Source organism: Chryseobacterium indologenes, assembly GCA_016025055.1.
GTDB classification, from domain to species: Bacteria; Bacteroidota; Bacteroidia; order Flavobacteriales; family Weeksellaceae; genus Chryseobacterium; species Chryseobacterium indologenes.
Genome location: CP065590.1, coordinates 4,152,344 through 4,210,014 on the forward strand (window position 1 = coordinate 4,152,344; position 57,671 = coordinate 4,210,014).

Below are 57,671 nucleotides of genomic sequence, written 5' to 3' on the forward strand. Positions count from 1 at the left end.
ATGGTTTGAAGAAAACTGGATCCATGATAATATCCTTCATCAGCATCAAAAAGGTCAGCTGGTCTATGTGGAAAGTGGTTTTCAGTACATAACTATTGAAGAAAAAAAATACCTGCTCCCTCAAAACCATGCTGCCTGGATTCCCCCGAATGCTATCCATAAAACCAATTCACATTCTGAAAAAATCAAATTGATGATTATGTTTGCAGAAGTTGACAGCAAAGAGCCGTTTTTTCAGGAAGTAAACGTTTTTTCGGTTCCGCCGGTTTTAAAGGAAATGATAAAATATTCAGAAAAATGGTCTAAACTGATGACAAAAGACCATCACGAAACTGTGTTTTTGCAAGCTCTTTTCAATGAATTACCGCGTTTTGCCGAGTATTCTCTTAAACTTCACATCATTCTTCCCAAAGATAAACGCCTGACTCATGTTATCGGATATCTTCACGATCACTATCAGAATGAAATTAAAATGGAAGATCTGGCTGATATCGCTTTGCTTTCCACACGAACGCTGGAGCGCATCTTTAAAAAGGAAACCGGGCTCACCTTAAGCAAATATCAGCAAATGCTCAGAATTATTAAAAGCCTTGAGTTTCTCAGCTCAAATGATCTCACTATTTCAGAAACAGCTTATAAAGTAGGATATAAAAGTGTACAGGCATATACCAGAAGCTTTCAGTCTGTGATGCAGTTCAGACCAACCGATTTTATGAAAAACATGAAATAATTTTTCACACTGAAAAGTGATTTATTATATAGTTGTTTTATTGCTACGTATTTATTTAAGGGCAATATCGAAAAACGCAATATAACATATTTCACACTTTATTAATTTTTCCATATCGGTATCAAATAATCAATTATGACCCCATAAAAAATAAAAAGGCCCCCTAGAATGGAGACCTTAAAAAAACACAAATGATGAAAAAAATTATTTCGATTCACAAATATAAGTAAAAATTATATTATGCAAAGCACTATAAGTGTATTTTTTTTAAATATTATTTATTTTAATTAAAAATGGCTATCCGCTAATTGATCTGATGTTTTTTTAAGATTATGAAATTCGACCATACAGAGTATACAGGTCCGGAAATCTCATTTAAAAAGGTTGATAAAAGGAAAAAACATGAGCTAAAATATATTTTGTATTCCCCTAAAATGTAATGAAATAGTCCGGAGGAATAACATAAACAGATAGAAGTCCGTTCTTTTGAATTCACTTTTTTCAGATTTTGTCTTCGTTTACTGGAAATTCTTATGTGATTGTGGTCATAAAATAATCTTTTCTGTTTTTATTAATTTGTATAAAACTGATTGTATGAAACCGAAGCATATTAAAGGCGTTCCCCCACAAAAATCCGGTGGTTTTCATGATACTGAAAGCAGGAAACAGTTTGACCAGGCACTTATTCCCCTGAAATTTGAAATACTGCAAAAACGATTTTTTCAGATCAATAAATGGAAAAGCTACTGTGGAGAGGCGTTTGCAGAGTTTAAACTCCATGACAGCGAAGGCAATCCTATTGACCGTGAACCTCAAAAAGGTGACTTTGTCCGAATCAATATTCCGGGACCGGGAGAAACCGAAGCGAAAGGGTATGACTGGGTAGAAATTACGGATATCTGTTTCTATCAGGATAGTATTTCGGAAAGTATCATGATGACCTGCAGACCATCCGGGAATCCTCAACAAAAAAACAATCGCCATATTGCCCATTTCTATAGTTCCAGGGCGACTTCTACCTTTATGATTTATAAAAGCCCGACCCATTTAAAAACAGCTGTTTACGGAAGAAATGAATCTCCAAATTTTAATGCAAAATGGTTTGACGTGATCAGGAATTTTTTCGTTGCTGCAGGAGGGATGATGGGAATTGCCAAAATCCAGTGGAAGCAGCTCACTGATGGTTTCCTGGATTTTGAATAAATAAAGTAGGCTACCGCAACAGATAAATATATCAAAAACATTGACTAATACACCATTAATCGTACATTTGTCAATGACTGATATATACACATGGAAGAACGCTTAGTCTCATATATTACAAGTAAAATATCGGTAACAGAAACAGAGCTGTGTACCATACTTTCTTATTTTAAACCCATTCAATTAAAAAAGAATGAAATGCTGCTCACTAACGGACAGTCGAGCCAGAGAACGTTCTTTGTAACTTCCGGTTGCCTCAGGATCTTCTTTATCAACGAAGATGGTCAGGATTCTACCAGATATTTTGCCTTTGAGAACCAGTTTGCTACCGCTCTGGTGAGCTTTATTACCTCCGAACCTTCGGAAGAGTTTATCCAGGCAGTGGAAGATACTGAGGTCTATTATATAAGTCACAGCAACTTCTATCACTTGCTGGATATCATTCCTCAATGGGAAAAATTCTACAGGATATATCTTGAAATCGCTTATGTCACCAACACCAAGCGTCTCATGTCATTCCTGGTTCAGGATGCTCTGGAAAAATACCGTCAGTTGCTCAGTGAAAACCCCGTTATTGTCCGCAGATTATCCAACAAAATGGTAGCTTCTTACCTTAATATTTCTCAGGAAACGCTAAGCAGGCTGAAATCGAAACTGTAAACAGAGATGTGTTTTTTTTTTTTTAAAAAGGATAAGTTATGCTGAATTAAAGCAAAAAGTTAAGACCATCAAACTCTGTTGTTAGCCCTCTCAAACCCTTTATTTAAAGGAAAATTAATCTTTAATAGTTTTTTAAAAAAATTTTCGCCTTATATTTGCCGCAATGTTAAAATGGTTTTCCATATTATGCTCAATGATGTATGTACTGGCTACCACCAATGCGGGGGAAGTCTTCAAAGTGCCTATGTTTGTTGAACATTATATCGAATACCACGGAAGTTTATCAGAATTTGTGATGGAGCATTATGACAATCACAAAAAGGACTCTGACTGGGATACCGATCAAAAATTACCATTTATCAATCCACCTATTGTACTAACGGTACATGCCCAGCTTCCCGAACTTGATTTTGAGATTAAAAAACCTAAAGAAATTGCCATTCCACAGAAAAGCAGTATCTATCAGGAAAAGGATTTTTCCAACCTTTACCTTTCCCGGATTTTCCAGCCTCCACGGCTTTCCTAATTGATTACCAGATTGAAAATTAATGCTTTAAACAACTCATTAAAGCAGTAGATTCTTGTTACATATCAACTAACCCGCTGTCGTTTATAAACTTTAGCCAAAAGTTTCATCCATTGTTACAGCACTGAGCTTTGGCTTATCTTAATGGTAAAAACTTTTTTATAAAGTGGTAAAAATATTTCTGTAAACTATTCCGGGTTATCAATTAATTATTTTTTCATGTTAAATAAAATCATTGAGTTTTCTGTAAAGAATAAGCTCATCGTTGCCTTATTTACAATAGGTTTGGTAGTGTTTGGGGTCTATGAAACTACCCAGCTACCTATTGATGCTCAACCGGATATTACCAATAATCAGGTTCAGATTATTACCACGGCACCTTCTTACGGGGCGGCAGATATAGAACGCCTTGTCACATTTCCCATAGAACAGGCTACCAGCAATATCAGTGGAATCACCGAGCTTCGGAGTCTTTCAAGGTTCGGATTATCTCTGGTGACCGTTGTTTTTGACGATAATACCGATGTATACTGGGCCCGTCAGCAGGTTCAGGAACGACTGCAATTGGTACAGGACAATATTCCCGAAGGAATAGGAAAGCCTGAACTGGGGCCTGTTTCTACCGGATTAGGAGAAATCTTTCAATATGTCGTAAGAGCCAAAAAAGGTTATGAAAATGTATATGACGAAACTGAACTCAGAACTATACAGGATTGGGTCGTCAGAAGACAGCTGCTAGGCACAAAAGGAGTCGCAGATGTCAGCAGTTTTGGCGGAAAATTAAAACAGTATGAAATTGCCATCAATCCTAACCAGCTACAGGCTTTCAACATCAATATCAATGATGTCTTTGCGGCGCTGGAAAAGAATAATCAAAATACTGGAGGCGCTTATATTGAAAAGAAAGAAACTGTTCTTTTCATCAGAAGTGAAGGCCTTTTAGGAAGTACGGAAGACATCGGAAATATTCAGGTAGCAGATACCAGAGAAGGAATTCCCGTACACATTAAAGATGTAGCATCCGTGAAGATTGGCTATGCCACAAGATATGGAGCCATGACCTATAACGATACGGGAGAAGTATCCGGAGCCATTGTTTTAATGCTTAAAGGGGAAAATGCCAACGTCGTGATTTCCAATATCAAACAGAGACTTGAAAAGATCCAGGAGACATTACCCGAAGGAGTGGTGATCGAACCTTTTCTGGACCGTGCCAAAATGGTTAATAACACGATCAGTACGGTAAAAACCAATTTAATGGAAGGGGCGTTAATCGTCGTTTTCATTCTCGTTTTATTTCTTGGAAACTTCCGGGCAGGTCTGCTTGTTGCTTCCGTGATTCCTTTGGCAATGCTTTTCGCGATTATCATGATGAACATCTTTGGAGTGGGCGGAAACCTCATGAGCCTCGGAGCACTCGACTTCGGACTTATTGTAGACGGAGCTGTGATTATTGTAGAAGCCGTTCTTCATCAGTTAGCCCATAAAAAGCACTTTGGGAAAGACAATATGCTTACCCAAAAAGAAATGGATGACCAGGTTTCGGGCTCTGCGACCAAAATGGTCAATAGTGCGGTTTTTGGACAGATTATCATCCTGATTGTATACCTTCCTATTTTTACACTTCAGGGCATTGAAGGAAAGATGTTTAAGCCTATGGCACAAACTGTTGCATTTGCCTTAATCGGAGCATTTTTATTGTCCCTGACCTATATTCCGATGATGAGTTCTTTGGTTTTGAGCAAAAAGAAAAAAGTGAAAGAAAATATATCAGACAGAGTGATGGCCAAAGTTGAAGCAGGTCATCAGAAACTTCTGATGAAAGCCCTTAAATTCAGGAAAACAATTATTGCAGGAGTAATAATCCTTTTTGCAGGGGCAATTTTTATTTTGTCAAAAATGGGTGGTGAATTTATTCCGTCTCTGGAAGAAGGCGATTTTGCTGTTGAAATGAGAATTCTGCAAGGCAGCAATATCACTGAGACGAAAAAAGTAACGACCCAGGCTTCCGCTATTCTTTTAAAACAGTTTCCGGAAATACAAAAGATCGTCGTTAAAATCGGAAGTGCTGAAATTCCAACAGAACCGATGCCCATGGATGCAGGCGATATGATCATCGTTTTAAAACCCAAAAAAGAATGGACATCTGCAAAATCATTTCCCGAGCTTTCTGAAAAAAATGAGCAAATCACTCAGTAGTATTCCCGGTTTGACGACCAGCTTCCAATTTCCGGTACAAATGCGCTTTAATGAACTGATGACCGGTGCCAGACAGGATGTGGTATGTAAAATTTATGGGGAAGACCTGGACAGCCTTACAACGTATGCAAAAAAACTGGGAAGTATCATTACTACCGTCAAAGGTGCTCAGGATCTTTATATTGAACCTGTTGTAGGAGCTCCTCAGGTCGTGATCGACTACAACCGTGCCGAATTATCCCGTTACAAAATTTCTGTTGCCGATATCAACAGGGTAATCAATATGGCATTTGCAGGGCAAACGGCCGGAGCCTTGTACGAAGGAGAAAAAAAGTTTGATATTGTCGTAAGGATGGATAATGAGCGTAAAAAAGACATTACGAGCATTCAAAACATGTTGATTCCTACTGCTTCAGGAGAGCAGATTCCGTTGTCACAGGTTGCCAAGGTAGAACTGAAGAACAGTCCGAATCAGATCCAGAGGGAAGATACCAAAAGGCGGATTATCGTAGGATTTAATGCTAAAGGGAGGGATGTACAGACCATTGTTGAAGAACTACAGCAGAAAGTGAATGATAATCTCAGATTCTCCCAGGGATATACGGTCTCTTACGGCGGGACATTTGAAAATTTAAATAAAGCTAAAGCTAGACTGGGAATCGCTGTTCCTATTTCCTTAGTGATGATTTTCCTGCTGCTGTTCTTTGCTTTCGGCTCTGTAAAGCACAGTTTGCTGATCTATACTGCAATTCCTTTATCAGCAATTGGCGGGGTATACTTTCTGGCATTACGAGGAATGCCGTTTAGTATCAGTGCCGGAGTTGGTTTTATCGCTTTATTCGGGGTAGCAGTACTTAACGGGATTGTTTTGATATCAGAATTCAACAGACTGAAAGATAACGGAATAACCAATACCAGCAGAATTGTGTTGATGGGAACAAGAATCAGACTTCGTCCGGTATTGATGACTGCTTTTGTAGCCTCTTTAGGTTTTTTACCTATGGCGTTAAGTAACGGGGCAGGGGCAGAAGTACAACGACCCTTAGCTACAGTGGTTATCGGTGGCTTAATGCTTGCCACATTCCTGACTTTATTTGTACTCCCTATTCTATACGTCCTTTTTGAACATATTAATAAAGATAAAATGAAATTCTCAAAAAAAATAAATCCTCAAAAACTATCTGTTTGCCTGCTGCTGATTTCTTTCGGAAGCTTCCATGCACAAGAAAATATCACTTATGAACAGGCATTGGAAAAAGCTTATCAGCAGAACGGAACCATTAAAAATTCAAAATTAATCTCAGAATATCAGCAAAAATTAAAAGCCAGTTATCTGGACATTCCGCAATTAGAGGTCACGGGAGGATTCGGGCAGATCCAGGGTGAAGAGACTGATAACTCCTTCGGTGTTTCCCAACGATTCAGTTTTCCTACCGTATATTCAAAGAGGAAACAGATGTTGGATGCAGAGTGGACGGCAAGTGTAATCAATCAAAATCTGACAAAAACACAGCTTACCAAAGAAATTACAGATACTTTTTACAGGATTTTAGTCCTGCAGGAAAAGAAAAAGGTACTGGAATATATCAGCCGTCTGTATATTAATTTTGCTGAAAAAGCAGGTTTAAGACTTAGAAAAGGGGAGGCAAATGTTTTAGAGGAATCTACGGCAGAAATTCAAAAAGAACAGATGAAGGTACAGCTCGTAAACCTTGAGAATGACCTGAATATGGCAAGACTCCAGCTACAGCTTCTTCTTCAGTCAGACATTCCTTACCAGCCTGTTGCCGATAGACCGATTATGGATATGAATCTTCAGATTTCAGAGGATAAGGTAAAACAACATCCGGAACTTCAGTATCTGCAACAACAAATCAAAGTAGGAGAGGCTGAAGTACAACTTGAAAAAAGCAAATTACTCCCGGAGCTTCTTGTTGGATACACCAATCAAAGTATGAAAAACATTAATAATAATCGTTTTAATTCAGTGCAGGTAGGTGTGGGAATTCCTTTATTTACAAAGGGGCAAAGAGCACTGGCAAAGGCAGCTCAGACAAAAATTGCTATTTCTGAAAATCAGTATCAGAGAAAAGAAATTGAGCTTAAAAACAGATTGAGCCAGCAACTCAGCAACTATATGAACCAGCAACAAATCATTGAAAATTATGAACAGAAACAGCTTCCAAAATCTGAAATCATTTTACAAACAGCCCAAAAACAAATGGAAGTCGGCGAAATCGATTACCTGAACTGGGTAATTCTGGTCAATCAGGCTGTAAAAACAAAAGCCGACTATATTGATCAACTGGAGAAACTTAATCAGATCGGAGCAGAACTTAAATTCTTAATTTCAAAATAACAGCGTCATGCAATTTAAAATACTATCAATATACAGCCTTGTTATAGCACTTGTTTTATCTTCATGCTCAGGAAAAAAAGAAGAGGAAAAAACCGTATATGAAAACACTACATTCAGGAAAAATACAGAAAATACAGTTCATCTGACAGAGAAACAGATGCAATCTGTAGGAGTGACAACCATCACAATTCAGGACAGAAACATGGAAAAACTCGTACGCCTGAACGGAAAAGCGGAAATTGCGCCATCTCATATCAGCTCGGTTTCCAGTATTATGGGCGGACATATAAAATCGATTAATGTCATCAACGGAAGTCATTTCCGAAAAGGGCAGGTCCTGGCTGTGGTAGAAGATCCCCAGTTTATTCAGCTACAACAGGACTATCTGGTGACGAAAGCACAGCTTGAGGCAGCACGCCTTAACTTCAACCGTCAAAAAGATCTCAATACAAGCAAAGCAAGCAGTGACAAAACAATGCAGACAGCCCAGGCAGACTATTCAACGCTGAGTGCTACGTTAAAAGGGCTTGAAGAAAAACTGAGAATTATCGGCATCAATACCAAGGGATTAAGTACCGGGAATATCAGAAGCAAGATAAATATTTATGCTCCGTTTACAGGATTCGTAAGCAAAATCCTGGTCAATAACGGACAGTACATCAACCCGGCTGATACATTATTTGAACTGATCGACCCCAGCGGATTACTTTTAGAATTAAAGGTTTTTGAAAATGATATGAACGATGTCAAAGCTGGACAGGAAATTATCGTTTACAATAATCAGAATCCTGATGTAAAATCCAATGCCAAAATTGTTAGCGTGGTTCCAAGCATTGAAACAGGCGGTTCTGCGACGGCAATTGCAAAGCTTTCCTCCATAAACTCCCAATTTGTGAAAGGGATGTATATCAATGCGGAAGTTAATATCAGCAGCCGTTTTACTCAGGGACTTCCGAATGAAGCAGTTGTTTCTTTTGAAAACAAAACATATGTATTTGAAGATCTCGGAAAATCAAACTATAAAATGGTTCCTGTAATAACCGGAATTTCGGATGATCAATTCACAGAAATTATTAAAGCTGACTTCTTAAAGAATAAAAAAATTGTACAAAAAGGAGCGTACAGCCTTCTGATGATGCTCAAAAATAAAGCAGAATAATACTTTTTAGAATACTTTATATAACAAAGGTTTTGTTTACCAAAAGGTAGATGAAACCTTTGTTTTTATCTGTTTGGCTATTGGAGAGATGCAATTCTTTTAATATTTGCTTTATCGGCTCAATCTACGAGAGCTTTTTAAGCCATAACAAAGAGTTTCATCTGTGCCAATCCGTGAAATCTGTAGAAATATGCAATACATTTTTTTAACCACAAAAGTCACAGAAGATTTTGACCACTTGAGTTGATTAAGTTTCCATCTTTGCGTATATGAAGTGCACATAAGTTTAAAAATCGAAGATTTTTGCTATAGCATTTAACTTTAAAATCTGTGTATAGCCTCGAATCTGTGGGAATATGCAATACTTTTTTTAACCACAAAAGTCACAGAAGATTTTGACCACTTGAGTTGATTAAGTTTCCATCTTTGCGTATGGGAAGTGCATATAAGTTTAAAAATCGAAGATTTTTGATTTATTGTTTGATTTTAAATTATATCAGAGGAACATAAAAAGAGAGCTTTTACTTTTATCACACCCTTAAACATCCTCTAAAACCTCTCGCAGCATAATAAGAATCTGCTCCATTGTGATACATAAATACCGTGTTATATCGTCTGTCACAAAAAATAGCACCTCCTAATTCCCTTATTTGGGGTGGCGTATGCACCCAGCTTGACGTTTTCTGATCAAATTTACCCAATTCCTGAAGCTTGCGGTATTGTTCTTCTGTGAGCAGTTCAATTCCCATTTCGGCTGCGGTATCAATGACATTGCTTTCCGGTTTGTTGGCTTTGCGGGCATTCCAGGCCTGGTAGTCGTAGCAGAGACTGCGTCGTTTTGGACTTTCCGGGGAACAGTCAAAGAAAATATATTCGTCAGTTTTCTGGTGGTAATCGACTACATCAGGTTCACCTTCTGTTTCTTCCATTTGGTATAACGACCATAATTTCTCAGGATGGGCCTGTAGTTTTGCCTTTATTTTGTCCCATTTAAGGGTTTCGTGGCGGGACATATTTTTTCCGAAACGGGATTCTAAGGTTGTTAAAAGTAATTCCCTTTGTTCGGGTGTTAATTGCCTGTTTTTCATAGTAATCTTGTTTTAATTGGTATTTGTTTTTGGGATCAATTATATTTGATAAAATTTTCAATTACGTTTTAATTGTTACTGATAGAAATTTTTCTGCTGGAAGGTCTGAAATACCACGAAATAAGAACTAAGGCCAACAATAAGACGGCAGGGAAGGTTCTTCCCGCAGGATCTCCAACGATAAGATGGGAAATAACGGCTCCCGACATTACAAAGAAAAAACCGGCATAAGCCCATTCTTTCAATAGTAATCGTTTTGGAATAAGGATGGCTATAACGCCCAGCAGTTTCCAAACACCTAAGATGGTCATGAGATAGGAAGGATAGCCTAAATTGGTAAAGTTGGCAAGTTCATCTTTATTTTTCAAAAGCTGAACGATGGCAGTAGAAACCATACCGAGCGCCATCCACAAGGTAAAGATCCAGTAGATGATTTTTTTTCGTTTTTCTGATGTGTTTGATGTTTCCATTTGGTGTTGTTTTTAAAGGTTAATCATTAAGTCCTTTTCCGTTAAGGATTTGTGGAAGGTATTTTTCAATTCTTGCTTCTCTGGTTTTAGATTGTTTAGCGGAGGAAAAGTGGAGGAGATAGGCTCTTTGTCGGCCTGGAGTAAGGGTTTCAAAAGCTTCTTTTAATACCTGATCATGATCCAGCTTGTTTTGAAACTCTTCAACCATTTCAAAATCTTTGGTTTTCTTCATTTCAACCTTAGCTCCGGATTCTTCAATTTCTACAGCTTCAAACATATAAGCCTGAAGTTCTTTTTCAAGATCGTTGATCTGCTGAAGATCTGTAAAACGGATTTGTCTTGCCGCCTGTACATTTTCAGACTGCTGAATTAAAATCTGATCCGGATCTTTCATCAGAGCGCCTTTAAAAAGAGTAGGGCGCAATATTCTTTAAATCCGTGAATTAAGAATATGTTTTTCCCTTCATAAGTATAACAGGGGCAGCCCCATTTTAAATCTTCTGTCAATTCGGTACTGAGGGCAATGGTTCTTAATTTTTCAAATTCTTCTTTCCATTGTGGGGCTTTATCGAAGAAAAAATCAACTTTTGTATTCATGTGTTTTGAGTTTGAGGGTTCTAGGGTTGGAGAGTTTGAGAGTTATAGATTTATAGAGTGGGAGAGTAAGAGCGTCTGAAGTTTAATGTTCAAGGTTGTTATCGATTCGCAAAGCATTGACGATTCACTTGCAAAGCAAAATTCACTATTGACATTCTCCATTTAAACTTTGGCATCCACGTCTCTCATCTCTTCGTCTATTATTTTTCCCTCTCTTTAAACATTTCCTGTAAACGATCATGCGCCCTATTAATTCCCTGTGCAAAAGGCATTTTCAGGTGCTGGTCTCTGAAGTCTACAGATTTGTAAATGGTTTGGATTGTGATTTTGCTGGTGGTATCCGTTAGTTTTTCAAATTCTAAAAACTCAATCTGAACCGGAAAAGGGGTGTTTTCCATCTGAAAAGTCCGGATAATTTTTTCATTGGGAACGATATCATGAATAGTTCCGTTGGCGCTGAAAACTACTTCTCCAGAGGAATTAGAGGTTTCAAAACGGTAACTGCCATGTTGTTTGTTTTCCATCTTTATGACTTTGGTGCCCATCCATTGTTCGAAGAGTTCAGCTTCTGTATAAGCTTTGAAAAGAAGTTCGACAGGAAGATCAAATTCTCTGATGATGAAGATTTCCTGTTTGCCGTCTTCTGCGTGTATTTTTGTTTTTAGTTCCATATTTTGGGTTTGAGGGTTTTGGTGTTTGAGAGTAGGAGAGTTTTAGAGTAAAAGGGGTTTAAGGTTCAAGGTTGTCATTCTTTCACTGATAAGATTCATTTGCGAAGCAAAATTGACTATTAACAGTCACAAACCAAACTTTGTCCTCACTGACTCTCATCTCTTCGTCTATCCGTCTTATCTATTACTCTTTTTTCAAGTTCTGATACGCTTTCATCACACTTTCAAGCTTATTGAACTTCTCATCCCACATTTTGCGGAACGGCTCTATAAAATCGGCTATTTCTTTCATTTTATTGGGATTTAGGTGGTAAATAATTTCACGGCCGTTCTGTTCAGATCTCAACAGTTCACATTCTGTAAGGATCTGAAGGTGTTTGGAAACGGTAGGTCTTGCGGTATCGAAATTGGAAGCAATGGCTCCTGCAGTCATAGATTGTGCAGCCACCAGCATCAATATAGATCTTCTGGTAGGGTCTGCGATTGCCTGAAAAACATCTCTTCTTAAATTCATTGTGTAGCTATTTGACTACAAATATATGCGTAGTTATTTAGCTACGCAAGTTTTTTTTGAAAAAATATTTAATCTAAATAAAAACCCTTTTGTTTTTAATTGACAAAAGGGTTATTTTATAAAAATGAATATATACTATTTATAGAATATATTATCCATTTAAATATTCATAAACTGAAGCAGTCGCAGCACTCTTTACAAGCCTTGCTCTTTTGTCGCCAACATAGTGTGCTCTTTTCAAGTTTGTTTCAGTAGTATTTAAAATATCATTAATAGTATTAATATTAATTGTTCGCAATGTCTCTTTAATCCAACTTGTTAAGTCTAAAACATCAATAGATTTACTAAGTTCTTTTTCAAGTATTTCAGTAGTGTCATTTTCCGTAAAATTAGGAATTTCATCAACTAAAGGTTTAAAGTTAATATTATTCATTCCAAACTCGGTCATTTTTTTAGGTGTTAAATTACGTGCTATTGATAATGAAGTGCTAGATGGTGTTGCTTCTTGGCCAAACAAACAACCCAAATTTATTAGATACCTAGTTCCAACTTCTGATGTGGATGATTTTATTCCTTTTCCATGTTCTTGAATAATTCCAGTATATTCTAACAATCTTAAAGCTTCTTTTACAGTTTGCGGAATATCTTTATGAATCCAAATAAAACAAGAGGTTTGTTTATCACTGAGTAAATAATTATTATTCTTTTTATTAAGTTCTAAAAGAACAATATTTTCAATAAAGTTTCGACCCCAATCAATCAATCCCTTTTGTCCAGGGTATTTTTCGCTTAAGTTAGTATGCTCTGCTAATAGTTCTATTTTATAGAATTCTCTAATAGTTTCATTAAGTTGTGATGAGCTTACATTAGATGTTCTTGATATTGTCTTTAATAAAAACCGTGGATTACCCGATCCTGCATAAGCGAGAATTTCAAAATTGTTTCGGTTGCGGGAAATTTCGTTTAATAATTTGCTATCAGAGTTAGCCTGCTTTTCAACTATTTCCCGCATTCTTTCAATATAAGAATTTGAAAGAATATCTCTATTTATGTTAATAAAAGTTGCATCTTGAGAATATTGGAAAATATCACCATATGATGTAACACCAGGATAAACGGCAGCATTACATGAAATAAAAGGAGAGCGTAAATCTCTAAACAAAGTAAAAAATTGTCTTTGCTGCTCAGGTCTAAATATGTGGGCAGCTTCGTCTATTAGCAGGTTTATTCTTTTAATCCCCAAATCTTCACAAATCTCTTGAACAGCATCTTTAAAATCATCAACGGTTGGTATTGAGGTAATTGCAATTTCCTCAGTCGGGTTTTTCCATGATTCTTCATAACTTTTAGCAACTTCTTCAATTTTTAATAAGTCTTCAGAGTATGTGCCACCACTTAAAACATTAATAGAATGTGGTAAATTAGCTAATAGCCCTTTTTTTCTAAGTTGCCTAATTATCTTAGAACATATTAATGATAACATCCAATTAGTAAATTGTTGTTTGTCTTGAGAATGTATTAAAGAACTTTTATTAAATGTTAGATAAACAGGCAAAACTTTACCATTTTTAAAACTTTTATTTAATTCTTCTTCAGACACTTTCATTAAAAATGACTTCCCAACACCACGACTTCCAACCAATATGATTGGTGAAATTGATTTTAGTTTTTCAATGACATCCCTATCCTGACTTGTCTCTACAAATAAACTTAGTATTTCGTCATTAGGTATATCTTCTGTTCTAAAAAGTAAATCTGACATTGTTTATTAATTTATTAATTCTATAATTTGAGTGATTCCTTTAAATTCGTCGGTTATTGTATTTTCTATTTTTTTGACATCTTCAGGTTTTAAATGTTTTAAATATCTTAAACAAAGAGTAAATAAAATTACTCGCCTAATAATATCAGCTTTTGAATTCCATTCATGAAAAAGTTCTTTAGAATATTCAAAGCTATTGGGTATTTTATCAATTACTGTTTTGTTTCCATGAACATATTCGGAGCATTCTCTGTAAACTTTAGATGTAATAACGTTAAAGTGATTCAATTCATCTTTTAGTTCTGGAAAAAATGCTTTACAAAATTTATGTGAAAATATACCTTTATCTTTATCTAATAGCTCGTTCCAATAAGTATCTCTTTCTCCAATTTTCCAAAGATTAAGCTCTATTTCATTGGCAGAAAAAAGTATAGCAACTAAAGTTCGTTCTAAAAAGAAACGAAGCCCCATAAAAGCTTGTTGGTAAAGTCCAAGGGAATTGCTGAAAATTCCAATTTGATATTCCTTAATCGCATTTTGTAGAATATTTATTTCAGGTCGATCTTTAAGAATATCTAACCATTCTGCAAAATCATGTAAAAAAGCATGATTAGTTGAAAGTAATAGTAAATCTTCATCAGCTAGTGATTCATTTTGAATTTCAAGAGCTTTTTTACCAAGCTTTTCATAGTGATCTTTAACTTGCATAAATTTTTATTGTAGGCTTTTAGTTTATTTCTTCTCAATCAACCTTTCCAACTTCTCAATCATCTCTTTCTGCTGCTCAAGCATACGCTCATAAAGCTCTACCATTTTATCAAGAGGATTAAAAGTACAATTAAAATAACCAGAGTTGTTAGCAACTGAACCTTCATGAAATGTATTGGCTATAATATTCACCGCCTGTTCCTCATCAAAATTCTCAATCGCTTCTGCCGGAACTTTCAAAATCTTCGCTACCTGCGCCAGGATATCAGATTCTACGGTTTCTTTCTGTTCTAAAAGAGAGATTTTCTTCTGGTTCCAGTCATCACCCAGTTCAAAAGCTAAGGCTTCCTGTTTAATGCCCAGCATTTCACGGAAACGTTTTATATTTCTACCCTGATGTATTTTTTTATTTTGCATATCTGTGTCAATCATAATAACAAATATAAAGTTTTTACCGCTGAAAAAGAAGCTTGTTTCTAAAATAAATTATCTTCTAAAATAGCTGCTTTTCAGCATAAAATATCCTATTCAGAACTGGTATAACCTGCCGGATTTTTCTTGCTTTGATGAAAAACAACAAAATGAAAGAAATAGTTATTCGGGGCAAATATAAGATCGTGTCCATTAGGAACCTTACGGTTTCCCATAAATCATTTGAAAGAGCATACAGAAGGCTGGTTTTCTTCCCGGAAATCCGGCTGGCAGGGAAGTGGCTGCTGGAGTGTGGCTTTGAACCGGGAGATCATGTGGTGGTGACGGTTCGTAGAAATCAGATTACATTAGAAAAGGAGATGAATTACGAAGAGATGTAAACACACAGGTTATCTACGAAAAATATTATCTGCCACTAATGCACGAATAGGATATTTCGTTATGGTAAATAAAGAACGTTTTTTATGAAATTTATAAGATATAATTGTATAGGCTAAAATCAACGGATCCTTTTTATTTTAGTGAATTCGTGGCAAAAAAATCTGCAGAATCTGGTTAATCTGCAAGAGATTACTTTCTTTTGACGCAAAGGTTTTATGATGCGGCAGCCTGTTTTTAGGGAGCTAAGGAAAGGGCAAGTGAACTTGCCTGATGGAAGGGTGTAAATAAGATTTTCGGCGGCCTCCGGCCGCCGAAAATCATCTGCCACAAAAATATTTTAAAAAGGAAAATAATCTCAATTTTCAGAAAAAATCCTGTATTTTACTACTTTCAACTGACAGCAGGGAACGTCTTTCGTAGCAGAAATTAGTTGTAATACCTATTTTTCAGCCAAAGACTTGAACGTACAAGCAATATAAGTACCGGAACTTCCACCAATGGACCAATAACACCAACAAATGCTTGTGGTGAATGGATGCCAAACACTGCAATAGAGACGGCGATTGCCAATTCAAAGTTATTTCCTGTTGCGGTAAAAGCGACAGATATATTTTTATCATAAGGAACCTTAAGCGATTTATTGATAAAAAAGCTCAAGAAAAACATCAAAACAAAATAAATCACCAAAGGAATCGCCACTTTTATTACATCCAAAGGTAATTCTACTATTTTATTACCTTTCAGACTAAACATCAGGACGATAGTAAACAGGAGAGAGTAGAGCGTAATGGGAGATATTTTCGGTATAAATTTCCGGTTGTACCATTCAATACCCTTCGTCTTGACTAACGTATAACGACTTACAAAGCCTGCTAAAAAAGGAATACCTAAAAAGATCAATACACTTTCAGTTACATTACGGATAGATACATTGACGTTGAAATCTGCCAATCCTAATTTACGAGGTAATATATTGATAAACAGCCATACCAGGAAACTGTAGGTAAAAACCTGAAAAATACTATTTAATGCCACCAATAAGGCAGCGTATTCTCTGTTTCCCTTTGCCAGGTCATTCCAGACAATCACCATGGCAATACATCGGGCCAAACCGATCAAAATTAGACCTGCCATATACTCGGGATCGTTCCGTAAGAAAAGTACAGCCAATCCAAACATCAATACGATGCCAACCATCCAATTGAGAAATAAAGAGATTACAATTGTTTTTTTGTCTTTAAAAACGCTTGGCAGTACCGTGTAATCTACTTTTGCTAAAGGGGGATACATCATCAATATTAAACCTATGGCCAGAGGAATATTTGTAGTACCCACTGATAAACTGTTCGTAACATTTGAAATAGCGGGTAAGAAATATCCTAATCCAATTCCCACAATCATTGCCAGGAATATCCATAAAGTCAGGTAACGATCAAGAAATTTTAGTTTTGGTTGCATTGCTTATTTTTTTATCATTGAAAAGACATAGAAGAGCTCAGCTGCAATTTCTAAACTTCTTGAAGCGTACACCTTAGTTTCCTCCGGTGTGTTATCAGAAACCTTAGGGTCTTCAAAGGTGACAGGTATTCTTTTTTCAGCTCCTGCAATAAAGGGGCAACCGGAATCTGCCTGAGAGCAGGTCATAATGGCCGCGAAATCAGATATCGGATTGAATGGATTATCATATTTTTTTGAAAATCCAATTATCGGTAAATCATTATCACTGTATTTTACTGCATAAACAGGATTATCAGTATTGGAAATCTTAAAAATAGTAAAACCTTGATCATTCAGTGTTTCAGCAATTTTAGGATACAATGCCGTTTCCTCTGTTCCTCCTGAATAGCAATATACATTTGGAATTTGATAATATTTTGCTGCAGTTTGTGCCCAAATTTGTGACAAATGACTTCTACGTGAATTGTGAGTGCAGATAAAATTGAGGTTTACATCCACCTGACGGTCAATTTTGCCCTGGATAAACTCGATTAACGGCTGTAATACAATTTTGCGATCATGTGTGATATGCTGATGATCACGAAGACTGTTTATGATTTCTATTAAACTCTTATACATTATTAGAACGTTTTTAAAGGTTAGCAACAACCAGAATCCGGTGTACAGCATGATGCCTTACTCACAGACAAGTCAGCTACATGTTGTTTTTGTTTTTCGGGGAGAATACCACAAGCATCCAATGCCAGGCAAGCTGTAGTTTTGCTTTTCAGTACAAATGTGTTTCCCAGGAGGTCCAAACTGTATTTCCCTATGGTGTCGGATTGATATTCTACTTCAATTTCAAGGTCTTCAATACCTAATTTTTCTTCAGATAGCTTAATAATGTTTAATAACTTGGTTGGTTTAAGCCTGTGTTCGTAGTCATTGGCATTCCATAGTTGAAAATTCACTACTTTTTCGGTACGAATAACCCCACCACAATCAATAAAGTTTTTGGTGATCATGCCAACTTCTGTTACATGGAAATGTTCTGGAACAAATGCTCCGTTTTCTAATTGAAACTCAACATTACTCAATGTTGGAAGAATTTCTTTGATCTCTGATAATTTCATAAGAATTGTTTTAAAATTTATACATAATGTTATATTGCAATATAACGATATTAAAAAATAAAAAAAGTTATGAGCAGCAATTGCTCACTTTCACCTCCTGATTAAAGAATGAATTAAAGTTATTCTGAATTTCTTTCCATACAGTATGATCGATACAATAACAAACAGATTTACCTTCTACTGTACCCTGTATAATACCCAGACTTTTTAGCTCTTTTAAATGCTGTGAGATTGTCGCCTGAGCCAATCCCAGTTCATCAACCAGATCATTACAAATACACGCTTTTTGATTGATAATATGCTGAAGGATCGCAACTCTAGCTGGATGGCCCAAAACTTTAAATGCCGAAGCTAATGTGTTCTGTTCATCCGTAAATATTTCCGATTTTGTAAGTCCCATCTGTATATTTTATAATCGCAATATTACGATTATAATTTAGAAAGACAAAACTTCTTTATGTCATTTTTCATATTTTTTTGAATATGAGTAGAATAATTATTTTATAACACTGAAAACTAGCTTCCTTATTTACTCAACCATGATTTAATACGACAGCTGGCTATTTTTAGCTGAGATAAATCTTGTACCAATGCAATTCTTACATACCCGGCTCCTGCCTTCCCAAAGCCGGAACCTGGTGTTATCAATACCCCGGTATCTTTAAAAAGTTGTTCCACAAAGGCTATATCATCATCTTTTTTCAAGAAAGTATCAGGTAATTTCGTCCAAAGGAAAAAACCGGCTTTGGGCTTTGGAATTAGCCATCCTATTTCGGCCATGCTGGAAATCCAAAACTCAAGCCTCTCCTCATAAACCGCTTTCTGAAGATCGCTTTCTACTTCTAGCTGATCAAGGATTTCAATTGTTACCATTTGTAAGGGTAAAAACAAACCAAAATCAATACTGGATTTAATTTTGGCTATCTTCTCAATTATCGTTTTATTTCCGGCTATAAACCCTATCCTCCAGCCCGCTAGACTACACGACTTACTCAAACTATGTAATTCAATGGCAACTTCTTTACCTCCTTCAATAGCTAATACGCTTGGAGGCAAGTCATTATCATCAAAAGCTATTTGCACATAGGCAAGATCTAGTATAAGTAAAATTTCATACTTTTTACAGAAAGCGATCACTTCCCGTAGGCAGTCTTCAGTTACTACATGTGTTGTAGGGTTGCCTGGGGAACACAGAACTAATACCTTAGCGGCAACGGCATCTTCTCGGGTAATATTATCAAGATCAGGGTTTCCATTTGATTTGAGATTGATTTTTACCACCTCTGCACCTAATAATTCGGCAACGCTGTTGTATACAGGATACGAAGGGTCGGGAATTAGAATTTTATCTCCTGATTGAAGTATTGAAAATAAACTATAAAAGATACCTTCTTTACTTCCCAGTATATCCAGTACTTCCTCTTTATAATCTAATGAAGGATTCTCCTGCGATTTTGAAAAACGGCGCTTGTGGTAGGTTGCAAACTTATTTTTTAAAGTGTCATTAATTTCAGTATTAAATTTAGCATAACCATGCAACTCTGGGTTCTGTATATGCTCAGACAATTTTTTGATCCAAAGGATATTGGGAGTTAAGTCTGGATTTCCAATAGATAGATTAATTATAGAATGTCTGCTGGCCCCTTCCTTTATTTGTTCTTCATAAGCTCTTGTCAAGGTGTCTAAAATAGCAAAAGCATCTTTCTGGTGACACTCTTCTGTACAATTAATTTGTTTTTCTATTTTCTGCATAAAATTATTTTTAACGTATAGGTTTTTCTAAAATACGCGTAGTCAAACTTTTTAGAATTTACTATGATTTCTTTTTGAAAGGCTATAACCTCATTGGTGATATCATTTAAAATTTTATCGATACTGGCTGAACTAAGATCTGTTTGCATGGGGTAAAGTAAGAATGCAGTCGTCTTATGGTCGGAATTATGGTCGGTTTTGTAATCCGGTACAATACTAAAAAAAGGAAACACTTCTCCCTTATTAACCTTATCCCAACATCTTTGCATAAAAGCCATGGCTACCTGATGAGCATCAAAATTTTCTCTCTCTGCTGATAAAAGCATTGTAAAATCAATAGAAAACACTATTTCCCATCCCAGAGATGAGGAATTGAGCACCTTAAATAGATTCCGGTGTTCCATTTTTTTTATCAGGCGACTCTGGGCCTTATGAAGTTTTACCAAATATTGTAATAATCCATTTCTTCCCAGCTTTTTTAACATAATCCAACTCGCTAAAATCCCCTGAGACGGGCGCGAATTTTCAAGCGTGTAACGATATGCTCTAAATTGTTCGAACTCTAAATCTTGGCTGCCATAGGTATAATTACCTTGTGTAAGCATATTAAAACAGTTTGAATTTCTACTAATAAAAAAACTGCTAGAGTAAGGGCATAAGCCATCTTTATGGAAATCAACACCAAAAGAATCAAAAGACGTTAAACCTAGAAATCTTTTCCTGACCTCTAAAAATTTATTTAAAATAGAAGCGGGAATTCCTAAGTTTCTAATTTCTGTCTCTGATTCCCTCAAAAGTGTAAAGTAAATCCATCCGATAACGCTATCTAGATGAAGATAAGGACGATAGTCTAATTGGTGATCATCCACAAAACGGTCCACCAATTGGCTTACTAATAAAGTTTCGTCACAACAAAAATTAATAGTAGTCCCTCCGCAACAAATTATAGCAGCTATGCGGTTCCCTTTTTCAACTTGAATTGCAAGCAGTTGCTCAAGTGCTGTCATATTCATTTTACCCTCAGCATTTATGGGCACTCTTAAACAGTTAGTGGCACCTATCCCCAATAAACTGCAAATGTGTTCCACACAATAATGGCCTCCCTCATTTACCATTACTACTAAATTATTGGGGATGCCTTCTCGTTGAGATTCAGGAGCTATTCTGGAAATAGCAGACTTTATTGCATAAAGCATCGTAATTTTCCCCCGTTACAGGCAATGCCGTAGCTTTCGTTCCAATTAATCCACTGGCCAATAGTTCTTGCTACTTTCTGTTCTATTAACAGCGATTTTCCACCATACATATCCATTAAAGAATTAACATTATAAATAGTTGATATGCAAGATGATACAACAGCATCCACCATCGGCTCCGGTACCATATTGAATAGAGATAAGTGTGATTGTGGCCGAGTAGATCCTTGAAGAAAAGAATACATTTCTTCTATCAGATCTTCCTCAGAAAGTATATGTTCATCTAAATTGGATAACTCAGTCTCATAATTAAAAACTTCTATTGGATATTTAGGTCCCAATTCTTTCTGAGCCTTCTTTGTTAATAAGGTCTGATGATTTTTAGCCCTCGCTTGAATGCCATAATGAACCTTTTTAAGTTGTTTTAAAAATTTTTCAAACGGTTCATCTACAATAGCATTATTAGCATTAATAATAGAATTCATAATGTTGTAAAATAAAATTTAAATATTGAGTCATTTTAACTATTTTGAGATATAAAGTGCTGTTATTTTGATAGGTCCCATTCACGGATATTATTAGCTTTTGCTTTTTTTCTTTATAATATTTTTCAACTTCTTTAATTGGCTCATTAGCTAACTTCCTGGTATCAACAGCTATTTATAAAAATCGCTGTCAAATCTGTTAAAAAATATCGCCTGATAGTTTGGTGTAATATCCAGATACATTATTTAGTCCCCACATTATTTTTTCAGTAGAATCTTTTACAAATTTATATTTCTAAATAAGACGTTGATTTTGAGCATAGGAAAGTATTCCTAATAAGGATTATAAAAGCAATCATCATTTTTTATTTGTTACATTTTTCACTAAAGTATGAAAAATATGATTCACATACGGATAAACGAAAAAAAAACTAAAACTAATCCACAAGTGGTATTTTTATTTCATCAGATATGATTACAAGAGTCTATTATTTCTAAAATTTTCTTAATTAGCTTGTTCGTTAAGCTCATAAATTCCTCATTGAATTCTAATTATTCACCATTTTTATTTTTAAAATGAGAGTAATGAAGAAACAGAAAAAATAAATAGTGGAGTGGTTACCTTTTTTAGGGTATGATTTTTATACTCTTTAACTTTAAGACTATGAAAAAGATCAGAAAATTATCCAAGGCAAAACGGACTGGCTGTAGCATTACGGGAGTTGGGTCAGGTTGAAAGACCCTTATTATGCTTGATGGGTACATGAGTCCGGAACTCAGGCGGAAATTTACCGCGGGACTTAATATAGGTAAAGACAGAAATACTTTGGCAAGAGCTGTATATTTTAACAGGTCTGGAGAAGTTGTTAGAGAACGGAACTTTAAAAATCAATAGATTTATCCTTATCGTGCTATATTTCCCGTTTCGTCTAGTGACCACAAATAATCCCTGGCCAATATTGACCAGGGATTATTCTATGGTATAAAAAAATCTAATTATTGTTTTTGAAAACTGTAGTTCCCTTTGAAATTAATGTTTGTCCATTTTCCTTCACTTTTGGAACTTTGCAAATAGCCTGAAAAAGTATAATGAGTTTTGGTATTCATATCAAATTTTCCGTCAAAATTTACGTAACCGTTGATGGGCTCTTTTGTATTGGTCTGATTGAGATGAATTTCACCTACTATGGTTCCTTCCTTTTGCACTACAAAATTCAGGGTACCGCTTTCATCTCCTGTAAAGTTTCCGCTCCAGTTTCCCTGAAATGCAGAATTGACCTGTCCGGCACTTGCTTCATCAGAAACACATGAGCTTAATGAAAATAAGGCAATGAATAATACAATGAGATTGGTTTTCATACTAATAGTGGAATTAATTTCTATTGTGCATTTAATTTAACACCATGCCAGGCACCGTTTTTCTTAGCAATTCCATACATGCTTACGGCAACAGCGGTAGGTTGCAGGAAATCAAATTTATAACTTGTAACCGCTATACCGGTACCGGTTCCACCGCCAAAGGTATAGGTAAACTGAGGAGTAGCTACCCCCCAATTGAAGATTCTTTCAATTACATCCTGATTATCTTCAATCTGGCTGAAATCATAGTACTGAATGTAAGTCTGCTCATAAGAATCGACAACGAAAGCTACTCTGTTAAGCTTTTTGTTTTGTCCTTCCATGAATTTATTAGCCTGTTTCCATGCTGCTTCCCAAAACAATTTGCTCAGTTGTTCTTCAGAAAGTCCCGAAAGATTTGTTGTAAATTGAATAACAGCATCCACCGTTGCATTCTTGGAGAATGGGAAAGTAGGCATTGTCGCAGGACCTACGTTGATATAATCCGTATTATTAGCTGCTTTATACATTTTTCCGTCTAACCAATATACTTCTCTCGGAGTATTATCTGATGCATAAGTAAGGGAGTGCGAAAACTTCCATGAAATTGAATTAATACCAATACCTAATTTCTCGGCATTCTCTTTTCTCCATAGGCCTGTCCATCCTTTATATTGATGTTTTACTTTACATCCTACAGCATAGACAAGATACAGGTTTTGTGAATAGAATTTCACTTTCACCCTTCTTTTGCTTTCATATTTATCATAAGTTGTCCATGTTTTTCCAAAAACATTTCCTAACCATGGTTTTCTCACTTCTCCAATCGGCAGATTCTGAACGATACTGGCAATCGAAGGTTCCTGAGGTTGTGGTGTCGTGGTAGGAGGGTTTCTGAAACCGCCGCCACCGGTTCTTGTACCACCAGTACTACCGCTGCCTCCACTGCTGCCATCACCACCTCTGAATCCTCCACCGGAACCGCTTCTCCTGTCGACAGGGGACGCAAAATAACTGATTCTATTATCGGTATTAGGCAAGGTGACAAGGTCACCACTTGGTTTATCTGTCATAAAGCTTTCTCTCACAGAAGCTTCAGTAGGAATAAGAAGATCCGGAGAGATCCTTCTTACTTCAAGATAATTTTGAAGTCTGGAATAATTCTGTTCGGTCGTCACAAACAGCCCGACATCTGTATATTTGTAAATCTGATCTGCAATTTGTATTTCTGCGCTGCCATTTAGCATAGAGGCATACACTTCATCACCAACCACTTCCTCCAAATCATCGATGTCATCATAAATATCTTCATCAGACACCGATTCACCTCTCATCAGCATAGATGAAGTCTTTTGTAAAGATTCTATTTTTCTGGATTTTAATTCAGAAATAACTTCAGTTTCATTTTTTTCTGTAATAATAGGGACTAAGGATTCAATTCCTTTTGCGTCCATAAAATGCTGAACAGTTCCAAGGTCTTTCTTTTTAAGATCCTGGTAAGTAGCAGTTAATGATTCTTTATTAGGAAAATAAAGTCGTCCGTTTTTTACACTTGGTTGTTCAATGACATGGGCTTTGTCAGCTGATGTTTCCAGTTCTTCACGGCAAGAAAAGGTAACGGTTAATAAACTAAAAACAGCTATTTTTAGTAATTTTGAGTTTTTCATTTGTTTCAAAATAATTTTTATCTCATTGGTATCTGAACCACAAATAAAGATAGAATATTGAATATAGTATTAGTATTGTAAGGAATAGCCTGTGGGTGTTTTACCTGCAGATAATTATCAGGCCCGAAATTATCTGCCTTTGTTTCAAAGAGTTTCATGGTTTTTAGCCTATTTAAGACTGAGATAAGCGTTTCGTTTTCCTCGTCCTTAAATAAGAGTGGTTATTTTTTTATTCTACAAAAATGTCTGTCCAAAAATATATGGAGTATTGTAATAAAAACGGATATGTTTTTGTGCTTTTTCAATGGTGGTAGGTATTCGTTTTTTATTAACACACTAAATAGTGTCATATTTCTTGAATGCAAATGTAAAAAAATAATTGTAAAAAAGGAATTATCAGTCGAAATTATCTTAAATATTGTCGACTAAAGCATTTCCTTGATCACATTCACTCAAACAAAACATACGTACAAAATAGTAAAATACTGAAAATCAAATATTTTATTTAAATTCCATGCAAGTATTCAAAAATGATCGTTTTTCATATTCTGTCTATAAGATTAAAAATAATCTCTCTTAAAAGATTACCTGAATCGATTGAAAAAAGCCGTCAGGGCGAAATTTCCTATCTTTGAAAATCCAATGTTTATGGACATTAATCAATAGTATTACAGATGAAATTTTTACTGGACTTTTTATTCCGTGCTTTACAGCTTTTTGCTGAACCTTATTTTTTGTTATTTCTTGCAGCCGTTACCATCTATCTGCTGAGAAAAAAAACTCAACGTAAAAATCTGAGACTGGGAATCGGTATATCAGTGGTTTTAATCACCATTTTTATAGGGAATGGTTTTCTGGGGAAACTAACCTCGGGATATCTGCAAAAGGATTACATTCATAACGCTGAAATAAAAACCACAGCCACTCAGAATCCTGTTATTGTAGTTCTGGGCGGTGGGATTGTAGATTTTGACCATACAGAAAAGCTGCATACGATGTCTTATTCCAGGCTCGTCACAGCCTATCAATTGTATCATGAATACAAGAAAAATAATCAGCCTTGTACGCTATTAATTTCCGGAAAGGGAAGAGGGCATACCAGTGAAGCAGAATTGTTCAGCGAAAATTTTAAAAAGATGGGAGTACCGGATTCCGACATCATAAAGGAAGATAAAAGTATGAATACGTATCAAAATGCCAAATATTCCAGTGAGATCCTGGCAAAGAAATCGCCCTCCGTGGTATACCTGGTGACTTCAGGTTTTCATATGAAAAGATCTGTTGCTTTGTTTCAGACATTTGGAATAAAACCTGTTCCACAGGCATCAGATTTTATAGATACAGAAATAACCTTATTTCCTAACAGCTATAATGCGGCCTTTACATTTGTTATGCTTAAAGAAATTGTGGGTACAGGACAGGTACAATTATACAATATGCTGGGAATAAATAAGTAGTATAGACTTATTCCAATCATCATAAAACCGGACGCCTGAGCGAGCTCAGGCGTCCGGTTTTATTTCTTAGGATAGTATTTAAACATTTTTGCTAATAATTTTACTTGCACAGTGCAATCAGAAGCTGAAACATACAGCAATGACAAAAAGCCCAAATAAGCCGTGTTTTTCCATCCAGATACTATGCTATCTGCCTGAAAACAGAGGCGATATACGGGCAAATTGTTGTACAGCATAAAATTTCAGAAGCCATCGGTTCTTACATATGAAATACATTGAATTTATGGCCATCTGGGTCGGCAAAAACGAATCCGTAATAATGGTCTCCAAAACTTTCAGGTTCTGAAATAATCTTTCCACCGGCATTTCTGACTTCTTCGGCCCACTGATCTGCCTGATCTTCAGACTCAGCGGAAAGGGTGAATATAATTTCATTGGTATCCTGAGGATTGTTAAAGTGTAACATCTTGAGATTGTTTTCAATAACGCTTTTCAGAAAAAAATGGATGATAAATTCATTTCCTGCTACAAAGAAGCTTACCAATTCTTTCGAAATATGAGCCCCGTTGGGCTTGAATCCGAGTTCGGTATAAAATTTCTGTGTTCGGTCCAGATCGGCTACTGCCAGATTGGCCCAGATCATTTTTGGTTTCATAATATTTTATTTTTGGTGAGATAAAATTAGTATCTTTCATTACGATAAAGCTTGTCATGTGGCAAGATTTTGTATTTTTAACGGTGTATGATACTATGGAAGAAACTCTTCAAACATTGGATTCTCATCTTCAAAAACTGAGACCGGATTTTTACAGAAATTTACTTAGTCCTTTACAGGATAAAGACATTCAAAGACTTGAAACCCGGTATAATACACGGATTCCTGATGATCTGAAAGCTTTTTATCAATGGAAAAACGGGCAGGAGAGTAGCTGCTATGAGTCTTTTCTGAACAATTCTTTGTTTATTCCTTTAGAAGAGGCACTGGATATTGCAGAAGAGCTTACTTCTATGATAGGCAGTGATTTCGAAATTGAAAACTGGTGGAATGAAGAATGGATTCCAATTTTTCACAATGGAGGTGGAAGTTATATCTGCTATGATCAGAAAGGAATTTTCATAGGAAATCAGGGACAAATTCTTGAGTTTTGGAACCGGGATTCCGACAGAAATGTGATTGCGGGCAGTCTTGAGGAGTTTTTAAACGCTCTAAATGCTTATTATACAATTCGATACAATAAAGAATCAGATGAATTAATCAGTATTGAAACGGACGGGAAAGAATTTCCAAAGCGATTTATTGCCGGGTAATTTAACATAATATATTAATCAAATTTGAGAATAAGCCTACACAAAAATTATAATGAACGAAATTATCTTACATAAAATCAACCGGTTAGGCGGAAATACAGAGGCTGTTAGTCATGACAAAAATTTTGTAGAAAACTGGCAGGCAATACGATTTAATCATTATTTATACGATAAAGACTGGGATGTCTACGGAATTGATGCATTTTACGAGGAGCATAAAGATCTGTACAAAAATAATTCTGAAAAATTTTACACAGATTTACTGGAACATTATTTTTCAGAGCATGAACGGGCATACGGTCAATATTTTTTCCGGAACTGGATATTTACACCGTTTAAAGAAAATACGGAAGACTATAATGAATTAGACGGCCTTGTAGACGAAGATCACGTAAGAAAAACCGTACAGGGCCCAGAAATGGAATTTATCTGTGTATTGTTTTCTTATGGTTATCCGGATCATTTCTTTGTATGCACTACAGATCCTGATCAATCGAATCCAACGGTGTACAGCACAGATCATGAAATATATTTCGATGAAATCGAAAATAAAGGAAACCTGGAATCGTTTCTCGACAGGTTTATGACGAAGGAAGAGTTCCGGGAAGTTGTCAGAGGATATCTGGCAGGAAAATTTGGAGAATAACGGATTCTCAGCGATTAGTCTTCTCTCCTGGCCAACATTATTTTTTCCTATAATTTATATTATGTTAAATTGAATATGTTTTATGTATTCCTTGATGCCAATTATACTGTCTGCTGTAAGTTTCCTATTCCTGTAAATTTTTGCGCTTATAATTATTTTTAATTGTCTTCCTAATTTTAAGAAATAATATTTTTCCTTACATTTATACGTATCAAGATAACAAACGAAAAAGCACAAAAAATAAAATTATGGAGAAAACACCAGATTCATTACAAACTATTGTATTTGATTTTGACGGAACCTTAGCAGATTCTGCACAATGCGGCGTCATAGCGACCACTGAAGCTTTTAAGTCACATGGATTGCCGGTACCTAAGGATAAAGATATTACAGATTTAATGGGAATCCCAATCGAGACCTCCTTTAAAACATTGGGGGCTGATATTCTGAATGACCAGCAATTTAATGAGCTCTTATCGTCTTTTAGAGAAATCTACAAATCGAATTCAGAGAGCAGTATCGTTTTATTTCCAGGGATTTATGAAATGCTGGACACCATTAAAAAAGACCAAAAGAATGTTGCAATTGTAAGCAGCAAAAAAACAGAGGTACTGAAAAAGAACTGTAAGCAATTGAAAATTGATCACTTTATTGATGTATTTATAGGATCAGATCTTGTACAGCTTCATAAACCTGCTCCCGAAGGCCTGCATTTAGCTCTTAAGCTAATAAATAACAGCGATTTGGCAAAAGCAATTTATATCGGTGATGCTACTGTAGATATTATGATGGGTACGAGTGCCGGCGTAAAAACCTGTGCCGTTTTATGGGGAGCTCATTCTGAGGAAGAACTGCTTAACTCCAACCCTACTTATATTGCTCCGGATGTTTTTGCACTGGAAAATATACTGAAACTCACAAATTAAAATACAATGTAAATCATAATTCCCGTCTTCAAAACACAATCTGAAGACGGGAATTGCTGCTTTTTAATTTAGATACTTTTCTATGGAATTGTTCAGGATTTGTTTTACATTTTTTGTCAGATTCTGGTAACTGTAGAAACCATAAACAGCATCAAATTCCAGCACTTCAAGCCGCTTTTTTATCCTTTTAATTTCCGATACAGGCAACGGCATTCTGTTAGGATAACTGTACATGATCGCAAAGTGTTGTAAGTTAGGAGAAAGATACATGGTGTCACCACACAGCATGGTCCCTTTTTCAGACATATTCTGATGGAGTAAAATACTGCTGCCTGCAAAATGGCCGCCGATATTTATAATTTTAATATCATCCCACAGAGGCATTTCATCTTCTTCCCAAAGCTTAATTCTATTTCCTTTATCACTGATGTACTGCTCATCCTTTTTATGAATGTAGATAGGACATTTGAACTGTTCTGCCCAGTCATTCATATTGCTGTAATAATGAGGATGTGAAATGGCTATAGCCTGTAGACCTCCTATTTCATTAATAAAATCAATCACCTTCTGATCCAGTAAAGGAATGCAGTCCCAAAGAATATTTCCGCTTTCAGAAAGCACCAGAAAAGCCCTCTGCCCTATGGCAAATCTGGGCGTAATGACAATCTCATAAAGATGATCATTGAGTTTTACAATATCGGTAGTATGAGTCGTAAGGATCTGATCGTGGGTTGTCCAGGTCTGTCCTGCAGAAGGAATATATTGTCTTTCTTCATTACAGATTGCACATAATTTTTCCTTGTAATGTTCCGGAAACTGGGTTCCGCATGCTGTACATAATTTTTTCATTGAAGTTGGAATTTGACCGTTTTTTTTCATAAACGATAATAACGGAACTGCTGCTATGGCTAAAGCTGAGCTTTTTAAAAATGTTATTCTGTCCATGATAATTACGGTATTATTGTCCTGTAAAATTGAGCAGAATTCCCGGTGTATGAAATGGATAAAACTTCCTGAGTATTGGACTTTTCGGAAATCATGTATTTTCCTTCTTAAAATCTGAAGGATTCTGAAGTACGTTAGAAGTAAAAAACCTAGTAAAATAGGCATGATCTTCAAAACCTAAATAATAAGCCACTTCCTTTACAGACATATCGGTATATAGTAACATTCTTTTGGCTTCCAGAAGAATTCTTTCTTTTATTAAATCCTGAGCTGTTTTATGACTGATTAATTTGCAGACGTTCGAAAGTGTTTTGCTGCTTATATTTAATTTTCCAGCGTAGAAACTTACCTGGTGATGCCGGGTAAAATGGTTTTCCAGAAGTTCCTGAAATTGTTTAAACCTCAGGAAACGATGATCTGAAATATCTCCGATATGACAGCTTTTCTTTTTAATCTGATACACTTTAATCAAAAAGGATTTGAGCAAATTCATGATAATAGGTGGCGAAAAAGCATCTCTGCTCTCAGCCTGTCTGCACATCAGCGCAAAAAAATCGGTAACCTCTGTTTTTTCTTCCTCACTCAGGCTGATGACCGGCAATACGTCTATATCATCAAAAACACTGTATTTCAACAGAAATTTTGAAGGAGAACTGTCATTGACAAAAAAGTTATCGTTAAACTTAATAACCCCTCCGCTGGTAGGTGTTTTTTTGTGAATTCTATGCACATTCTTAGGATGCAGCAGGAAAAGACAAGGCCCTGAAAATTCATAGTTTTTAAAATCTATGGTATGTACACCCCTTCCCTTTTCTATCCAGATAATTTCATAATAAGTATGCTGATGACTGTCTATACGATTTAGATTTTTCCTTTCATCGTGATAATAGGAAATATAAAAATTTTCAATAGTATCAGTTTTGAAACTCTCTTTTTCGTTATAAACTGTAATTTGCTTTTGAGTTTTCATAAACATCCTTATTATTATTTTATATTTTTTATTTGATTAAATGTATAAAAATAGCGTTGAATTTTTATGCCTTTGATCTAAAAATATACGTGGTGACGGTCAGAATACGGTTTCCGGGCACAGCAATCTTTGATTTATCATAATAAATAAGCTCCAAAGTCTGAACTTTGGAGCTTACTTTAAATTAGGTAATCATTCGGAAAACCTATCATGAATTTTACAATACTCTACTTCTTAAGTATTTTAGTGGAAGTACTGTTCCCTTTTAACAGATAATTCCCTGCTGGATATTCTGTAAGATCGATACGGTTGTTTCCTTTACTTAGGGTTATATTTTTAATGATTTTACCCGTGGTATCATATAAATAAGCATTTTCGTTGACAGTAGCCTCAACATTTATCATTCCTGTTGTTGGATTCGGATACGCTTGGTTTTTTAATTGTTTTGAAGCCTCTATTGTTGATAAAACGCATGTAGAATAGTTGTCTCCGGTAATATTAAAACCTTTGTTAACTAATTGGGCCCTCGCCATGATGGCTTGCGGTGTAGAATAGATAAGTCCTGTTGCATCTATATTTCCCGCTGTAAGTGTTGAGCTCGCCCATGTAGGATTGTTGTTGAGAGCAATTAAAAAGTTATTATAATTTGTGCATGACAAACCGGAATTTTTAAATCCGAAAAATATTGAACTTCCATTAAAGTTTTGGAGCTGGATATTCCAGGTAGAAATGTCCTGATCAAAATGTACAGCACCATTAAACATATTAAAGCCGGGGCCATAATTAACTTTACTTACATCCCAATTTCCAATCGGCTGGTTAAAGGATGAAGCACCTTCAAACATATGCTCAAAATCAGTTACTTTACTTGTATCCCAATTATTAAGAGGTTGATTAAAGGATGTGGCATTAGAAAACACATAACGGAAATTAGTAGCATTTGATGTATTCCACGAATTTAACGGCTGGTTGAAAGCTGCAGCACCCGCAAACATAGCGGAGAAATTGGTTCCCGAAGCAGTGTTCCAGCTGGAAATATTTTGATTAAAAGCAGATGTACGAGAAAATACGCTGCTGAAATTCGTTACGTTCGCAGTATTCCAGGTTCCAACATTTTGATTAAACAAAGTGGCTCCGTCAAACATCCCACTCATATTGGTAATGGTGCTGGTATTCCAATTAGAAAACGAATTATTCCCAATTAAAGACGGGCAATTAAAGAACATTTGCGACACATTGTTTATTTGTGTCAGGTTAGGAGTATCCGTAGCCGTTACATTAAGGTTTGGACAGCTCGCAAATCCCCCGTTAAATTGCTGAAGCCAAATAGTATCACCCCATTGACTGACTTCGACAAGTTGCAAATTGGGAAAAGTACCGATTGTGGTTGTACCCGCTCTGAATCCGTAAAACAATCCGCTCCCGTTTGACACCTTCAGCCTGTAGGTGGCCTGAAGAGGACTGGTATTTAAAGATGGACCAAAAGAAATGGTAATAGGACTGTTGCTATTGGATGTGACAGAATTAAGGACTCCACTATGTTGGGGATATCCTATTTCTTCCCATTGAATTGTGTAACTGGTTCCGGTACCGCCAAATGATATTGCATTGGTGACTGTACCGTTTATATTCGGTTTCCACAAAGTAATAAATTCAGTCTGTGCATAAGAACTGAAAAAATAAAAAGAAAAATGGTTACTAGTTGTTTTTTATACATAATTTAAAAAATTTCCCAAAAATAAGTGTTATTTTAAAAAACTAAGAAATTAATTTTAGTTTAAACTGAAGTATATGTAAAGCTAAAATTCAGTTCAGGATAATAACTTCCTGTAATTATTGATCTTATCTCTTATACAAAGATATAGATGCACAGCGTCAGAACGTGTCGTAATAAAAATAATTTACACATCTATACCTTATCTTTTTGGGGTCGGATATGAATAAATCCTTGATTAGAATTGTCATCATTTATTTTTTAAGTTTCTTTGTAAGAAATAAACAAATCTCAATCATTTAATGGAACAAATAACGTTTACAAGATTTTTGGCAGCAATATCTATTGTAATATTTCATTTTGGACAAAAAAGTTTTTTTCATCAAAATGAAAGTATTTCTTTTCTTTCGCAGTCAGCCAATCTGGGAGTGAGTTATTTTTATCTGTTATCAGGATTTATTATGATTATCGCTTATTTTAATAAAAAAGAAGTCAGCACATTAGAATATTATCAGAATCGTTTGGCAAGAGTCTACCCTACCTATTTATTTGCATTTATATTTTTTTTTTATTGTAGTAATTGACCCATATATTAATCTGAAAACGATAGTATTAAATGTTTTAACTCTTCAGGCATGGGTACCTGGAAGGGTTTTGTCTTATAATCTTCCGGGTTGGTCTATTTCAGTTGAAATGTTTTTCTTTTTGTGCTTTCCGCTTCTTTTGAAACTTTATAAATCAGGGATAAACAGTAAAATCTATTTTATAATAATTCTTCTGATATGGCTTATAACACAGGTTTTAACAAATTATATTGTGAGATTCGGGGATTTTGATATTAGTAATAACCTCAAATTAAGAGAGTTTATTTACTACAATCCTATTATGCATATTAATGAATTTCTGCTAGGAAATCTTGCGGGTATATATTTTATCAGAAAAATGAAGCCGGGGAATTATGATGTGGCAGTTGTAGTAACAGTTGCTTTATGTGTGCTGACCATTAAATTTGTTCCCTTGGAATTTCATAACGGTCTGCTTGCCATTGTTTTTGTTCCGTTAATTATTTTGATTTGTGCTAATACCGGCCTGATCACTAAAATTTTTAACCATAAAATACTGGTATACCTGGGCTCTATCAGTTATTCACTTTATATTATCCAGTACCCTTTACATATTTTGTTCAGCCAGTTTTCAGAAAAATATGCCTTTATAGAATCCCATTCATTCTATTACTATGTGATATTATTGATTATTTGTTCTATACTCTCCTATGAATTAATTGAAAACCCATGTAGAAAAATTTTCAAGAGAAAAAGGAAAGTTGTCATTGCCAATAATTGATAAAAGGGAATAATACTTCTACCTTTTACCTGTTTCGTTGAGATGATCTCCGGTTGTTTTACAGTGTTCTACTTCTTGGCAACCCTATCTCATGCTCCTGCGGATAAGGTTTTCTGAAAGTCATGCTTACATCCTCTTTAATCTGCCGGTGAATATCAAATTGTTTTTCTTTATCATACGCATAGCGCGGATCAGGAATCATCGGCATTTTTGCCATCTTATGAATCGTTATTGTTGGAAAATGGAAATCGACCTCTACCGTTCCCAGTAATAAATAGCAGCCACCTCCCTGAAAATCATAATTTTTCAGACTATCCGGAAAATGTGCCGTATCAAAATAATCACCATTCGCATCAATCCAGGTTCCGAAATACATGGTTCCTTTTTTGGTGGGAACATGCTTTCTTGCAATGAGATAAGCCAGCATCTTCACCTGTTTTTTATGATACTGCAACAAGTCTTTTACAAAAACAGAACCTCTGTATTTCGTTTGCAGTAAATCAAAAGGACTGCATGAAACCGGAAAACCAATCAGTTCGATTTCATCAAAAGCATCTTCAAATGGCTCTCGTTTCAATTGAGGAAGTTCGAATTCCTTTACAGGTTCCTCAATCAGCATCAGCCCTCTTTGTTCAGGTTTAAAATTTACCAACAACAACCGTGCTTCAACCAGCAGTTCATTTTTAGGTTTTCCGGTACAACGGAATGCACCAATAAAGATCAGTGTCTGAATCGTTTCAATTCCCACAGGAATACGACGGATAAAATCTTCCAGCGATTTATATTTCCCGTTTTGTTCACGGTCTTCAACAATACCATGGGCTACCCTTTTTTCGAGGCCTTCCAGAAGCATAAGCCCCAGATAAATATCCGTTCCTCGCAGGGTTGTCTGGTATTCGCTGGCATTAATGCAGGGCGCCTGAATATTCCCTCCCGACATTTTTGCTTCATGGATGTAAACTTCCGTACGATAAAAACCTCCCTGATTATTGATCACAGAAACCATAAACTCCAACGGATAATATACTTTCAGATAAAGGCTTTGATAACTTTCCACGGCATAAGACGCCGAATGGGCCTTACAGAAAGAATATCCGGCAAATGACTCGATTTGTCTGTAGGCCTCAGCGGTAAGCGCTTCCGAATGTCCCTTTTTTCTACATTTTTCAAAAAAATTAGCTTTTACCTCCTGAAGTTTTTCAATTGAACGACCTTTTCCGCTCATCGCCCTGCGTAAAATGTCACCGTCGGCCAGAGACAATCCTCCAAAATACTGGGCAATTTTCAGGACATCTTCCTGATATACCATGATCCCGTACGTTTCCTTCAGATGTTCTTCAAATATGGGATGAAAATACTCAAATTGGTCAGGATGATTGTGCCTGAATATGTATTCACGCATCATTCCGCTTTGGGCAACTCCAGGTCTGATAATTGAGGAAGCTGCCACCAGGATTCTGTAATTATTACATTTTAGTCTTCTTAATAATCCCCTCATTGCAGGAGATTCTATATAAAAGCAGCCTATAGTTTTTCCTATCGCCAGATATCCGCTGGCCTTCGGTTCATCTTTGGAAATCCTGGTGTCCCAGATATCAATATCAATCCCTCTTGTTTTTTTTATCAGATCTACGGTGTCTTTAATGGTTCCAAGTCCTCGTTGAGACAGAATATCAAGCTTTTCCATTTTGATGTCTTCCGCCACATTCATATCAAACTGAGCAATCGGAAACCCTTTAGGTGGCATTTCTAATGCGGTATAATGGGTAATAGGTTCTTCCGAAATAAGGATCCCGCAGGCATGCATGCTTCTTTGGTTAGGAAATTTTTCCAATAACTTACCGTATTTCTCGACTAATTTTACCACAGAATTCGGATCATGTCTTTCTGCTGATTTGCTGGTCAGATCATCCAGTTCCTCCTTGGGTAAACCAAAAACTTTTCCGACTTCCCTGAAAATTGATTTGTATTTAAATTCTACATTGGTTCCGCAAAAAGCAACATGGTCTTTGCCATATCTATTGAAAATATATTCTAATATAGTGTCTCTGTGCTGCCAGCTCCAGTCGATATCAAAATCCGGTGGTACCTGGCGGTTAAGATTCAGAAACCGCTCAAAATAAAGATCAAGTTCCAGAGGACAGATATCTGTAATCCCCAGGCAGTAGCTGACAATAGAATTGGCCCCACTTCCACGTCCTACATGCATAAAACCCACGCTGTTGCTATAGCGGATAATATCCCATGTGATCAGAAAATGGGCACAAAAGTTGAGTTCATCAATAACCTGCAGCTCTTTTTCAACTCTTTCTTTTGCGATGTCGTGATCCTTTCCATAGCGTTTATTTAGCCCCAGATAAGCTAACCTTCTAAGGAGTTTTACATCGGACGCTTTCGATTTTGTATAATATTGTTTGTTCTTTACCTTTTCAAAATCAAATTCAAAGTTACTTTGTTCAAGAATACGTTTTGTATTTTCAATAATCTGCGGGTATCTTTCAAATGCTTTTACAATATCCTGTTCCGAAACAAAATATTCAGATCTGCGGCAAACTTCTCTTTTGGTAAGCTTGGAGAGCAAGGTGTTATGATCAATAGCCCGGAGAATTGTATGCAATTCATACTCTTCACCGGTACTAAAAGTAATGGGATGAAGAACAACCATTTTAGAAATATGTTTTTTATATTCGGGACGTATCAGAAAGTTTAATTCATCTGTCCTGACACCTATATACTCATTGTCTTTCAATCCGGAAGGAATATTGCTCATCGGATAGACAATCCATACATCCTTCAATTCAGGAGCCCTTTCATCCAGCTCTTTACCATTGCAATGATGATCAGTAATGACTTTGTTGATCTCCCCAATTCCTGAGAACTTTCCGGCTATGGCTATATAAAGAAGTTTCCCATCCTTTCTTACTTCAACGCCGGGAATAGGTTTTATCCCTTTGTCTTCACATTGTTTTTTAAATTCATAAATTCCTGTAACGGTATTGATATCAGTAAGTACAAGCTCTTTGATCCCTAAAGCTTGGGCCTGTTCTACTAATACTTTTATGGATAAAGTTCCATAACGAAGACTATGATATGAATGGCAGTTGAGAAACATAATGTATTGATTATAAACTTCTATTTTTCAAAATCGAAGCCGGAAGCCCTTCCTACAGCACCTGCTCCAAATCTGTTTTTGATGGCGTCCATAGTTTGATAGAGGCTCATCTGTTCTTCCGTATCCTCAAAAAGGTTCATCTGGTGATTTCCATGTACCAACCCTGTAAACCGAAGGCCTATCAGGCGAAGTCTCATTCTTCGGGTATAGGCTTTGTTAAAAAGATCAAGGGCAACTCTGGACAATGTATGATCGGCGGATGTGTAGGCTACTTTGCATTGCTTGGTTTCCGTATCAAAATTGGCATATCTTATTTTTACGGTAACCGTAGAAGTCAGCCATTTTTCTTTTCTCAGTTGGTAAGCCAATTGCTCGGCCATTCCTGTCAGTAATCTTTTCAATTCTATAATATCCATCGTATCGGAAGTGAAAGTTCTTTCCGTAGAAATTGATTTTCTTTCCGAATATGGGACAACAGGATTTTCATCAATCCCATTGGCTTTTTTCCAGAGTTCTTTTCCGTTGGCTCCAATCATCTGCTGCAGAACGAGTACCGGCATTTCAGATAAGGTATGAATCGTCCGTATTCCTATTCTTGATAACAATTGAAAGGTCTTATCGCCCACCATTGGGATTTTTTTGATAGATAGAGGATTCAAAAACGGCTGAACTTCCAATTCTTTGATTTCCATCCTTCCTACAGGTTTGGCTTCTCCGGTTCCGATTTTTGATACCGTTTTATTGGTTGACAGTGCAAAGCTTATCGGAAGACCTGCCTCTTTGGTAATGGTCTCGGCTATTTCTTTTGTCCATTGATAGCAGCCAAAAAATTTATCCATCCCGGATAAATCGAGATAAAACTCATCAATACTGGCTTTTTCCATCACAGGAACTTTACTTTGGATAATTTCTGTAACAAGATGTGATAAATTAGAGTACATTTCATGATCCCCTCTGATAACTCTGGCATCAGGACAAAGCCTGAGTGCCATACGGATCGGCATCGCTGAACGCACCCCGAATTTTCTGGCTTCATAGGAACATGAGGCCACTACTCCACGGTCGCCACCTCCTATGATCAGAGGGATTCCGTGAAGCTTTGAGTTGTTCAGCCTTTCGCAGGATACAAAAAAAGTATCCAGGTCCATATGTACAATCGCACGTTCCATGGTACAAATTTAGTTACGTTTTTGAACAAAATTTGTATTTTTGTTGATATTTTTTGTAACAATGTCAATTTTCGCAGATAACATAAGGTTTTTAAGAGGAAAGAAAGAAAAAACCCAACAGGAGCTGGCCGATACTTTAGCCATCACCCGTTCCCGATATGCCTCCTATGAAGATGGAAGATCAGAACCTTCTATTGATCTGATGGTCAGGATTTCTAAGCTTTTCCATGTGAGTATAGACCTCCTGGTCTCGGTAGATATCAGAAAATATCCGGCAAAAGAAATGTCTACACTACCTGATAACAGAGTTATTCTGCCTCTGACAGTAGATTACTCGGGTAATAATATGATAGAAATTGTCTCACAAAAGGCATCTATAGGATATCTGGAAGGCTATCGTGATGTGGAATACATAAAAAGTCTTCAAAGAATTACTCTCCCCTTTTTAATGCATGGTAAATACAGGGCATTCCCCGCAGGTGATAATTCTATGCCTCCTTTTAAGAAAGGTTCTTATATCGTAGGAAAATATATAGAAAGAACAGAAGATTTGAAATCCGGAAAAACATATGTCTTCATTACAATGAATGACGGGATTATCTACAAACGTTTGATCAACCGGTCAGAAGATAAAGTCCGTGTAAGTGCGGATAATGCATTTTATGAGCCATATGATATTCCTGTTGAGGAGATTATAGAAATATGGCAGTATGCTTCGGGGATCTTTCCTGAAGATTTTGAACCTGAGCATTCGGAGCATACTGATATCAAAGAAATGTTTTTCGAACTTAAAAAAGACATCCGGGAGCTGGAAGATAAAGTTTCCGGAAAAAAGTAAATGATTTAACAATGGAACAGCTTAGTTTATTCAACCCCCAGGACTATTATCAATTTCCGAAAGAATTGCTGGAATATACAGAACATTTTTTAACCGAAACTGAGGCTTCAGAGCTTGTGGAGCTTCTGATGGAAAAAGTTCCGTGGAAACAGAGAACACAGAAAATGTATGACAAAATGGTCTTAACCCCACGTTTAACAGCATGGTATGGCGATGAAAAGAAAACCTACCAGCTGGGCGACAATCGTTTCGTGGCTCATCCATGGTTACCGGAATTACTGGAAATCAAGCATCGTATTGAAAAATCCACAGGATACACTTTCAATTCTGTATTATTAAATTTATATCGGGATAAAAATGATTCCGTAGCCTGGCATCGGGATAAGGAAAGTGAGTTGGGAAACCGTCCCGTCATCGCTTCTGTAAGCCTTGGGCAAACCCGGAATTTTGATTTCAGAAGCGTAGAAGATCATTCCAATAAATACAGCCTGCCTCTTCCGCATGGCTCATTATTGATTATGAAAGGCGATCTTCAGATGAACTGGGAGCATCGGATTGCGAAATCTGCATGGCCTATGAAACCCCGTATTAATATGACGTTTCGATTGGTCAGATAAAATCCGTTGCTATCAGTTTTACATTTATTATTGATAACAACGGATGGAATTAATATAATTATGTTATTTTGATTTTCACGCCCACAGAAACATTAATTCCGGCCATGGGGCTCAGAAATTTCAATTGGGAATTCTGAAGTCTGGCTTCTGTATTTAAAAGATTGCTTCCTGAGATATAATACTCTATACTTCCTATTTTCAGACTGCTATCCTCATAGGCAATACGGGCATTAAGAAGAGAAAATGCCGGCATAGGAAGCTCCGGATTAATATTTTTTCCTAAATATTTTTGTTTTAAGTAATGGTCCAGCCCTACGTTGATGCTGAAATTCCGTATACTTCCCGTCAGGCTGAAACCGAAACGGCTTGTAGGCATATTGGGCATATAATCTCCGTCACTCCATTTCCTGATAGAACTGTCGGCAACACTGATGTTTCTGACCAGGTCATAATAAGAGCCTATCTCCCATTTTCCCAACTTCTGAAGATCGATTTTATAAGCTGCTTCCGCCTCTATTCCATTGATTTCGGTATCATCAGAACGCCATTCCTTAACCAGGAAAACTTCCCGTGACAGCCCGGTATGAGCCAGATAAATATAATTTTTATAATGGGTGTGATACCAATTGGCAGACAAGCGAAGGTTTTTTAAATTAAGTCCGCCTCCTATTTCTATCGTATTTGCAGTTTCTTTATCCAGTCTGTCATCTCCGTTTTCTTCCGTCAGGATGGCAAAATGGTTGTTTCCCGAGTACAGCTCGTTCACTTCAGGAGCTCTTTCCGAATGGTTATACTGTATTTTCAGATAAGCTTTCTTAAAGATATTCCATTGGGCTGCGGCATGGAGCTGGTGGAGGGTAAAATCTCTCCCGGTAAGATTTCCTCCGGAAAGTCCACGGCTTCTTTTGTACGCGTTATCTGCTTCGGCTCTGCGTTGTACATGGTCATTCCGGTACCCCAGATCCAATTCTAGAAAATTGAAATCAAGATGCTGCATGGTGAAAATTCCGATCTCACGACTGATGGTATTGGGCAGGTATCGTTGACTGCCTTTTCCGTCCATATTTCTGTATTGCATCTCCACACCTGTGGTTCCGGTCAGGAATTTGAGTTTTTTCTGAGCTATTTCAAGACGGCCGTTATGTTGTTGTATGATAAACTGATTGGCTCTGTATCGTTCAAGAAGTTCCGTATTTTTTGAAAAAACGCCCATATAATTCAGTTTTATACTGGCAATCGGGAAATTATTGAAATTATATGCGGATTCAAATATTGCTTTATGAGAAAGGCTCTTGATATTGATCGGTAAATAGTCTATCTTTTTCTGAGGTTTGCCGTGAGTATGGGCCGGCATTTTGGGCATTGCGTATCCGGGAACACCAAAATAAGAATATGAATTTTGATAAGCACCTCCCAAGTAGAAGGATTTCCCAATATAACTGGTTCCGATATAGAAGGAGTTGCTTTCGGAATGGCTGTTGGGAATGACACCGTCTTTTGTGGGAACAATGTCATTGATGCTGTTCACCTCACTTCTGTAACGATCTTTTGAAGGATCCTGTCCGGGGATGTATTTATCATTTTTAGGATTTGGATAATATTTGCCGTCCAAAGGATTATAATACGTCGGACTAAAAGTATAAAGATCATCCTGCGAAAGTTCATATTCTATCATATGATCAATGGCAAACTGGCTGATATAAGGAAAAAGACTAGTATTTAGTACATTTCTGGAATCAACATTGAGCTGGCATAATGACTGAAGAATACTGTTGAAACCCACCAGATCCGGATCATAACACCGGCTGTCTTTCGATTTTCCCGGAATTCTTACAATATCTTGTTTCTGATTACTTGCTCCCACAGTGAGAACCCAGTTTTTAGTAAGGGCACCTTTAGCTGAAAAAGCCTGTCTTTGACCGCTATTGCTTCCTCCTTCCAACATGGCATTGAGATTAAATTTTTTATCGGGAAGCTGCCGGGGAATATAATTTGTTTCAATATCTATGGCTCCTCCTATTGCTTTTCCTCCATACAATACCGATGCGGAGTTTTTGTAAACATTGATGCTCTGCACATTATCCATTTCAATATCCATATTGAAATCCGGACTTATTCCTGAAAGGTCATTAACGGACATTCCGTTTTCAAGTACCCGAACCCTGTTGCCACTGAGGCTTCTGATTACCGGAGCTCCGGCATTAGGCCCATATCCGGAATTTTGGATCCCCGGAATTTTCCTCAAGGTTTCCCCTAACGTATTGGACTGGATGAAATCCAGGGTCTTCCTGGGAATATTGGTGACCTCGTGATGCAGTCTTCCTTGTACTTCTACAGATTCTATGTCCTGTACGGTCTTTTGAGTAGTCTGTTTCTGAGCTTTTAAAACAGAAGGAGAAGAAATCAACCCACTTCCTATCAAAAAAATAACGGTTTTTTTCATGTACACATGCTTTAATAATCCGGCAAAGCTAGATAATTTTATCTTTTAACGCAACAATGTTGCAATAAAAAAATAACAGCATAGAACACGTTTATCCTTTGCTCAACCGGTAACTATTTGTTTTAAAGCTTAATAAACATACTGATTGCAATATATTTACCGTCTGGTTGTAAGGCAAAAAAAAACCGCCCTGAAAGAGCGGTAGTAAATTTTTAATTTTGTTGTCTTAGCAAGTTCTTGCTCCACAATTAAGTACTCTGATGTGGATTACATGGTTAACTTCGCACTGTACTTGGCATAGTCCATTTTCTAAAACATTTACAACACCACCTACAGTTCCACCAATAACACCTCCGATGCCTCCAACAACACCTCCCACAGCGCCTACAACGCCTCCGATTAGTTGTCCGATTGGATCAAGAAGTCCTTCACCAGAAATTGATTTCATTTGGTTTCTGTCTAATTTTTTTAAGTTTTTCATAACTATAATTTTATATGATTAATACATCACGAATATAGGAATAAAAATAATACAACGTTATATTTTTTTGAATAAATTAATGTATCATTTATATAATTTAATATTTCATTAATATAAAGGTAATTTGATGCAAAAGTCATTTTGTTTTATATCTGATTGATTTTCTAAAAGTTAAAAAACATATCTCAAATTTGAAAATTTAGAGTTATTAATTTTTAAACAAATAACATATATTGATAAATTTTTCTCAAAATGAATTAATGATTATTATGACAACGAAACTAAAAGAATTCATCTCTTTTTTAAGCTTATATATTGTTATAAACAGTTTCAAAAATTGAATTTGATTATTTCATCAGGTAAAAGCTGCTCTTATGATTGATATTAGGAAGCAAATTTTGTATTTTTGCTGACATACTTTTAGCAATGTCAATTTTTTCAAATAATATACGCTTTTTAAGAGCCAGAAGAAAGCTCTCTCAGCAGAATGTAGCCGATGAACTGATGATTTCCCGTGTACGATATTCCAAATACGAAAACGGAATCTCTGAACCTCCTATTGAGCTGCTGATTAAAATTTCCAAATACTTTCACACCAGTATCGATTTGTTATTGTCCGTAGATATTCAGAAATATCCTATGGATGAAATGATGAAGCTTCCGGATAACAGGATCGTTCTTCCTGTTGCTGTAGACGACCTGGGAAATGACACTATTGAAATCATTCCTCAGAAAGCATCCATGGGATATCTGGAAGGCTATAGTGATGTGGAATATATTGAGAGCCTGCAAAGAATTGCACTCCCCTTTCTTACCAATGGTAAATACAGAGCCTTTCCGGCAGACGGGGATTCTATGCCGCCATTCAGAAGCGGTTCCTATATTGTAGGAAAATATGTAGAAGGTATCAACGACCTGAAGCCTGGTAAGACGTATGTTTTTGTAACATTGAACGACGGGATTACCTATAAACGTTTTAAAGAAAGAAAAGACAGTTCAATCTGTGTAAGTGCAGATAATTCTTTCTATGAACCTTATGATATTCCTTTTGATGAAGTAGTGGAAATCTGGCAGTACGCCTCAGGTATTTTCCCTGAAGATTTTGAGCCCGGCGATTATGAAAGCTACAATTTCAAAGAAATGTTCCGCGAACTGAGACAGGATATCAAAGATCTGGATCGTAAAGTTTCCGGCCGTCGCAAAAAAGCATAATATATTTTTCCTTACCTATAAAACAAATACCCCTTTTCCATACTTTTTGGAAAAGGGGTACATCATCTTAGTCAAAATATCACACCACTAAACTATAAATAAGGAAGCGATCGTCTGAGCATCGCTTCCGCTTAGAATTTCATCATATGCTGCAGAACCCGCAGCGGCTCCAAATAAAGTTGCGGTATTGTAGCCTGCCTGATTGGTATTATCTTCTCCTGCATACACTGCGTTGGTGGAAGAAGGCATATTTCCGCCGTTGGCCAACTCTATCCAGCCTTTATTGGCTCTCATTCTTCTTACCTGAGAAGCATGTCTTGCCTCTACGGAATGAATCTGTAAAGCCGCCTGCAGGACCACTTTATTAGACATTACATTTCCCGCCTGCCCTTTATATGCTCTTACACCAGTGTCTTCGAAAGCTTGAGCCAGAATAAGAAACTGGTTATAATCGGTAAACGGGGAAAAATTTCCATTGGCTGTAAAGTCAAAATTGGGCTTTGCACCGGGTGTGGTTCCTAAAGAAGTCAACGTGCTCTTTAAAAAATTGACATGCGCAGATTCGTGTTTTGAAATCTGCATAAAAACCGCTCTGTCGGAATTAGGGATCAATCCTGCTTTAGATAATCCCATACTGTAATATTCGTTTTCCAGGTATTCCAGCACCAGGGCCAGTTGTAAAGCATCGGTTAACGTGCTTTTTAAAAAGGTTGAAGTTCCCTGAATTTTCTGTGTTTCTGCCTTTGCAGGCGAAGCCATCATCCCTGCCAGCCCAAGAGGAACTGAAGCGACGGCCGCTTTTTTACCGAATGCAGAAATATTGGTGATAGCGTCTAATCTTGTGGCTTCCGTGGTAAAGAATTTATCATGGGAAAGCTTATCTAGTAATTTAAGAATATTCATAATAATAAGATTTAAGGGTGAATGATTAATTAATACCTCTTTCTTTCCATGTGAAAGGTGTTTTGATAAATCCTCCTGCAGCCATCACGATGTCTTTAGGTTCTTTGGCCAGATCCAGCCCGTTGGCGTCAATGACATCATCTCCGGAAAAATCCGCAGATCCGGGATTGATCAGATTTCTTATAGCTGAAGCGTGCCTTGCTTCTACTGAAACTATTTTTCCGGCAATCACCAGATAATCCGGATTGGAAATATATTTTCCGGCTCCGTTATAAGCGGCTACTCCCGTGTCTTCCAATGCTTTTGAAGTTGCTAATACAGAATTCCTGTCGTTAAAATTGACGTTAGAATACTGAAATTCCAGTTTAGGAAGTACATTTTGAGTCACACCACTAATGGCTGCCTTAAAGAAATCACGATGCACTACCTCATGATGATAAAGATCTGTAAAGATCTCTTTTTCAATACTGGAAATCCCTGAATAAAAATTATTGACCACTTTCGTATAGAAATCTGCTTCCAGTTGCTCCAGAGCATAGGCATAATTTAATATTGCCACATCTCCTGTTCCGAGGTCGAACACTGCACTGTTGCCCGGATCCTGAAAATTATCATCATCTGTACAGCCTATGATGGTAAGTCCCGCTACAGCCAGACCTATTCCACTTAATTTTAAAAAGTTTCTTCTGCTGGTATCCAGGGTTGCACCCTGATTAGAAACCTGAATTGTTTTTTTCATAATATTTATTTTTTAAGTGTTTGATATAAGAAAAGCAGCATAAACATTATGCTGCTCAAAAAAACTATGGCATTAACACCGTATCTATCACATGAATCACACCATTAGATTGGTTCACATCAGCGATGGTCACTTTTGCATTATTTCCTTTGGCATCTTTGATATAAAGATCTTTACCTTTTGTCCAGAATGTAACATCCTCTCCTTCTACTGTTTTCATCATACTTTTTCCTTTTCCTGCAGCTACCGCAGCCCATATGTCTTTAGCACTGTACTTTCCTGATAAAACATGATAAGTCAGTATTTTGGTAAGCGTGGCTTTATTTTCCGGCTTCACCAGATTTTCTACAGTTCCTTTCGGAAGTTTGGCAAATGCAGCATCTGTAGGTGCCAAAACCGTGAATGGACCCGCGCCTTGTAATGTTTCTACCAGACCGGCAGCTTTTACAGCAGCAACAAGTGTTTTGTGGTCTTTGGAATTCACCGCATTTTCAATAATATTTTTAGACGGATACATGGCAGCTCCACCTACCATTACCGTTTTTTCTTTCATCGTTTGTGCATTTACCTTCCCGCTAAAAGCAAATGATAAAGCTACCATTGCTAAAACTGTGATTTTTGATTGTGTGTTCATTGCGTTGATTTTTTTAATTAATATGAAATTTTGTGTTCTTAATTTCATTTACGAGGAAGGTTTTTATTTAGATTTAAAAAATGCAACTATTTATTTAAATAACTGAAAAACAGTTATTTATTTTTACATCCAACATCCAAAACATTATTTTTTTAATTAACTATTAAAGGTTACGGGATATTTTTATCGTTACTTCAGATAAAAAACACGGGATAGAATAACATTTTTAACGAAAATGGAATTAAACAAAAGAATTTTTAAAATTTATTGGTCATATCTATAATTTTATTACATTTGGAATGAAAAAACAAGAACTATTAAAACAAACTATTCTGAAGAGGAACTTATCGTTTTACTTAAAGAAAAAAACGAGGCAGGTTTTCATCATTTGTATGACCACTATTCCGGGGCATTATATGGTGTGATCCTTCGAATTGTTCAGTCTAAAGAATACACTGAAGAAATCATTCAGGATGTTTTTGTAAAAATCTGGAATTCCATTCACCAGTATGATGCTGCCAAAGGCAGATTTTATACCTGGATGATCAATATTGCCCGCAATACCGCCATCGATTATTTAAAATCAAAAGGTTTTCAGAACGAATTGAAGAACCAACCGCTTCCGGATTTCGTATATAATACCACAGAGCTTTCTACCACCAACCAATCATCCGACTATATCGGATTTAATAATGTGCTTGAAGGACTGGAAATTGATAAACAGGAACTTATCAATCTGGCTTATTATCAGGGATATACCCAAAACGAAATATCCGAAAAACTGAAGATACCGCTGGGAACGGTAAAAACGAAAATGCGGAATGCATTGATGAAATTAAAAGATTTGCTTAAAGATTATCAATAAATTGAACACTAAAGAATACATATCATCCGGAATTATAGAATCTTATATTCTAGGCCATGCTTCTCCTGAGGAAGCGGGGATTTTGGAGTGTGTGATGAAGAATAATGCTGAAGTAAAAGCGGCTTTTGAAGAAGCTCAACTCACTTTGGAACATCTTGCTACAGCGCAGGCTGTAACACCTCCAAGCGATTTAAAATCTAAAATCTGGAATAAAATCCAACAGGAACAGACGACTGAAGAAATAAAACCTGTCGTTTCTACAGATATTCCTGCAGCAAAACCTCAGGAAGAAATTAAAATTCAGGGGAACAGCAACTGGAAAATCTTTGCTATCGCTGCTTCCGTATTATTTTTATTAAGTATTGGAGGCAATCTTTTCTGGATGAATACCCAATCCGAAACAAAAGAGGAAATGGCAAAAATAAAGGCTGAAAAGCAATCTCAGGATATTGCCATGCAAAAGATGAACAGGAAAATGGAAATGTTTTCTAATCCTGACATGCAGATGGTAATGCTCAAAGGCGTAGAAAAACACGCCGATTCAAAAGCGATGGTTTTCTGGGATAAAAAAACAAAAGAGGTCTACCTGAATGCTGAAAATCTCCCAAAAGCACCTGAAGGAATGCAATACCAGCTTTGGGCAATCGAAGACGGAAAACCCGTCAATGCAGGAATGTACACCGAAGAAAAGGATACCAAAATTGCACTGGCCAATATTCCAAAAGCTCAGGCATTCGCCATTACCCTCGAGAAACAAGGCGGAAGCGCAGTTCCTACGATGGAAAACATGTACGTAATGGGCGGAATTTAGCATTGACAAAATAAAAACCCGGAATTTCTTCCGGGCAATCAAATATCGAATGGTAAAAAATGGAAAATCTGTGACCTGCAATCTGGAATTCTATACAATTCCAATAATGTACAAATTTCAGTTTCCATAATTTTTAAGATTTATTTTCTATTTTTTCTACTGTTAAAAAACAAAAAATACTGTATTTATTCTCCTTTAAAATGAGGCTCTCTCTTTTCTATGAAGGCACTTATCCCTTCGTGATGATCTTCTGTTGAAAATAATTCTCCAAACAAGGCGGCTTCCTGTTTCAGCCCGTCGTTAATGTGCAATTCAAACCCGGTATTTAGGGATTGTTTTGCCTTTGCAACGGCTACAGGTCCTCGGGAAGCAATTGTTTCAGCCAATTTCTGCGCTTCGTTCAAAAGATCTTCCGGGGCAATCACTTGATTGACAAAACCAAATTCCCTGCATTGCAGGGCAGAATAAAATTCTCCCGAAAACACCATCTCTCTTGCCTTATAAAGTCCTACTGCTCTTGGAAGACGTTGTGTCCCTCCAAAACATGGCAGCAATCCCAGACTAACTTCAGGAAGTCCGAATTTTGCTTTTTCGCTCGCTAAAATAATATCACAGGACAAAGCAAGTTCACATCCGCCGCCCAATGCAAAGCCATTAACGGCTGCAATCACGGCAAATGGCAGAGATTCAATGGCATTAAATGCTGTTTGGGCTGTGATTGAAAATTCTTCCGCCTGTTGAGGAGTCATCTTCTGCATCGCTTTAATATCGGCTCCTGCTACAAAAGCCTTTTCTCCGGAACCGGTAATGATCAGCACACGGATATTTTTATCAGATTTAATATGGCCGGCCAATAAAGCAAGCTCCTGTAAAACCTTTTCGTTTAAAGCATTTAATGCCTGTGGCCGGTTGATGGTTACAACACCGACATGGTTGTTTTGTTGGTATATTAATGTTTCAAATTCCATGATGTTAAGTTGAAAGTTATATATTGAACATGATCAAGGAAACTCCTTTAATTCCCAGCTTTATGTAAGAATTGAATGATACTTGAAAAGTCAATTTTCCCGTTTCCGGCATCGCTCCACATTCTGTAAAGATTCAATGCCGTGTTTCCTAAAGGAGTTGATGTTTTGCTTTCCAATCCTGCTTCTGCGGCCAGTCCGAGGTCTTTGGTCATAAGATCTACAGCGAAACCTCCTGAATATTCCCTGGATGCCGGAGCATTTTCCATGACTCCCGGATAAGGATTATAGACTTCCAGAGACCAGTTTTTACCGGAACTTTTCTGCATAATCCCACTTAGAACCTTCGGGTCCAGACCATTCTTGATTCCCAGATTAATTGCTTCTGAAGTGCCGATCATGTGAATTGCCAGGAGCATATTATTACAGATTTTAGCCACCTGACCGGCTCCTGATGTCCCGGCATAAAAAATATTTTGTCCCATACATTTCAGAACGGGACGTGCTTTTTCATAATCTTCCTGCTTTCCTCCCACTATAAAAGTAAGGGTTCCGGCCTGAGCACCACCGGTTCCCCGGAAACCGGCGCATCAATCATTCTGCAACCTTTAGAAGCCGCCAACTGAGCTACAGAACGGGCCGTAACGGCATCAATGGTACTGCTGTCGATCAATAAAGTATCGGGTTTCAGCTGGCTTATAAACTCTTCTGTATACAATTCTGCAACATGCTTACCGGAAGGCAGCATCGAGATTATAATATCTGCCTCTTTTGCTGCAGCCACCGCTGAATCTGCGGTTTGTCCTCCTGCGGAAGCCAGTAGTTGTAATGCTGAATCTGAAAGATCAAAACCAATAACGTGATGCCTTTTTTTATAAGGTTGGCAGCCATCGGGCCACCCATATTTCCTAATCCTATGAATGCTATATTTGACATGATTATTTAATTAAAAGTTAAAAGTTGAAAATTGAAAATTATAGACTTGAAGTTAATAGTTGAGATTGATGGAAATCATAACGGGTTATTTTTTAAATTTGAGAAAAACCAAATATGAAAGAAAATATTATTTTGAATAAATCCTATTCATTTGCCTTAGAAATAATCAAAGTATATCAATATCTATCTTCTGATAAAAAAGAATTTATCCTGTCAAAACAACTTCTACGTTCAGGAACAGCCATTGGGGCTTTGATACGGGAAGCAGTGCATGCACAGAGTACAAAAGACTTTCTCCATAAAATGAATATCTCTCTCAAAGAGGCAAATGAGACATTATATTGGCTACAATTATTAAAAGATAGTGGCATACTTGATATATCAATTTATCATTCAATATTTCCTAAATCTGAAGAATTGGTCAGGCTACTTGTATCCATTGTAAAGACCTTAAAAGGTCAGTCTGATAATTAAAATTGACCAAAAGTTCTTAAATTTTCCATTATCAATTTTCAATTTTCAATTTAAAATACGAGTTAATCCATTCCTCAGTGATTTCATTCCATGTTGCAGGGTGCCATTTGGGTGAAAGGTCCTTGTCTACCAGTAAAGCCCTCACCCCTTCTGCAAAATCAGGATGAAGACAGCATTGGCAGGAAAGGTTCAGTTCCGATTGGAATACTTCTTCCAGGCTTAAGCTTTTTCCTCGCTGCAGCTGTCTGAAAATAACGTGTGCAGAGCTTGGTGAACCGGCCTCAAGACTTTTTAAACCATTATTGATCCATTCATCTTTATCGGAATAATTGGAAAGCAGTTCTTTAAACTGCTCTGCAGAACTTACATCTTCAAACAAACGGATAAACGGCTCATGAGCCTTTGCCTGAGATTCCGGAATAACAAATTCACGGGAAACGGTGGTAAGAATTCCAGAAACGGTGGTATGAGGGTCATTTTTCCAGTCTGCATGTTCTAAGGCTTTGATAATGGTTTCTTTTGAAGAGGATTCCACATAATAGTCGGCCAGTCCCAGAAAAACACAGTCGGGGCCGTCTAATCGGGTTCCGGTCAGTCCCATATACATCCCATAGGCAGAAGGCATTTTATTTAAAAACCACGTTCCGCCTACATCAGGATAAAGTCCGATGGTAATTTCAGGCATGGCCAGTTTACTTTTTTCCGTTACAATGCGATGTGAAGCACCTACCATCAGGCCTATTCCTCCTCCCATGACGATTCCGTGTCCCCAGACAATTACCGGTTTGGGATAGGTATGAATATCAAAGTCTACCTTATATTCCCTGGAAAAGAAATCATAGCAATCTTTGGGAACCTGCGTCGAATCAATACTTCTCTGATGGATAATGACTTCATAGAGTTTTCGTACATCCCCACCGGCACAGAAGGCTTTCTCGCCTGCTCCCTGGAGGAATATACAGATCACTTCATCGGAAGTTTTCCAGGCAGTCAGGATCTTCTGCAATTCTTTGATCATCGGTAATGAAAGAGAATTGAGCGTTTTCTCTGAATTCAGGGTGATAAACCCTACTTTATTTTTTATCTCGGTTAATACTAAATTCATTTTTTTAATTGAGAGTTGAAAGTGGAACATTGAGTTTTATTGGTCCAAACGATTTCCTCGGCTGCTCATTTTTCCACTATTACTTATCTGATTTGTAAAGTAGCTCCTTCTTCCAGCATTTTACGTGAAATAACGAGCTTCATAATTTCGTTGGTTCCTTCTACCACCTGATGTACCCGTGCATCACGCATCAGCCGTTCTACAGGGAAATCCTGGGTACATCCATAGCCTCCGAGTATCTGCAAAGCTTCATTACAAATATTAAAAGACATATCTGTAGCCAGTCTTTTGGCCATGGCACAATACGTTGTCGCATTCGGGTCCTGAGAATCAAGCTTAAATGCTGCAAGGTGCACCATCTGACGGGCAGCGACAAGTTCAGTGGCCATATCTGCTATTTTAAACTGAAGAGACTGAAACTGGGAAAGTGATTTTCCAAACTGCTGTCTTTCATGCATATATCGCTGTGCCTGATTGATAGCTCCCTGGGCTGCTCCTACTGAGCATGTTCCGATATTGATCCTGCCACCGTCCAGACCCTTCAATGCAATTTTGAAACCTTCTCCCAGTTTACCCAGCAGAAAATTTTCATCGATTTCTACGTGATCCAGAAATACGAAACGGGTCGGCTGTGTATTCCATCCTAATTTTTTTTCTTTTTCACCAAAGCTGATTCCTTTTGTCTGTGCCGGTACAATGAAAGCGCTGATTCCTTTGGCTCCCGGTTCATCACCTGTACGGGCCATCACAATGAGGATATCACTTTCTCCGGCTCCTGAAATAAAAGCTTTTGTTCCGTTGATGATGTATTTGTTTCCTTTTTTTACGGCTGTTGTTTTCAATCCGGCAGCATCAGAGCCCGATCCCGGTTCTGTAAGGCAATAGGAACCTAAGAGTCTTCCAGAAGCCAGTTCAGGACATAGCTGCTGCCTTACAGGGTCTTTTCCAAACTGATCAATCATCCATGAAACCATATTATGAATGGTGATGTAGGCTGTAGTGGACGGGCACGCAGCTGCTAATTCCTCAAATATAATGGCAGCATCTAATCTGGACAATCCCAGCCCTCCGTTTTCCTCTCCGGTATAAACCCCGCAAAATCCGAGCGCTCCGGCTTTGGTAATGGCTTCCCGTGGAAATATCTTCTTCGCATCCCATTCAGAGGCAAATGGAAAGAGTTCTTTTTCAGCAAATCTTCTGGCTGCATCCTGGAATGCCCGCTGGTCTTCATTTAGGTTAAATTCCATCTTTAGGTTTATTGAAATTAAAATATTAGCATTAAAATCCGGCTACGAGCGTTGAAAAACGTGACTATTATTCATTTTAAATTTTCAACTACTTAAGGTTGATTGTCATATTGACATTACCTCCCGGTACGTCTTCTTCAAACCATCGTGCCGTAATGGTCTTGGTTTCTGTATAAAAACGGACTCCCTGCTTCCCGTAGGAATGCAAATCGCCAAAGAATGATTTCCGCCATCCTGTAAATGAGAAAAACGGAAGCGGAACGGGAATAGGAAGGTTCACCCCTATTTGCCCTACTTCAATTTCGTGCTGGAATTTTCTGGCTGCGGCTCCCGAATTGGTAAATATGGAAGTCCCATTGCCGTAGGGATTCGCATTGATGATCCGAATAGCTTCATCTAAAGTTTCTGCTTTTAAAAGCAACAATGCCGGTCCAAAGATTTCTTCTTGATAAATATCCATTTCTGCAGAAACATTATTAAACAAGGTTGGGCCTACAAAATATCCGTTTTCATAGCCTTCAACATGGCAGTCGCTTCCGTCTAACAGGACTTCAGCACCCTGATCGTAGGCCGATTTTATTAATCTTAAAACTTTTTCTTTAGATTGTTTATTGATTAAAGGACCGTATGCTGCAGATTCATCCGACCATACGCCAGGTTTGATCGTGCTTAACGCTTTTTTGATATCATCAACCCACTGCTGTGCCTCACCTACCAAAACAGCAACGCTGATCGCCATACAACGCTGGCCGGCTGCTCCACAAGAAGCTCCCACCAGATTATTGATCACCTGGGTTTTATTGGCATCAGGCATTACCACCATATGATTTTTAGCCCCTCCAAAAGCCTGAACTCTCTTCAGATTGGCAGTTCCCGTACGATAAACATGTTCTGCCACCGGAACGGATCCTACAAAGGAAATTGCTTTGATTTCAGGATGGTTGAGGATATGATTGACCTGGTCTTTCGAACCATGAACAATATTCAAAACGCCCTTTGGAAAACCTGCCTGTAAAAACAGCTCGGCCATTTTCATGGAAGTCATGGGAGTCTGCTCAGAAGGTTTTAAAATAAAGGTATTTCCACAGGCAACAGCCATCGGGAACATCCATAACGGAATCATAGCCGGAAAATTAAATGGGGTAATTCCTGCACAAACACCCAATGGCTGGATGTAACTGTAGGTATCCACTCCCCTTGCTACATTTTCTACGGTTTCTCCCATCATCAGGCTTGGAATATTGCAGGCATGTTCCACTACTTCAATTCCTCTCCAAACATCTCCCATAGCATCGGCAAAGGTTTTTCCATTTTCCTGGGACAGAATTTCAGCAATCTCTTTTTGATGTTCTTTCAAGAGTTGCTGATATTTAAGAAATAATCTGGCTCTTTCCGGTGTGGCTACTTCTTTCCAGGTTTTAAAAGCTTCACGGGCCGCTTCAATAGCTTCGTCTATCTCCTCTGTGTGGGTTAAAGGAACCTCTGCAAGAATCTCCTGTGTAGCAGGATTTTCTACCGGAAGATATTCAGTTGCTTTACTGTCCTGAAAATTTCCGTCAATTAATATTTTTATTTTTTGCGACATAGTTTTTTGAATTGAATGTGGAGAGTCGAAAGTTGAAAATGATAGTAAAATACTATGTTTTTTGTACAGTTCCATATAGATTCATCATTTTCAACCTTCAATTTTCAACTCTCCATTAGTATTAAATTACCAGCAGGTCAACAAATTCATTGACATCAAGGCTGATGAGTTTGTCATATTCCAAAGAATTTTCCAATACCAGTTTCTGTTGTTTTTCCGGGAAAATACGGGCAAGATTGACTTTATATTTTTTGATCAGTTCGGGAATTCCCTCTTCTCTTCTCCGTTTGTGACCGATAGGATATTCTACCACAATTTCATCCAACACTGTCCCGTCATGAAGCTCTACGGTTACCGCATTAGCGATGGAACGTTTTTCAGGATCGTGATAATCTGTGGTAAACTGAGTGTCTTCCACACATTCTATTTTATCACGAAGAAGATCAATTCTAGGATCCGAAGCAATATTATCTTCATAATCTGCTGCCGTCAGTCTTCCGTGAATCATAGGTACTGCTACCATATACTGAATACAGTGGTCACGGTCTGCAGGGTTATTTAAAGGTCCTTTTTTATCGATAATTCTGATAGCCGCTTCGTGAGTACGGATCGTTACTTTTTTAATATCATCTGTTGTTTTTCCAAGGTCTTTTAATTGCTGATGTAATGTCATGGCTGCTTCTACGGCAGTTTGTGAATGAAATTCGGCAGGGAAAGAGATTTTAAATAATACATTTTCCATGACGTAAGAACCGTATTCTCTCTGGAATTTAAATTCATTTCCTTTGAATGAAACATCATAGAATCCCCATGTTTTAGCAGTTAGAACGGAAGGATAACCCATTTCTCCGGTTTTGGCGATGAGTGCCAGACGTACGGCTCTTGAAGTCGCATCACCTGCAGCCCATGATTTACGGGAACCGGTGTTCGGGGCATGACGGTATGTTCTTAATGACTGTCCGTCTACAAAAGCCAATGAAACAGCATTAATCAATTCATCGCGGGTTAGGCCGATCAATTTTCCCACTACTGCTGTAGAAGCCAGTTTTACCAATAACACGTGATCAAGACCTACTTTATTGAAAGAGTTTTCCAGCGCCATCACGCCCTGGATCTCATGCGCCATAATCATTGCTTCCAACACCTGCTTCATTTTTAAAGGGGTCTTTCCTTCCGCAATCTGCGTTCTGGATAACCAGTCTGCTGTGGCCAGGATACCTCCAAGATTATCGGAAGGATGCCCCCATTCAGCAGCCAGCCATGTATCATTAAAATCCAGCCAACGGACAATAGCACCGATATTGAAAGCTGCCTGTACGGGATCTAACTGAAACTGAGTACCGGGAACCTTTGCCCCATGAGGAACCACGGTTCCTTTTACGATAGGTCCTAAAAGTTTGGTGCAGGCTGGATAAGTGAGTGCTTCCAACCCACACCCCAGGGTATCTAAAAGACAGTAATGAGCCGTTTTCCAGGCCAAGTCGTTTTTGATTTCATAGTTTAGTACATAATCCGCAATATCTGCCAATACTTTATCCGGTTGCGGTCTTTCATTTGAAATGTGTGAACTCATTGTATAGTTTTAATTTATAGGAAAATGGAAGGTTTAAAGTGGTCAACTTTAATGTGCTTCTCATTCTTTGTTTTTTAATTATTTTCTGTTGCTGATCGGGACAAATTCTTTGTTTTCAGGGCCTGTATAGTTGGCACTCGGGCGGATGATTTTTCCATCCTGTCTTTGCTCGATAATATGGGCACTCCATCCGGTTACTCTTGAAATAACAAATAATGGAGTGAACATCAGGGTTGGCACTCCCATTAAATGATAAGAAACGGCAGAGAACCAATCCAGGTTCGGGAACATTTTCTTTTCTTCCCACATGATGGTTTCCAGTCTTTCGGCAATATTGAACAGCAGCATATCTCCGGCTTCTTCGGAAAGTTCCTGTGCAACCTTTTTAATGACAACGTTTCTAGGGTCTGATATGGTGTAAACCGGATGTCCGAATCCTATGATCACTTCTTTATTGGCAATACGTTTACGGATGTCTTCTTCCGCTTCATCCGGAGAATTGTAACGGCTTTGAATCTCAAAAGCAACTTCATTGGCTCCTCCGTGTTTTGGTCCCCTTAAAGCACCGATAGCTCCTGTGATAGCAGAATAAATATCAGAACCTGTTCCGGCAATAACACGGCTGGTAAAAGTAGAAGCATTAAATTCATGCTCTGCATACAGGTTTAAGGAAATCTGCATAGCCTTGGCCCACGAATCAGAAGGTTTCTTTCCGTGGAGTAAGTGAAGGAAGTGCCCTCCGATCGTATCGTCATCAGTTTCCACATCAATTTCTTTTCCATTGTGGGTGTAATGATACCAGTATAATAATCCTGAACCGAAAGAAGCGAGTAATTTATCCGCAATATCCCTTGCTCCGGCAATATTGTGGTCATCTTTTTCCGGCTGAATACTTCCGATCGCAGATACCATAGAACGCATAACGTCCATAGGATGGGCAGCAGCAGGGATACTTTTTAAAATATTTCGTACAGAATGGGGTAAACCTCTTAATGATTTTAGCTTGGCCTTGTAATTTTTCAGCTGGGCTTCTGTGGGCAACTGACCATAGATTAAAAGGTAAGCGACTTCTTCAAACTGTGTTTTTTCTGCAAGGTCCAATATATCATAGCCTCTCTAGTGCAGATCATTGCCGCTTTTTCCGACACTGCAAAGTGCTGTATTACCGGCAGCTACCCCCGAAAGTGCTACGCTTTTTTTGGGTTTAAACGTAGGTTCATTACTTGTTGACATCATTATTCTTTTTAAAAAGGTTATCTAATTTTTGTTCATAATCATGGTATCCGATGCTTGTGTAGAGTTCTTCTCTGGTTTGCATGGTATTGAGTACATGAGCTTGTGTACCGTCTTTGCGGATGTGCTCAAAAACATTTTGAGCCGCTTTATTAGCCGCCCTGAAAGCTGATAGGGGATAAAGAATAAGCTCTACTCCAGCTTTTTTAAGCTCGTCGACCGTATACATCCGGATCATCCCAAATTCTGTAATGTTTGCCAATACAGGAATTCCGGTAGCATCTACAAATTTCTGATACAAACTGATATCAGGAACGGCTTCTGCAAAAATGAAATCTGCACCGGCATCTTTGTAAGCAATGGCTCTTTCAATTGTTTTATCCAAGCCTTCAACTGCAAAAGCATCTGTTCTGGCCCCTATGACAAACTGATCGTCTGTTCGGGCATCGACAGCGGCTTTTAACCTGTCTGACATTTCATCCTTACTTACAATTTCCTTTCCGGGACGATGTCCGCAGCGTTTAGCTCCCACCTGATCTTCAATGTGAAGCGCTGCAGCACCGGCCTTAATAAGAGACTTGACTGTTCTGGCAACATTAAATGCTGAAGGTCCAAAGCCCGTATCTACATCAACTATCAGCGGCAAATCACAAACATTGGTAATGCGCTGAATATCTGTCAATACATCTTCTAGGGTGGTGATTCCCAGATCGGGAATTCCCAAAGAACCGGCAGCAACTCCTCCTCCCGAAAGATAAATGGCATTGAAACCTGCCTGCTGTGCCAATAATGCATGATTGGCATTGATGGTACCTACAATCTGGAGAGGATTTTCTTTTTGCATCGCCTCCCGAAACCGCAGTCCGGGCGACTCTAAGCGTTCATTTTTAGTCATTGTTAATATTTATCATTTAGTTAAATAGGTATTTGTAATGAGGGTTGAGCTATAGCT

At 37.4% G+C, this 57,671-nt stretch carries 52 protein-coding genes and 5 pseudogenes (1 of these 57 cut by a window edge); 20 read left to right on the forward strand and 37 right to left on the reverse strand.

Going from position 1 to position 57,671, the window contains the following annotated elements; all coding sequences use genetic code 11:
* The 6 genes and pseudogenes from H3Z85_19140 to H3Z85_19165 all read left to right on the forward strand — a co-directional run.
* Positions 1–730, forward strand: the 3' portion of a protein-coding gene (locus H3Z85_19140) for a helix-turn-helix transcriptional regulator (GenBank protein QPQ51382.1). It extends 53 nt beyond the left edge of the window; only the last 730 of its 783 coding nucleotides appear in the window; the start codon falls outside the window, past its left edge; it ends in the stop codon at positions 728–730.
* 594 nt (positions 731–1,324) lie between these two features.
* A complete protein-coding gene (locus H3Z85_19145; GenBank protein QPQ51383.1) occupies positions 1,325–1,933 on the forward strand; it encodes a hypothetical protein in 609 nt (202 codons plus the stop codon).
* A 90-nt stretch (positions 1,934–2,023) separates the two neighbouring features.
* On the forward strand, positions 2,024–2,593 hold the full coding sequence (locus H3Z85_19150; GenBank protein ID QPQ51384.1) for a Crp/Fnr family transcriptional regulator: 570 nt from the start codon (positions 2,024–2,026) through the stop codon (positions 2,591–2,593).
* A 163-nt stretch (positions 2,594–2,756) separates the two neighbouring features.
* Positions 2,757–3,119 (forward strand): hypothetical protein, encoded by a 363-nt coding sequence (locus H3Z85_19155; GenBank protein QPQ51385.1) that lies wholly within the window; start codon positions 2,757–2,759, stop codon positions 3,117–3,119.
* Positions 3,120–3,338: 219 nt separating this feature from the next.
* Positions 3,339–7,677 (forward strand): annotated as a pseudogene (locus H3Z85_19160) (CusA/CzcA family heavy metal efflux RND transporter).
* 7 nt (positions 7,678–7,684) lie between these two features.
* Positions 7,685–8,836 (forward strand): efflux RND transporter periplasmic adaptor subunit, encoded by a 1,152-nt coding sequence (locus H3Z85_19165; GenBank protein QPQ51386.1) that lies wholly within the window; start codon positions 7,685–7,687, stop codon positions 8,834–8,836.
* A gap of 530 nt (positions 8,837–9,366) precedes the next feature.
* Here the strand turns inward: H3Z85_19165 and H3Z85_19170 are convergent.
* From H3Z85_19170 to H3Z85_19205, 8 genes and pseudogenes are all read right to left on the reverse strand, one after another.
* Positions 9,367–9,924, reverse strand: a complete 558-nt coding sequence (locus H3Z85_19170) for a DUF4256 domain-containing protein (protein ID QPQ51387.1) — start codon at positions 9,922–9,924, stop codon at positions 9,367–9,369.
* A 68-nt stretch (positions 9,925–9,992) separates the two neighbouring features.
* Positions 9,993–10,394, reverse strand: coding sequence for a DoxX family protein (locus tag H3Z85_19175; protein ID QPQ51388.1), 402 nt, complete (start codon positions 10,392–10,394; stop codon positions 9,993–9,995).
* Between the two features lie 19 nt (positions 10,395–10,413).
* Positions 10,414–10,991, reverse strand: a pseudogene (locus H3Z85_19180) (YdeI/OmpD-associated family protein).
* Between the two features lie 200 nt (positions 10,992–11,191).
* On the reverse strand, positions 11,192–11,662 hold the full coding sequence (locus H3Z85_19185) for an SRPBCC domain-containing protein (protein ID QPQ51389.1): 471 nt from the start codon (positions 11,660–11,662) through the stop codon (positions 11,192–11,194).
* Between the two features lie 184 nt (positions 11,663–11,846).
* Positions 11,847–12,176, reverse strand: coding sequence for a winged helix-turn-helix transcriptional regulator (locus H3Z85_19190; GenBank protein QPQ51390.1), 330 nt, complete (start codon positions 12,174–12,176; stop codon positions 11,847–11,849).
* Positions 12,177–12,327: 151 nt separating this feature from the next.
* Positions 12,328–13,938, reverse strand: coding sequence for a hypothetical protein (locus tag H3Z85_19195; protein ID QPQ51391.1), 1,611 nt, complete (start codon positions 13,936–13,938; stop codon positions 12,328–12,330).
* Between the two features lie 6 nt (positions 13,939–13,944).
* Positions 13,945–14,646 (reverse strand): hypothetical protein, encoded by a 702-nt coding sequence (locus H3Z85_19200; protein ID QPQ51392.1) that lies wholly within the window; start codon positions 14,644–14,646, stop codon positions 13,945–13,947.
* Between the two features lie 24 nt (positions 14,647–14,670).
* Positions 14,671–15,078 (reverse strand): helix-turn-helix transcriptional regulator, encoded by a 408-nt coding sequence (locus H3Z85_19205; GenBank protein QPQ51393.1) that lies wholly within the window; start codon positions 15,076–15,078, stop codon positions 14,671–14,673.
* A 149-nt stretch (positions 15,079–15,227) separates the two neighbouring features.
* Here H3Z85_19205 and H3Z85_19210 point away from each other — a divergent pair, with 149 nt between their 5' ends.
* A complete protein-coding gene (locus H3Z85_19210) occupies positions 15,228–15,458 on the forward strand; it encodes a type I addiction module toxin, SymE family (protein ID QPQ51394.1) in 231 nt (76 codons plus the stop codon).
* A 427-nt stretch (positions 15,459–15,885) separates the two neighbouring features.
* On the opposite strand, the gene arsB is transcribed toward H3Z85_19210, so the two are convergent.
* The 7 genes and pseudogenes from arsB to H3Z85_19245 all read right to left on the reverse strand — a co-directional run bounded on the left by arsB (position 15,886) and on the right by H3Z85_19245 (position 21,222).
* Positions 15,886–16,917 (reverse strand): ACR3 family arsenite efflux transporter, encoded by a 1,032-nt coding sequence (arsB, locus tag H3Z85_19215; protein QPQ51395.1) that lies wholly within the window; start codon positions 16,915–16,917, stop codon positions 15,886–15,888.
* Positions 16,918–16,920: 3 nt separating this feature from the next.
* Positions 16,921–17,535 carry a protein-tyrosine-phosphatase gene (locus H3Z85_19220; protein ID QPQ51396.1) on the reverse strand — a complete coding sequence of 205 codons (615 nt, stop codon included), beginning with the start codon at positions 17,533–17,535 and terminating at the stop codon, positions 16,921–16,923.
* Positions 17,536–17,555: 20 nt separating this feature from the next.
* Complete coding sequence (locus tag H3Z85_19225) at positions 17,556–18,029, reverse strand: hypothetical protein (GenBank protein ID QPQ51397.1); 474 nt, start codon at positions 18,027–18,029, stop codon at positions 17,556–17,558.
* A gap of 67 nt (positions 18,030–18,096) precedes the next feature.
* Positions 18,097–18,429, reverse strand: a complete 333-nt coding sequence (locus H3Z85_19230) for a winged helix-turn-helix transcriptional regulator (GenBank protein QPQ51398.1) — start codon at positions 18,427–18,429, stop codon at positions 18,097–18,099.
* Between the two features lie 125 nt (positions 18,430–18,554).
* Positions 18,555–19,781, reverse strand: a complete 1,227-nt coding sequence (locus H3Z85_19235; protein QPQ51399.1) for an aminotransferase class I/II-fold pyridoxal phosphate-dependent enzyme — start codon at positions 19,779–19,781, stop codon at positions 18,555–18,557.
* Complete coding sequence (locus H3Z85_19240) at positions 19,769–20,977, reverse strand: glutamate decarboxylase (protein QPQ53953.1); 1,209 nt, start codon at positions 20,975–20,977, stop codon at positions 19,769–19,771. Before H3Z85_19240 ends, H3Z85_19235 begins: the two co-directional genes overlap by 13 nt.
* A pseudogene (locus H3Z85_19245) lies at positions 20,954–21,222 on the reverse strand (hypothetical protein). The gene H3Z85_19240 and the pseudogene H3Z85_19245 overlap by 24 nt, the downstream one beginning before the upstream one ends.
* Before the next feature lie 988 nt (positions 21,223–22,210).
* Between H3Z85_19245 and H3Z85_19250 the strand changes: the two are divergent.
* Positions 22,211–22,357 (forward strand): Tn3 family transposase, encoded by a 147-nt coding sequence (locus H3Z85_19250; protein ID QPQ51400.1) that lies wholly within the window; start codon positions 22,211–22,213, stop codon positions 22,355–22,357.
* A 101-nt stretch (positions 22,358–22,458) separates the two neighbouring features.
* On the opposite strand, the gene H3Z85_19255 is transcribed toward H3Z85_19250, so the two are convergent.
* From H3Z85_19255 to H3Z85_19265, 3 genes are read right to left on the reverse strand one after another with little or no spacing between them, the layout of a single operon-like run.
* A complete protein-coding gene (locus H3Z85_19255; protein QPQ51401.1) occupies positions 22,459–22,821 on the reverse strand; it encodes a hypothetical protein in 363 nt (120 codons plus the stop codon).
* Between the two features lie 20 nt (positions 22,822–22,841).
* Positions 22,842–24,467, reverse strand: coding sequence for a hypothetical protein (locus H3Z85_19260; protein ID QPQ51402.1), 1,626 nt, complete (start codon positions 24,465–24,467; stop codon positions 22,842–22,844).
* Positions 24,468–24,484: 17 nt separating this feature from the next.
* On the reverse strand, positions 24,485–24,625 hold the full coding sequence (locus H3Z85_19265) for a hypothetical protein (protein QPQ51403.1): 141 nt from the start codon (positions 24,623–24,625) through the stop codon (positions 24,485–24,487).
* Positions 24,626–25,141: 516 nt separating this feature from the next.
* Between H3Z85_19265 and H3Z85_19270 the strand changes: the two genes are divergently transcribed.
* Positions 25,142–25,924 (forward strand): YdcF family protein, encoded by a 783-nt coding sequence (locus H3Z85_19270; GenBank protein ID QPQ51404.1) that lies wholly within the window; start codon positions 25,142–25,144, stop codon positions 25,922–25,924.
* A gap of 259 nt (positions 25,925–26,183) precedes the next feature.
* Here the strand turns inward: H3Z85_19270 and H3Z85_19275 are convergent, their stop codons facing one another.
* Entirely contained in the window at positions 26,184–26,579 is a 396-nt protein-coding gene (locus H3Z85_19275) for a VOC family protein (protein ID QPQ51405.1), read from the reverse strand.
* 95 nt (positions 26,580–26,674) lie between these two features.
* Between H3Z85_19275 and H3Z85_19280 the strand changes: the two genes are divergently transcribed.
* From H3Z85_19280 to H3Z85_19290, 3 genes are all read left to right on the forward strand, one after another.
* On the forward strand, positions 26,675–27,232 hold the full coding sequence (locus H3Z85_19280; protein ID QPQ53954.1) for an SMI1/KNR4 family protein: 558 nt from the start codon (positions 26,675–26,677) through the stop codon (positions 27,230–27,232).
* A 52-nt stretch (positions 27,233–27,284) separates the two neighbouring features.
* A complete protein-coding gene (locus tag H3Z85_19285) occupies positions 27,285–27,878 on the forward strand; it encodes a hypothetical protein (GenBank protein QPQ51406.1) in 594 nt (197 codons plus the stop codon).
* A gap of 248 nt (positions 27,879–28,126) precedes the next feature.
* Positions 28,127–28,804: an HAD-IA family hydrolase gene (locus H3Z85_19290; protein QPQ51407.1), complete on the forward strand. Its 678-nt coding sequence runs from the start codon at positions 28,127–28,129 to the stop codon at positions 28,802–28,804.
* A 63-nt stretch (positions 28,805–28,867) separates the two neighbouring features.
* On the opposite strand, the gene H3Z85_19295 is transcribed toward H3Z85_19290, so the two are convergent.
* The 3 genes from H3Z85_19295 to H3Z85_19305 all read right to left on the reverse strand — a co-directional run bounded on the left by H3Z85_19295 (position 28,868) and on the right by H3Z85_19305 (position 32,362).
* Positions 28,868–29,653, reverse strand: a complete 786-nt coding sequence (locus tag H3Z85_19295; GenBank protein QPQ51408.1) for an MBL fold metallo-hydrolase — start codon at positions 29,651–29,653, stop codon at positions 28,868–28,870.
* 187 nt (positions 29,654–29,840) lie between these two features.
* Positions 29,841–30,719 carry a helix-turn-helix domain-containing protein gene (locus H3Z85_19300; GenBank protein ID QPQ51409.1) on the reverse strand — a complete coding sequence of 293 codons (879 nt, stop codon included), beginning with the start codon at positions 30,717–30,719 and terminating at the stop codon, positions 29,841–29,843.
* Positions 30,720–30,946: 227 nt separating this feature from the next.
* Positions 30,947–32,362 (reverse strand): BspA family leucine-rich repeat surface protein, encoded by a 1,416-nt coding sequence (locus H3Z85_19305; protein QPQ51410.1) that lies wholly within the window; start codon positions 32,360–32,362, stop codon positions 30,947–30,949.
* Between the two features lie 373 nt (positions 32,363–32,735).
* On the opposite strand from H3Z85_19305, the gene H3Z85_19310 reads away from it, so the two are divergent.
* Together H3Z85_19310 and H3Z85_19315 are read left to right on the forward strand one after the other, a co-directional pair.
* Positions 32,736–33,017, forward strand: coding sequence for an acyltransferase family protein (locus H3Z85_19310; protein QPQ51411.1), 282 nt, complete (start codon positions 32,736–32,738; stop codon positions 33,015–33,017).
* Positions 32,983–33,777: an acyltransferase gene (locus tag H3Z85_19315; GenBank protein ID QPQ51412.1), complete on the forward strand. Its 795-nt coding sequence runs from the start codon at positions 32,983–32,985 to the stop codon at positions 33,775–33,777. The genes H3Z85_19310 and H3Z85_19315 overlap by 35 nt, the downstream gene beginning before the upstream one ends.
* Positions 33,778–33,835: 58 nt before the next feature.
* On the opposite strand, the gene H3Z85_19320 is transcribed toward H3Z85_19315, so the two are convergent.
* Positions 33,836–36,889, reverse strand: a complete 3,054-nt coding sequence (locus H3Z85_19320) for a DNA polymerase III subunit alpha (GenBank protein QPQ51413.1) — start codon at positions 36,887–36,889, stop codon at positions 33,836–33,838.
* Positions 36,890–36,909: 20 nt separating this feature from the next.
* Positions 36,910–38,058, reverse strand: a complete 1,149-nt coding sequence (gene dinB, locus H3Z85_19325; protein QPQ51414.1) for a DNA polymerase IV — start codon at positions 38,056–38,058, stop codon at positions 36,910–36,912.
* Positions 38,059–38,119: 61 nt separating this feature from the next.
* Here dinB and H3Z85_19330 point away from each other — a divergent pair, with 61 nt between their 5' ends.
* Both H3Z85_19330 and H3Z85_19335 read left to right on the forward strand, forming a co-directional pair.
* Positions 38,120–38,896, forward strand: coding sequence for a LexA family transcriptional regulator (locus H3Z85_19330; protein QPQ51415.1), 777 nt, complete (start codon positions 38,120–38,122; stop codon positions 38,894–38,896).
* Positions 38,897–38,907: 11 nt separating this feature from the next.
* A complete protein-coding gene (locus H3Z85_19335; GenBank protein QPQ51416.1) occupies positions 38,908–39,513 on the forward strand; it encodes an alpha-ketoglutarate-dependent dioxygenase AlkB in 606 nt (201 codons plus the stop codon).
* A gap of 58 nt (positions 39,514–39,571) precedes the next feature.
* Here H3Z85_19335 and H3Z85_19340 read toward each other — a convergent pair whose 3' ends face one another.
* Together H3Z85_19340 and H3Z85_19345 are read right to left on the reverse strand one after the other, a co-directional pair.
* Complete coding sequence (locus tag H3Z85_19340; protein ID QPQ51417.1) at positions 39,572–41,956, reverse strand: TonB-dependent receptor; 2,385 nt, start codon at positions 41,954–41,956, stop codon at positions 39,572–39,574.
* A 226-nt stretch (positions 41,957–42,182) separates the two neighbouring features.
* A complete protein-coding gene (locus H3Z85_19345) occupies positions 42,183–42,437 on the reverse strand; it encodes a hypothetical protein (GenBank protein QPQ51418.1) in 255 nt (84 codons plus the stop codon).
* A gap of 426 nt (positions 42,438–42,863) precedes the next feature.
* Here H3Z85_19345 and H3Z85_19350 point away from each other — a divergent pair, with 426 nt between their 5' ends.
* On the forward strand, positions 42,864–43,649 hold the full coding sequence (locus H3Z85_19350) for a LexA family transcriptional regulator (GenBank protein QPQ51419.1): 786 nt from the start codon (positions 42,864–42,866) through the stop codon (positions 43,647–43,649).
* Positions 43,650–43,736: 87 nt separating this feature from the next.
* Here H3Z85_19350 and H3Z85_19355 read toward each other — a convergent pair whose 3' ends face one another.
* The 3 genes from H3Z85_19355 to H3Z85_19365 form a co-directional block, all read right to left on the reverse strand.
* Positions 43,737–44,552, reverse strand: a complete 816-nt coding sequence (locus H3Z85_19355; protein QPQ51420.1) for a ferritin-like domain-containing protein — start codon at positions 44,550–44,552, stop codon at positions 43,737–43,739.
* A 25-nt stretch (positions 44,553–44,577) separates the two neighbouring features.
* Positions 44,578–45,291: a ferritin-like domain-containing protein gene (locus tag H3Z85_19360; protein ID QPQ51421.1), complete on the reverse strand. Its 714-nt coding sequence runs from the start codon at positions 45,289–45,291 to the stop codon at positions 44,578–44,580.
* Between the two features lie 64 nt (positions 45,292–45,355).
* The gene (locus tag H3Z85_19365) at positions 45,356–45,925 is read right to left on the reverse strand and encodes a fasciclin domain-containing protein (GenBank protein ID QPQ51422.1); all 570 of its coding nucleotides are present in this window, start codon (positions 45,923–45,925) and stop codon (positions 45,356–45,358) included.
* A gap of 388 nt (positions 45,926–46,313) precedes the next feature.
* On the opposite strand from H3Z85_19365, the gene H3Z85_19370 reads away from it, so the two are divergent.
* Together H3Z85_19370 and H3Z85_19375 are read left to right on the forward strand one after the other, a co-directional pair.
* On the forward strand, positions 46,314–46,790 hold the full coding sequence (locus H3Z85_19370; GenBank protein ID QPQ51423.1) for a sigma-70 family RNA polymerase sigma factor: 477 nt from the start codon (positions 46,314–46,316) through the stop codon (positions 46,788–46,790).
* 1 nt (position 46,791) lies between these two features.
* Positions 46,792–47,601 carry an anti-sigma factor gene (locus tag H3Z85_19375; protein ID QPQ51424.1) on the forward strand — a complete coding sequence of 270 codons (810 nt, stop codon included), beginning with the start codon at positions 46,792–46,794 and terminating at the stop codon, positions 47,599–47,601.
* 185 nt (positions 47,602–47,786) lie between these two features.
* Here the strand turns inward: H3Z85_19375 and H3Z85_19380 are convergent, their stop codons facing one another.
* Both H3Z85_19380 and mmsB read right to left on the reverse strand, forming a co-directional pair.
* A complete protein-coding gene (locus tag H3Z85_19380) occupies positions 47,787–48,569 on the reverse strand; it encodes an enoyl-CoA hydratase/isomerase family protein (protein QPQ51425.1) in 783 nt (260 codons plus the stop codon).
* A gap of 47 nt (positions 48,570–48,616) precedes the next feature.
* Positions 48,617–49,502, reverse strand: a pseudogene (gene mmsB / locus H3Z85_19385) (3-hydroxyisobutyrate dehydrogenase).
* Positions 49,503–49,616: 114 nt separating this feature from the next.
* Here mmsB and H3Z85_19390 point away from each other — a divergent pair.
* The gene (locus H3Z85_19390) at positions 49,617–49,976 is read left to right on the forward strand and encodes a four helix bundle protein (protein ID QPQ51426.1); all 360 of its coding nucleotides are present in this window, start codon (positions 49,617–49,619) and stop codon (positions 49,974–49,976) included.
* Positions 49,977–50,007: 31 nt separating this feature from the next.
* Here H3Z85_19390 and H3Z85_19395 read toward each other — a convergent pair whose 3' ends face one another.
* From H3Z85_19395 to prpB, 6 genes and pseudogenes are all read right to left on the reverse strand, one after another.
* Positions 50,008–51,081 (reverse strand): enoyl-CoA hydratase/isomerase family protein, encoded by a 1,074-nt coding sequence (locus H3Z85_19395; protein ID QPQ51427.1) that lies wholly within the window; start codon positions 51,079–51,081, stop codon positions 50,008–50,010.
* Positions 51,082–51,164: 83 nt separating this feature from the next.
* Complete coding sequence (locus H3Z85_19400; GenBank protein QPQ51428.1) at positions 51,165–52,328, reverse strand: acyl-CoA dehydrogenase family protein; 1,164 nt, start codon at positions 52,326–52,328, stop codon at positions 51,165–51,167.
* A gap of 88 nt (positions 52,329–52,416) precedes the next feature.
* Positions 52,417–53,913, reverse strand: a complete 1,497-nt coding sequence (locus tag H3Z85_19405; GenBank protein QPQ51429.1) for a CoA-acylating methylmalonate-semialdehyde dehydrogenase — start codon at positions 53,911–53,913, stop codon at positions 52,417–52,419.
* A gap of 121 nt (positions 53,914–54,034) precedes the next feature.
* Positions 54,035–55,486, reverse strand: a complete 1,452-nt coding sequence (locus H3Z85_19410; protein ID QPQ51430.1) for a bifunctional 2-methylcitrate dehydratase/aconitate hydratase — start codon at positions 55,484–55,486, stop codon at positions 54,035–54,037.
* Between the two features lie 78 nt (positions 55,487–55,564).
* Positions 55,565–56,722 (reverse strand): annotated as a pseudogene (prpC, locus tag H3Z85_19415) (2-methylcitrate synthase).
* The gene (gene prpB / locus H3Z85_19420; GenBank protein ID QPQ51431.1) at positions 56,706–57,614 is read right to left on the reverse strand and encodes a methylisocitrate lyase; all 909 of its coding nucleotides are present in this window, start codon (positions 57,612–57,614) and stop codon (positions 56,706–56,708) included. Before prpB ends, prpC begins: the two are co-directional and overlap by 17 nt.
* Positions 57,615–57,671: the final 57 nt, after the last annotated feature.

Excerpts from the sequence above, each read along its gene's own strand:
- H3Z85_19390 (QPQ51426.1), top strand. The coding sequence starts at position 49,617 with ATGAAAGAAAATATTATTTTGAATAAATCCTATTCATTTGCCTTAGAA.
- H3Z85_19395 (QPQ51427.1), bottom strand. The coding sequence starts at position 51,081 with ATGAATTTAGTATTAACCGAGATAAAAAATAAAGTAGGGTTTATCACC.
- H3Z85_19295 (QPQ51408.1), bottom strand. The coding sequence starts at position 29,653 with ATGAAAAAATTATGTACAGCATGCGGAACCCAGTTTCCGGAACATTAC.
- H3Z85_19250 (QPQ51400.1), top strand. The coding sequence starts at position 22,211 with ATGCTTGATGGGTACATGAGTCCGGAACTCAGGCGGAAATTTACCGCG.
- H3Z85_19225 (QPQ51397.1), bottom strand. The coding sequence starts at position 18,029 with ATGAAATTATCAGAGATCAAAGAAATTCTTCCAACATTGAGTAATGTT.
- H3Z85_19285 (QPQ51406.1), top strand. The coding sequence starts at position 27,285 with ATGAACGAAATTATCTTACATAAAATCAACCGGTTAGGCGGAAATACA.
- H3Z85_19150 (QPQ51384.1), top strand. The coding sequence starts at position 2,024 with ATGGAAGAACGCTTAGTCTCATATATTACAAGTAAAATATCGGTAACA.
- H3Z85_19220 (QPQ51396.1), bottom strand. The coding sequence starts at position 17,535 with ATGTATAAGAGTTTAATAGAAATCATAAACAGTCTTCGTGATCATCAG.
- dinB (QPQ51414.1), bottom strand. The coding sequence starts at position 38,058 with ATGGAACGTGCGATTGTACATATGGACCTGGATACTTTTTTTGTATCC.
- H3Z85_19260 (QPQ51402.1), bottom strand. The coding sequence starts at position 24,467 with ATGAAAAACTCAAAATTACTAAAAATAGCTGTTTTTAGTTTATTAACC.
- H3Z85_19205 (QPQ51393.1), bottom strand. The coding sequence starts at position 15,078 with ATGATTGACACAGATATGCAAAATAAAAAAATACATCAGGGTAGAAAT.
- H3Z85_19380 (QPQ51425.1), bottom strand. The coding sequence starts at position 48,569 with ATGGAATTTGAAACATTAATATACCAACAAAACAACCATGTCGGTGTT.
- H3Z85_19255 (QPQ51401.1), bottom strand. The coding sequence starts at position 22,821 with ATGAAAACCAATCTCATTGTATTATTCATTGCCTTATTTTCATTAAGC.
- H3Z85_19200 (QPQ51392.1), bottom strand. The coding sequence starts at position 14,646 with ATGCAAGTTAAAGATCACTATGAAAAGCTTGGTAAAAAAGCTCTTGAA.
- H3Z85_19340 (QPQ51417.1), bottom strand. The coding sequence starts at position 41,956 with ATGAAAAAAACCGTTATTTTTTTGATAGGAAGTGGGTTGATTTCTTCT.
- H3Z85_19350 (QPQ51419.1), top strand. The coding sequence starts at position 42,864 with ATGTCAATTTTTTCAAATAATATACGCTTTTTAAGAGCCAGAAGAAAG.
- H3Z85_19230 (QPQ51398.1), bottom strand. The coding sequence starts at position 18,429 with ATGGGACTTACAAAATCGGAAATATTTACGGATGAACAGAACACATTA.
- H3Z85_19330 (QPQ51415.1), top strand. The coding sequence starts at position 38,120 with ATGTCAATTTTCGCAGATAACATAAGGTTTTTAAGAGGAAAGAAAGAA.
- H3Z85_19360 (QPQ51421.1), bottom strand. The coding sequence starts at position 45,291 with ATGAAAAAAACAATTCAGGTTTCTAATCAGGGTGCAACCCTGGATACC.
- H3Z85_19275 (QPQ51405.1), bottom strand. The coding sequence starts at position 26,579 with ATGAAACCAAAAATGATCTGGGCCAATCTGGCAGTAGCCGATCTGGAC.
- H3Z85_19290 (QPQ51407.1), top strand. The coding sequence starts at position 28,127 with ATGGAGAAAACACCAGATTCATTACAAACTATTGTATTTGATTTTGAC.
- H3Z85_19405 (QPQ51429.1), bottom strand. The coding sequence starts at position 53,913 with ATGTCGCAAAAAATAAAAATATTAATTGACGGAAATTTTCAGGACAGT.
- H3Z85_19365 (QPQ51422.1), bottom strand. The coding sequence starts at position 45,925 with ATGAACACACAATCAAAAATCACAGTTTTAGCAATGGTAGCTTTATCA.
- H3Z85_19175 (QPQ51388.1), bottom strand. The coding sequence starts at position 10,394 with ATGGAAACATCAAACACATCAGAAAAACGAAAAAAAATCATCTACTGG.
- arsB (QPQ51395.1), bottom strand. The coding sequence starts at position 16,917 with ATGCAACCAAAACTAAAATTTCTTGATCGTTACCTGACTTTATGGATA.
- H3Z85_19195 (QPQ51391.1), bottom strand. The coding sequence starts at position 13,938 with ATGTCAGATTTACTTTTTAGAACAGAAGATATACCTAATGACGAAATA.
- H3Z85_19145 (QPQ51383.1), top strand. The coding sequence starts at position 1,325 with ATGAAACCGAAGCATATTAAAGGCGTTCCCCCACAAAAATCCGGTGGT.
- H3Z85_19185 (QPQ51389.1), bottom strand. The coding sequence starts at position 11,662 with ATGGAACTAAAAACAAAAATACACGCAGAAGACGGCAAACAGGAAATC.
- prpB (QPQ51431.1), bottom strand. The coding sequence starts at position 57,614 with ATGACTAAAAATGAACGCTTAGAGTCGCCCGGACTGCGGTTTCGGGAG.
- H3Z85_19210 (QPQ51394.1), top strand. The coding sequence starts at position 15,228 with ATGAAAGAAATAGTTATTCGGGGCAAATATAAGATCGTGTCCATTAGG.
- H3Z85_19410 (QPQ51430.1), bottom strand. The coding sequence starts at position 55,486 with ATGAGTTCACACATTTCAAATGAAAGACCGCAACCGGATAAAGTATTG.
- H3Z85_19335 (QPQ51416.1), top strand. The coding sequence starts at position 38,908 with ATGGAACAGCTTAGTTTATTCAACCCCCAGGACTATTATCAATTTCCG.
- H3Z85_19320 (QPQ51413.1), bottom strand. The coding sequence starts at position 36,889 with ATGTTTCTCAACTGCCATTCATATCATAGTCTTCGTTATGGAACTTTA.
- H3Z85_19265 (QPQ51403.1), bottom strand. The coding sequence starts at position 24,625 with ATGAAACTCTTTGAAACAAAGGCAGATAATTTCGGGCCTGATAATTAT.
- H3Z85_19155 (QPQ51385.1), top strand. The coding sequence starts at position 2,757 with ATGTTAAAATGGTTTTCCATATTATGCTCAATGATGTATGTACTGGCT.
- H3Z85_19190 (QPQ51390.1), bottom strand. The coding sequence starts at position 12,176 with ATGAATTTAAGAAGAGATGTTTTTCAGGCAATCGCAGACCCTACCAGA.
- H3Z85_19235 (QPQ51399.1), bottom strand. The coding sequence starts at position 19,781 with ATGCAGAAAATAGAAAAACAAATTAATTGTACAGAAGAGTGTCACCAG.
- H3Z85_19345 (QPQ51418.1), bottom strand. The coding sequence starts at position 42,437 with ATGAAAAACTTAAAAAAATTAGACAGAAACCAAATGAAATCAATTTCT.
- H3Z85_19165 (QPQ51386.1), top strand. The coding sequence starts at position 7,685 with ATGCAATTTAAAATACTATCAATATACAGCCTTGTTATAGCACTTGTT.
- H3Z85_19310 (QPQ51411.1), top strand. The coding sequence starts at position 32,736 with ATGGAACAAATAACGTTTACAAGATTTTTGGCAGCAATATCTATTGTA.
- H3Z85_19400 (QPQ51428.1), bottom strand. The coding sequence starts at position 52,328 with ATGGAATTTAACCTAAATGAAGACCAGCGGGCATTCCAGGATGCAGCC.
- H3Z85_19270 (QPQ51404.1), top strand. The coding sequence starts at position 25,142 with ATGAAATTTTTACTGGACTTTTTATTCCGTGCTTTACAGCTTTTTGCT.
- H3Z85_19170 (QPQ51387.1), bottom strand. The coding sequence starts at position 9,924 with ATGAAAAACAGGCAATTAACACCCGAACAAAGGGAATTACTTTTAACA.
- H3Z85_19240 (QPQ53953.1), bottom strand. The coding sequence starts at position 20,977 with ATGCTTTATGCAATAAAGTCTGCTATTTCCAGAATAGCTCCTGAATCT.
- H3Z85_19280 (QPQ53954.1), top strand. The coding sequence starts at position 26,675 with ATGGAAGAAACTCTTCAAACATTGGATTCTCATCTTCAAAAACTGAGA.
- H3Z85_19355 (QPQ51420.1), bottom strand. The coding sequence starts at position 44,552 with ATGAATATTCTTAAATTACTAGATAAGCTTTCCCATGATAAATTCTTT.
- H3Z85_19300 (QPQ51409.1), bottom strand. The coding sequence starts at position 30,719 with ATGAAAACTCAAAAGCAAATTACAGTTTATAACGAAAAAGAGAGTTTC.